The 57,671-nt window shown below is 44.3% G+C and carries 47 protein-coding genes, 1 tRNA gene, 1 pseudogene and 1 riboswitch (1 of these 50 running past the window's edge); of the genes and pseudogenes, 18 read left to right on the top strand and 31 right to left on the bottom strand.

Annotated elements, in window-relative coordinates:
* Positions 1 to 161, top strand: the 3' portion of a protein-coding gene (gene smrB, locus BGK61_RS07715) for an endonuclease SmrB (protein ID WP_076012590.1). It extends 490 nt beyond the left edge of the window; only the last 161 of its 651 coding nucleotides appear in the window; its start codon lies off the left edge, out of view; the stop codon is at positions 159 to 161.
* A 29-nt stretch (positions 162 to 190) separates the two neighbouring features.
* Here smrB and BGK61_RS19805 read toward each other — a convergent pair whose 3' ends face one another.
* The 6 genes from BGK61_RS19805 to BGK61_RS07690 form a co-directional block, all read right to left on the bottom strand.
* Positions 191 to 316, bottom strand: a complete 126-nt coding sequence (locus BGK61_RS19805) for a hypothetical protein (protein WP_012517787.1) — start codon at positions 314 to 316, stop codon at positions 191 to 193.
* A 184-nt stretch (positions 317 to 500) separates the two neighbouring features.
* Positions 501 to 914, bottom strand: a complete 414-nt coding sequence (locus BGK61_RS07710; protein WP_076012589.1) for a hypothetical protein — start codon at positions 912 to 914, stop codon at positions 501 to 503.
* A gap of 101 nt (positions 915 to 1,015) precedes the next feature.
* Positions 1,016 to 1,474, bottom strand: coding sequence for a hypothetical protein (locus BGK61_RS07705; RefSeq protein ID WP_014997741.1), 459 nt, complete (start codon positions 1,472 to 1,474; stop codon positions 1,016 to 1,018).
* Between the two features lie 291 nt (positions 1,475 to 1,765).
* Positions 1,766 to 2,404, bottom strand: coding sequence for a transglycosylase SLT domain-containing protein (locus tag BGK61_RS07700; RefSeq protein WP_014997740.1), 639 nt, complete (start codon positions 2,402 to 2,404; stop codon positions 1,766 to 1,768).
* 67 nt (positions 2,405 to 2,471) lie between these two features.
* Positions 2,472 to 4,070, bottom strand: a complete 1,599-nt coding sequence (gene gshA / locus BGK61_RS07695; RefSeq protein ID WP_014997739.1) for a glutamate--cysteine ligase — start codon at positions 4,068 to 4,070, stop codon at positions 2,472 to 2,474.
* A gap of 73 nt (positions 4,071 to 4,143) precedes the next feature.
* Positions 4,144 to 7,041 carry a M16 family metallopeptidase gene (locus BGK61_RS07690; protein WP_076012588.1) on the bottom strand — a complete coding sequence of 966 codons (2,898 nt, stop codon included), beginning with the start codon at positions 7,039 to 7,041 and terminating at the stop codon, positions 4,144 to 4,146.
* Positions 7,042 to 7,336: 295 nt separating this feature from the next.
* Between BGK61_RS07690 and BGK61_RS07685 the strand changes: the two genes are divergently transcribed.
* Genes BGK61_RS07685 through BGK61_RS07675 form a run of 3 tightly spaced genes read left to right on the top strand, consistent with a single transcriptional unit; the run spans position 7,337 to position 9,674 of the window.
* Positions 7,337 to 7,903 (top strand): Hpt domain-containing protein, encoded by a 567-nt coding sequence (locus BGK61_RS07685; protein ID WP_076012586.1) that lies wholly within the window; start codon positions 7,337 to 7,339, stop codon positions 7,901 to 7,903.
* The gene (locus BGK61_RS07680; RefSeq protein WP_014997736.1) at positions 7,903 to 8,676 is read left to right on the top strand and encodes a pseudouridine synthase; all 774 of its coding nucleotides are present in this window, start codon (positions 7,903 to 7,905) and stop codon (positions 8,674 to 8,676) included. Before BGK61_RS07685 ends, BGK61_RS07680 begins: the two co-directional genes overlap by 1 nt.
* A gap of 56 nt (positions 8,677 to 8,732) precedes the next feature.
* Positions 8,733 to 9,674, top strand: a complete 942-nt coding sequence (locus BGK61_RS07675; RefSeq protein WP_076012585.1) for a ketopantoate reductase family protein — start codon at positions 8,733 to 8,735, stop codon at positions 9,672 to 9,674.
* Between the two features lie 61 nt (positions 9,675 to 9,735).
* Here the strand turns inward: BGK61_RS07675 and lysS are convergent, their stop codons facing one another.
* The gene (gene lysS, locus BGK61_RS07670) at positions 9,736 to 11,304 is read right to left on the bottom strand and encodes a lysine--tRNA ligase (RefSeq protein WP_076012584.1); all 1,569 of its coding nucleotides are present in this window, start codon (positions 11,302 to 11,304) and stop codon (positions 9,736 to 9,738) included.
* A gap of 23 nt (positions 11,305 to 11,327) precedes the next feature.
* Positions 11,328 to 12,426 (bottom strand): peptide chain release factor 2 gene (prfB, locus tag BGK61_RS07665; RefSeq protein ID WP_108721591.1). Its coding sequence is split into 2 segments (ribosomal slippage): positions 11,328 to 12,350 and positions 12,352 to 12,426, totalling 1,098 coding nucleotides; the frame shifts between segments, so codons are not numbered across the junction.
* Between the two features lie 311 nt (positions 12,427 to 12,737).
* Here prfB and BGK61_RS07660 point away from each other — a divergent pair.
* A complete protein-coding gene (locus tag BGK61_RS07660) occupies positions 12,738 to 12,956 on the top strand; it encodes a hypothetical protein (RefSeq protein ID WP_014997733.1) in 219 nt (72 codons plus the stop codon).
* Positions 12,957 to 13,204: 248 nt separating this feature from the next.
* On the opposite strand, the gene BGK61_RS07655 is transcribed toward BGK61_RS07660, so the two are convergent.
* Positions 13,205 to 14,182 (bottom strand): transposase, encoded by a 978-nt coding sequence (locus BGK61_RS07655; RefSeq protein ID WP_014997732.1) that lies wholly within the window; start codon positions 14,180 to 14,182, stop codon positions 13,205 to 13,207.
* A gap of 379 nt (positions 14,183 to 14,561) precedes the next feature.
* Between BGK61_RS07655 and BGK61_RS07650 the strand changes: the two genes are divergently transcribed.
* Together BGK61_RS07650 and BGK61_RS07645 are read left to right on the top strand one after the other, a co-directional pair.
* Positions 14,562 to 15,620, top strand: a complete 1,059-nt coding sequence (locus BGK61_RS07650) for a flavin reductase family protein (RefSeq protein WP_234349463.1) — start codon at positions 14,562 to 14,564, stop codon at positions 15,618 to 15,620.
* Positions 15,621 to 15,682: 62 nt separating this feature from the next.
* Positions 15,683 to 16,771: a fatty acid desaturase family protein gene (locus tag BGK61_RS07645; RefSeq protein ID WP_044556940.1), complete on the top strand. Its 1,089-nt coding sequence runs from the start codon at positions 15,683 to 15,685 to the stop codon at positions 16,769 to 16,771.
* Here BGK61_RS07645 and BGK61_RS07640 read toward each other — a convergent pair.
* Positions 16,749 to 17,186: a DUF2177 family protein gene (locus BGK61_RS07640; RefSeq protein ID WP_014997729.1), complete on the bottom strand. Its 438-nt coding sequence runs from the start codon at positions 17,184 to 17,186 to the stop codon at positions 16,749 to 16,751. The two genes, BGK61_RS07645 and BGK61_RS07640, sit on opposite strands and share 23 nt — an antisense overlap.
* 202 nt (positions 17,187 to 17,388) lie before the next feature.
* Between BGK61_RS07640 and BGK61_RS07635 the strand changes: the two genes are divergently transcribed.
* Positions 17,389 to 17,835 carry a hypothetical protein gene (locus BGK61_RS07635; protein ID WP_234349462.1) on the top strand — a complete coding sequence of 149 codons (447 nt, stop codon included), beginning with the start codon at positions 17,389 to 17,391 and terminating at the stop codon, positions 17,833 to 17,835.
* A gap of 68 nt (positions 17,836 to 17,903) precedes the next feature.
* Here BGK61_RS07635 and BGK61_RS07630 read toward each other — a convergent pair whose 3' ends face one another.
* Complete coding sequence (locus BGK61_RS07630; protein ID WP_076011536.1) at positions 17,904 to 18,362, bottom strand: hypothetical protein; 459 nt, start codon at positions 18,360 to 18,362, stop codon at positions 17,904 to 17,906.
* Positions 18,363 to 18,590: 228 nt separating this feature from the next.
* Between BGK61_RS07630 and BGK61_RS07625 the strand changes: the two genes are divergently transcribed.
* Positions 18,591 to 19,439: a DUF417 family protein gene (locus BGK61_RS07625; protein ID WP_076011535.1), complete on the top strand. Its 849-nt coding sequence runs from the start codon at positions 18,591 to 18,593 to the stop codon at positions 19,437 to 19,439.
* Between the two features lie 92 nt (positions 19,440 to 19,531).
* Here the strand turns inward: BGK61_RS07625 and BGK61_RS07620 are convergent, their stop codons facing one another.
* Positions 19,532 to 22,333: a ligand-binding sensor domain-containing diguanylate cyclase gene (locus BGK61_RS07620; RefSeq protein WP_076011538.1), complete on the bottom strand. Its 2,802-nt coding sequence runs from the start codon at positions 22,331 to 22,333 to the stop codon at positions 19,532 to 19,534.
* 160 nt (positions 22,334 to 22,493) lie between these two features.
* Positions 22,494 to 23,708: an endonuclease/exonuclease/phosphatase family protein gene (locus BGK61_RS07615; protein WP_076011534.1), complete on the bottom strand. Its 1,215-nt coding sequence runs from the start codon at positions 23,706 to 23,708 to the stop codon at positions 22,494 to 22,496.
* A gap of 351 nt (positions 23,709 to 24,059) precedes the next feature.
* Between BGK61_RS07615 and BGK61_RS07610 the strand changes: the two genes are divergently transcribed.
* The gene (locus tag BGK61_RS07610) at positions 24,060 to 25,109 is read left to right on the top strand and encodes a PLP-dependent cysteine synthase family protein (RefSeq protein ID WP_076011533.1); all 1,050 of its coding nucleotides are present in this window, start codon (positions 24,060 to 24,062) and stop codon (positions 25,107 to 25,109) included.
* Between the two features lie 42 nt (positions 25,110 to 25,151).
* Complete coding sequence (locus BGK61_RS07605; RefSeq protein WP_076011532.1) at positions 25,152 to 26,408, top strand: DUF2891 domain-containing protein; 1,257 nt, start codon at positions 25,152 to 25,154, stop codon at positions 26,406 to 26,408.
* A gap of 42 nt (positions 26,409 to 26,450) precedes the next feature.
* Here the strand turns inward: BGK61_RS07605 and BGK61_RS07600 are convergent, their stop codons facing one another.
* The 6 genes from BGK61_RS07600 to prfC all read right to left on the bottom strand — a co-directional run bounded on the left by BGK61_RS07600 (position 26,451) and on the right by prfC (position 36,270).
* Positions 26,451 to 31,052, bottom strand: coding sequence for an EAL domain-containing protein (locus BGK61_RS07600; protein ID WP_076011531.1), 4,602 nt, complete (start codon positions 31,050 to 31,052; stop codon positions 26,451 to 26,453).
* A gap of 459 nt (positions 31,053 to 31,511) precedes the next feature.
* Positions 31,512 to 31,667: a hypothetical protein gene (locus BGK61_RS19510; RefSeq protein WP_157187949.1), complete on the bottom strand. Its 156-nt coding sequence runs from the start codon at positions 31,665 to 31,667 to the stop codon at positions 31,512 to 31,514.
* A 10-nt stretch (positions 31,668 to 31,677) separates the two neighbouring features.
* Positions 31,678 to 31,848 carry a hypothetical protein gene (locus BGK61_RS19505; protein ID WP_157187948.1) on the bottom strand — a complete coding sequence of 57 codons (171 nt, stop codon included), beginning with the start codon at positions 31,846 to 31,848 and terminating at the stop codon, positions 31,678 to 31,680.
* Between the two features lie 299 nt (positions 31,849 to 32,147).
* On the bottom strand, positions 32,148 to 32,714 hold the full coding sequence (locus BGK61_RS07590) for an NADPH-dependent FMN reductase (RefSeq protein ID WP_014997719.1): 567 nt from the start codon (positions 32,712 to 32,714) through the stop codon (positions 32,148 to 32,150).
* Positions 32,715 to 32,916: 202 nt separating this feature from the next.
* Positions 32,917 to 34,647 (bottom strand): arginine--tRNA ligase, encoded by a 1,731-nt coding sequence (gene argS / locus BGK61_RS07585; protein WP_076011529.1) that lies wholly within the window; start codon positions 34,645 to 34,647, stop codon positions 32,917 to 32,919.
* A gap of 33 nt (positions 34,648 to 34,680) precedes the next feature.
* Positions 34,681 to 36,270: a peptide chain release factor 3 gene (gene prfC / locus BGK61_RS07580; protein ID WP_014997717.1), complete on the bottom strand. Its 1,590-nt coding sequence runs from the start codon at positions 36,268 to 36,270 to the stop codon at positions 34,681 to 34,683.
* A 1,157-nt stretch (positions 36,271 to 37,427) separates the two neighbouring features.
* Between prfC and BGK61_RS07575 the strand changes: the two genes are divergently transcribed.
* The 4 genes from BGK61_RS07575 (at position 37,428) to BGK61_RS07560 (ending at position 43,292) form a co-directional block, all read left to right on the top strand.
* On the top strand, positions 37,428 to 40,412 hold the full coding sequence (locus BGK61_RS07575; protein WP_076011528.1) for a TonB-dependent receptor plug domain-containing protein: 2,985 nt from the start codon (positions 37,428 to 37,430) through the stop codon (positions 40,410 to 40,412).
* A 292-nt stretch (positions 40,413 to 40,704) separates the two neighbouring features.
* Positions 40,705 to 41,160 carry a MarR family winged helix-turn-helix transcriptional regulator gene (locus BGK61_RS07570; protein WP_014948722.1) on the top strand — a complete coding sequence of 152 codons (456 nt, stop codon included), beginning with the start codon at positions 40,705 to 40,707 and terminating at the stop codon, positions 41,158 to 41,160.
* On the top strand, positions 41,157 to 42,230 hold the full coding sequence (locus BGK61_RS07565; RefSeq protein WP_014997715.1) for an HlyD family secretion protein: 1,074 nt from the start codon (positions 41,157 to 41,159) through the stop codon (positions 42,228 to 42,230). Before BGK61_RS07570 ends, BGK61_RS07565 begins: the two co-directional genes overlap by 4 nt.
* 30 nt (positions 42,231 to 42,260) lie before the next feature.
* Positions 42,261 to 43,292, top strand: coding sequence for a DUF2955 domain-containing protein (locus BGK61_RS07560; protein WP_076011527.1), 1,032 nt, complete (start codon positions 42,261 to 42,263; stop codon positions 43,290 to 43,292).
* A 49-nt stretch (positions 43,293 to 43,341) separates the two neighbouring features.
* Here the strand turns inward: BGK61_RS07560 and dkgB are convergent, their stop codons facing one another.
* Genes dkgB through BGK61_RS07545 form a run of 3 tightly spaced genes read right to left on the bottom strand, consistent with a single transcriptional unit; the run spans position 43,342 to position 46,318 of the window.
* Positions 43,342 to 44,178 (bottom strand): 2,5-didehydrogluconate reductase DkgB, encoded by an 837-nt coding sequence (dkgB, locus tag BGK61_RS07555; RefSeq protein WP_076011526.1) that lies wholly within the window; start codon positions 44,176 to 44,178, stop codon positions 43,342 to 43,344.
* 21 nt (positions 44,179 to 44,199) lie between these two features.
* Complete coding sequence (locus BGK61_RS07550; RefSeq protein WP_076011525.1) at positions 44,200 to 45,108, bottom strand: TIGR03571 family LLM class oxidoreductase; 909 nt, start codon at positions 45,106 to 45,108, stop codon at positions 44,200 to 44,202.
* Positions 45,109 to 45,118: 10 nt separating this feature from the next.
* Positions 45,119 to 46,318: an MFS transporter gene (locus tag BGK61_RS07545; protein ID WP_014948716.1), complete on the bottom strand. Its 1,200-nt coding sequence runs from the start codon at positions 46,316 to 46,318 to the stop codon at positions 45,119 to 45,121.
* A 192-nt stretch (positions 46,319 to 46,510) separates the two neighbouring features.
* Between BGK61_RS07545 and BGK61_RS07540 the strand changes: the two genes are divergently transcribed.
* Entirely contained in the window at positions 46,511 to 47,407 is an 897-nt protein-coding gene (locus BGK61_RS07540) for a LysR family transcriptional regulator (protein WP_076011524.1), read from the top strand.
* Position 47,408: 1 nt separating this feature from the next.
* Here the strand turns inward: BGK61_RS07540 and BGK61_RS07535 are convergent, their stop codons facing one another.
* The 9 genes from BGK61_RS07535 to BGK61_RS07495 form a co-directional block, all read right to left on the bottom strand.
* Complete coding sequence (locus BGK61_RS07535) at positions 47,409 to 48,344, bottom strand: DMT family transporter (RefSeq protein WP_076011523.1); 936 nt, start codon at positions 48,342 to 48,344, stop codon at positions 47,409 to 47,411.
* A 205-nt stretch (positions 48,345 to 48,549) separates the two neighbouring features.
* The gene (rimI, locus tag BGK61_RS07530; RefSeq protein WP_076011522.1) at positions 48,550 to 49,047 is read right to left on the bottom strand and encodes a ribosomal protein S18-alanine N-acetyltransferase; all 498 of its coding nucleotides are present in this window, start codon (positions 49,045 to 49,047) and stop codon (positions 48,550 to 48,552) included.
* A gap of 8 nt (positions 49,048 to 49,055) precedes the next feature.
* Positions 49,056 to 49,784, bottom strand: coding sequence for an alanine acetyltransferase (locus BGK61_RS07525; protein WP_076011521.1), 729 nt, complete (start codon positions 49,782 to 49,784; stop codon positions 49,056 to 49,058).
* Between the two features lie 307 nt (positions 49,785 to 50,091).
* Positions 50,092 to 50,168, bottom strand: a tRNA-Trp gene (locus BGK61_RS07520).
* 211 nt (positions 50,169 to 50,379) lie between these two features.
* Complete coding sequence (locus BGK61_RS07515) at positions 50,380 to 51,231, bottom strand: phosphotransferase (RefSeq protein ID WP_234349461.1); 852 nt, start codon at positions 51,229 to 51,231, stop codon at positions 50,380 to 50,382.
* Positions 51,188 to 51,832, bottom strand: coding sequence for a nicotinamide riboside transporter PnuC (pnuC, locus tag BGK61_RS07510; protein ID WP_014948709.1), 645 nt, complete (start codon positions 51,830 to 51,832; stop codon positions 51,188 to 51,190). The genes BGK61_RS07515 and pnuC overlap by 44 nt, the downstream gene beginning before the upstream one ends.
* The gene (locus BGK61_RS07505) at positions 51,832 to 52,095 is read right to left on the bottom strand and encodes a hypothetical protein (RefSeq protein WP_014975943.1); all 264 of its coding nucleotides are present in this window, start codon (positions 52,093 to 52,095) and stop codon (positions 51,832 to 51,834) included. The genes pnuC and BGK61_RS07505 overlap by 1 nt, the downstream gene beginning before the upstream one ends.
* Before the next feature lie 17 nt (positions 52,096 to 52,112).
* Positions 52,113 to 54,203 (bottom strand): TonB-dependent receptor, encoded by a 2,091-nt coding sequence (locus tag BGK61_RS07500; protein WP_014997705.1) that lies wholly within the window; start codon positions 54,201 to 54,203, stop codon positions 52,113 to 52,115.
* Between the two features lie 55 nt (positions 54,204 to 54,258).
* Positions 54,259 to 54,362: riboswitch (TPP riboswitch) on the bottom strand.
* 130 nt (positions 54,363 to 54,492) lie between these two features.
* The gene (locus BGK61_RS07495) at positions 54,493 to 54,918 is read right to left on the bottom strand and encodes an acyl-CoA thioesterase (RefSeq protein WP_012517742.1); all 426 of its coding nucleotides are present in this window, start codon (positions 54,916 to 54,918) and stop codon (positions 54,493 to 54,495) included.
* A 59-nt stretch (positions 54,919 to 54,977) separates the two neighbouring features.
* Between BGK61_RS07495 and BGK61_RS07490 the strand changes: the two genes are divergently transcribed.
* Both BGK61_RS07490 and BGK61_RS07485 read left to right on the top strand, forming a co-directional pair.
* On the top strand, positions 54,978 to 57,239 hold the full coding sequence (locus BGK61_RS07490) for a tRNA(Met) cytidine acetyltransferase TmcA domain-containing protein (protein ID WP_076011519.1): 2,262 nt from the start codon (positions 54,978 to 54,980) through the stop codon (positions 57,237 to 57,239).
* 235 nt (positions 57,240 to 57,474) lie between these two features.
* Positions 57,475 to 57,671: pseudogene (locus BGK61_RS07485) on the top strand (IS3 family transposase); the annotation flags it as partial.

Raw genomic sequence — 57,671 nt, 5'->3', positions numbered from 1 at the left:
TAATGCATGGCTTTGGTCAGGGCGTATTAAAAGCCGCCCTGCCCCATTACTTAGTTCAGCACCCACACGTACGTGCGTTTCATCAAGCGCCACTCGAATATGGTGGACAAGCAGCGCTACTGGTACTCATCGACATACCGCTTCAAAACAAAAAGCGTTAATTTGCGCATGAGCAGCCATACACGGTGATTTATTTGTCTTCATCTGCACTGTTGTGCATAAACAAATAAGTGTAATACATCATCATCGCTACAATAATGCCTATTCCTAGCAGTGAGCCCCATACCACGGGATCTTTCATCATAGTCCACAACATAAGTAATCTCCTCTTCAACTAAGTGAATAGTAGAAGAGGCGTTGAGTAGAAGTTGTGATCCAGATCAAACTAGGTTTCCGGCTTATGTCAGACCTCTTAGTGAATTGATCTAGGTCAATTTTGCTATGTATTTGTTCAGGTCCCATTGCTATCGATGCACTCACTATTATTGATAATTATGGCGTCACTTGTAGCGGTTAAAAATATTCAAATTCCCTTCTCGCCCCAACATCAGCTCGGCGCTTCTGCATAGCTCTTCCATAGACTCACTTATCTTAATTTCAAAATTAGGACTGGTTGCTCGCAAGCTGTGATGAAAGATTTTGGCGTTGGTGTGAGTGGCTAGGAGCAGAAAGCCAAGACAGCCATATGATTTTAAGAATGGTAAACGTGAACAAAGTTGCGCCGCTGCAGTGTTGGTAATAGTAAGACTCTTATCAGGTATCGAGAAAATAACCCATTCATCGAGCTTCCTCCCCTCTTTAACAATGTGTACAAACCACTCTTCAACGGTTCTCTCTTCATAAACGTTGCTTGGTATGTCGAAAAGGACATTGTTTACGTTGAAAAAGCGATATTGGTGCTGACTTCCTACCATGGCTACCTCCTGTTATGCCTTCATAGAATTGGTAGCGTAATGTGCTCACCAAGGATCAATATCGATAGAAGAACAAGCTTGCTTATTTATACGCGTTATATCTATCGTTTGGCACTATTGAGCTGATCAACGCTGCGGGCTTGCACACTAGCCAGTACTCTTTCACTGAGCCATTGTGTTGCTAAAGTCGTGTCATCAAAATATTCAAATGCGAGTGTTGAAGACTCATAAACGCGAGACCAAAACTTCTTCTGCATTTCCACACCTTCTGCCTCGTGGAGTACCACTGCTGTGGCAACGAGCCCCAAGGCCACCGCTTTGCTAACAATCTCTTGTCCCGCATTAGTTGCCTGCATTGGCGCAAGCGCCAGACCATGCACATTCACTAAACTGCCCCAACACGGACTGTCGATTGTTTTTCTTTGCGCTCCAACCACACGCTCATATTTTTGCATAAACTCAAGATTGAACGGACCTACTAAGTCTATATGCAGAATTTTTTGCGTGGGTTGATAGTGTGCGTGAACTTCTCCGTGCGCACTGAACCTGTCTTTATCCATATACTCCTCCACTTAAAAAGTATAAGACAAGATGGAATTTTTGCGGTGTTAATTGAACAGCCATATTGAGAAAACAAATTAATTACCAAAAAGGTATTGCAAATAATTCTCATTTACACTATCTTGTAAATGCCTGTTCGACGTTGGGTAAAAAACGGTCTTGGCTTAGCGTCGCTGAGGGATAGACGCCCGTCTATCCCTCATTTTTTTCTCTACTATATTCTTCTTTTCATCCATTTTTATAGACGCATAAAAAAAGCGACTAAAACGTCGCTTTTTCGTCCAGAAGCCTTAGCTAAATAACTTCATAAACCAACCTTTTTGAAGATCCTCTTCGCAGGTTTTGAGTTGGGTTGCGTAGCGCAGTGACCGCGCTTTAACCTTTGACGCCACTTTCTTTAGCCACGGCTTTCTATCATAGCTTCTACGTTTGTACCCGCCCCACCCTTCGTGATAGTTAAGGTATTGCGCGTAAGCATCCCATTTAGAAATACCGTTCACTTTTTGTGACTTATAAATAAACCAGCCCATAAAGTCGATGGCGTCTTCGAAATCATCACGGTCCGCGCCACTGTTGTCTGTCTCTCTCATGTAGTCAGACCATGTAGGTGTTTTCGCTTGTGAATACCCATAAGCTGAACTTACGCGTCCCCAAGGTATAAGCCCGAAGAAGACGTAATCTCGTGGTGGAAGCGCATCGTGACGAAAAGAACTTTCCTGATACATCATGGCCATTGGAACATGGATGGGCACGCCCCACTTATCGCGGGCATCAGCAGCTGCATCATACCAATCGTCCTTTTCGTAGAATATTTCGCACAAATTACTGATGTCTTTAGGAGGCGTAGTTGCACACCCAGCGATAAGTAGTGGAAAAAGAACGATGAGAGTTGATAAAAAAATAACCAATTTTTTGAACTTTTGGTTCATAGCTTGTCTTAACTAATGTTCTAGTAAAATGTGTGTTTCCCTGGAACCCTTCGATGCCTGACCTATGTCAGGCATTTTTTTTTGCTGGGGCTTCAGCGAAATAATCACGAATAAATGTATCAAAGTCTTTAACATCAGCAGCTTCAATTGCTTTTTGAGCAGCAAACGACGCGTCAGCTTGGGCGGCAAAACCGACAGCATCGGTATCCGTATATTCAAAAGACTTCATCTCAGCTTGATAAGCCTGTGCCAGCTCTAAGCCCAACACACCATTATCTTTATTACTTTCTAACAGGGTAGCAAGTAATTTTCCAGAAGGCGTTAACGCAGGGTCATTCACTTTTTCAGCTTCTTCCTTAACCGCCTGCGTATAACGCGACGTATCATTGGCTAAGTCGAGTAATTCAGCCGCTTGTTCGAAGGACTTAAACAGCGAAGCGCACCAGTTGGGTAGTGAAATATCTTGACCGCCATTTTTTAATAGCAAATCAGGGTTTCGCCCCTCTAACACCACTTTGTTCATATTCTCTTTAGCTTCTTTAAGCTGCGCTTCATCAAGTTCTGCACTTGGCATTAGTAAGCACGCAACTAAGAATACATCTAAGAAATCGAATTGAGTCTGTGAAATACCTATTGCCGAAAACGGATTAACATCGAGAGCGCGCACTTCGATGTAGCTTATACCGCGTCGAACCAGCGCATCTGTAGGCTTTTCCATTGATTGAGTTGGCTGTTTAGGGCGTATAGGCGAGTACAGTTCATTCTCAATTTGGATGATATTGCGACTTAACTGCTGGTAATTACCCTCTTCGCCTGCGGCAAACTGACTAAAACGGGAGGACGGCGTATTCATTGCTTCGCGCAACAAGGTGACATAGTTGTCTAACTTGTTATAACAAATTTTAAGCGACGATTGCTCTGCACTTGTATAGCCTAAATCGCTCATACGAAGTGATGTGGCATAGGGCATATACACCGTGCCTTTGCCTACCTTTTTAAAAGGTAATGCATGCTGCTTTCCTTTTAAAAACGACCCACACAACGCGGGGGATGCACCGTACAAATAAGGAATAAGCCAACACAGTCTGCGGTAATTGCGAATTAATCCAAAGTAATCGGCTGAAGTCTGCTCTTGAGAATGTTCTTTCCCGTTCAATTGTGCCCATAGCTTCCAAAACGATTCGGGAAGGGAGAAATTGAAATGCACGCCGGCAATTGCCTGCATCATGCTGCCGTAGCGGTTTTTCAGGCCAATACGATATACGCGCTTCATCTTACCCACATTCGACTCACCAAAATAGGCGATGGGAATGTGCGCTTCATCTTCAATAAAGCATGGCATACTAAGCGGCCATATTTGCTCGTCACCTATATTATCAATAACGAATTTATGGATATCTTTTAACTGCGAAATCGTTTTGGCAGCGCTGTTCTCTGGAGGCGTAATAAACTCAAGCAACGATTCAGAAAAATCGGTGGTGATTGAATCATGGGTTAGCGCAGATCCCAGCGGCTTAGGATGAGGGGTTTGCGCTAATGTACCGTTCGGGTTTATACGAAGGGCTTCGCGCTCGACACCGCGCTTAATATCTTTTAGCGCAGCGAGAAACTCGGGGGACTTAAGCGCAGCAATGCGCGCTTCAAAACGGGATGAGTCTACAGTCAAAATGGTGGTCCGTTATGTCAATATTGCCCCCTGTTATGGGGGGCAATAGTGGAAATTCAACAAAATCAATCTATCAGTTTAACGTTTCTCGGGTATTACTCTCTACTGATAACTCGATAATTGGCATTGATAGCGCGTTTAACTGAGGCAAAATTTTAGCTTTGTCGCCTACTACAATAATTTGCATCTTGTCGAGATTCAAATATTGCTTTGCCAACGCATCCATCGTTTCCTTATCGATATTGTTGATAATATCAATTTGCTCTTTACGATAGCCTTTATCAAGACCATAGCTAAGCAGCTGTCTTAAAAAGCGCGCTTTGCTGGTAGGTGTTTCAAATTCAAGTGCATCGCTTAGCGTAAAGGCATTACGCATGAATGCAATTTCTTCCTCGGTTACGCCTTCAGTGCGGTAGCGATTAATCTCTTTCAAAATTTCAGCAATACCTTCACCTGTATTGGCAACAGTGAGGTCGGTACTTGCTTCAAACCAACCAAGGGTTTTACCACCGACGAAACCACTATTTGCTCCATAGGTGAAGCCTTTATCTTCTCGAAGGTTAAGATTAATGCGGCTATTAAATGCCCCCCCTAATGGGAAGTTCATAAGGCGAGACTTAAAGTGATCGCCTGTCGCATCAAAAGGTAAGCTTCTATCAACAATAAATACTACCGACTGTACCGCTTCTGGGCTATCTACCAAGAAGATTTGGTTTTCATCATACTTGGGGAAGTCGCTGTAATCAGCAAATTCATAAGTATTACCCTTCCACTGACCAATAAAGTCTAGTGTATTCACCATGTCTTTTTTCGGTAAGTTACCAACAACGACAATACTCGCTTTATCTGGCGAATAGTAATTCTTATAGAACGTTTTAACGTCTTCTAACGTGATATTTTGCATTGTCTGCAGCGTGCCTTCATCCGGCAAGCTCACGCGGTTCTCTTCACCAAACAAAATGAGGTCTCGTGCGCGGCGAGCTAGACTAGACGGCGTTTTCGCTTGTTGCTGCAAGCCTTGTACAACGCGCTCTTTCATACGATCAAAATCTTCTTGAGTGAACGCAGGGTTGAACAACTTTTCTTTTAGCAGCGCTAAGGTTTCATCTAAATGCTTGGTTAAGGTAGAAACGTACACTTGTGAGTATCTACCTGCAGTACTAAATCGGATAGCGCTACCCAGTTTTGCAAGTTCACTGGCTAATTCTTCATTGCTGTAATGCTTAGTGCTTTCATTCATAAGTAACGCAGTTAAGTAAGCCGTACCCGCTTTACCTTCAGGGTCTAGCAACATGCCTCCATCCATGCCTAATGTAAGCGTTACCGTTGGCGTTTCAGTGCTGGTTACGCCAAGTATTTCAATGCCGTTAGCAAGTTCAGATTCCCAATAATCAGGAACTTCCACAACCGGTGCTTCACCGGCTTTCGGCATTACATTTCTATCAAAGCTAGGGGCTGTATTGGTGGATAGGGCACTGGAAAAGGCTTCGTCATCAGACACTTCTACCGTATCGATTTCAATATTTCTCACCGGCCGTTCAAAGGTTTGCTCCGCCGCAGCCAGCTGAACCTGCCCTTTTGGCACCACGCTTAACACAACGCTGTTGGCATCTTTAATATATTTGTTGTAAACACGCATAACGTCTTCAGCAGTTACGGCGTTGTAGCGCGCAATATCTTCGGCAATCAAATCTGGCGTTTGGTAAAAGGTTTCGTTAGCGGCAAGGGCTGACACTTTGCCCGACACACTTTGTAAGCCAAATACCGTACGCGCTTCAATTTGTCCTTTTGTACGCGCTAAATCATCTGCCGTTACACCACGTGTCTCAAACTCTTTTAGGGTTTCATTCAGTACGTTCTGGAGAGTAGAAAGTGAGGTAATTTTTGCAGGGTTAGCCAAAGCGAGTAGCTGGAATTCACAGGCAAGTTCGCGGCAAGGATGAGACACCACAGCTTGCACAGCCATGCCCTCTTTCACTAGGTTTTTGTAAAACAGTGAGGTTTTTCCACCGCCTAAAATATCGGCCAACACGTCGAGTGGCGCTTCGTCTTCGTGGCGACCATACACAGTAGGGTAAGTTATTTGCAGAAGTGGAAGATGAACTTTATCTTCTAACGTTACATAACGGGTTTCGTCTAACGTTACTGGCTGAGGCTCGGGCTCTTCTACTTTCGGGCCTGTTGGGATTTCACCAAAGTATTTATTCACCCACGCTTTGGTTTTGGCTACGTCGATATCGCCACCAATAGTAAGGACCGCATTGTTCGGGCCATACCAGCGTTTAAAAAAGGCTTTTAGGTCATTGACGTCAACCCTATCTAAATCTTCTACATAGCCGATAGTCATCCACGAGTATGGATGCCCTTCTGGGTATAGCGCTTCACCATTAAGCTCGAAACGCAATCCATAAGGCTGGTTATCCACCCGTTGGGCGCGCTCGTTTTTAACCGTTTCTCTTTGGTTTTCAAACTTCGTTTGGTCTACGGCTTCTAACAGGTAGCCCATTCTGTCAGACTCTAGCCAAAGGACTTTCTCCAATTGGTTAGCCGGTACGGTTTCAAAATAGTTTGTGCGATCGGTATTGGTTGTGCCGTTTAAGTTACCGCCCGACTCTGTAATCACCTTGAAATGTTGCTCATCGGCAACGTGTTTTGAGCCTTGAAACATCATGTGTTCAAAAAAGTGAGCAAATCCTGATTTACCTACCTCTTCTCGCGCAGAACCAACGTGATAGGTAACATCAACGTGAACCAGTGGATCAGAATGGTCTTCGTGCAGAATGACGGTAAGTCCGTTATCCAAGGTGTATTTTTCGTAGGGAATAGAAACTGAGTTCAGCGTACCTTTTTGAAATTCTGTTTGTACATCAGCTTTGTTTTCGCTTTGTTCCACTGGTGCGTGCTGGCACGCTGATACGACTATCACTCCCAAAGTCATACAGAGAGTACGTAGGGCCAGTTTTCCTGACATGATGATTCCTTTTAAATTACGACACGTTTTTCGCATTGCGCTTCATGTTCAATGGGCTAAAGCAGAGCTTCCCCCCCTAGGTACGCATACGAATTTTCGAAGACTACCAGACTTTTTAACGCTTTACTTGTTTCGACTTTGCTATGATTGTATTAATTTGTGTATTTCTGAAATACACTTACACTTCATAGTCTTTTGTAAAAAAGGTTTTAGCCAGTTTAATTCGGTAAGTAGTACGAATGAGCTGACAAATGGTTTCCATTTGGAATAAAAAAGCGGTTAAAAGGATAGTTGCATGGATCAGTCAACAACAGTGCTCGATATTGATTTCGGAATGTCACAGTTAAGTGGTAATAAAAAACTGTTGTTCACCCTACTAGGTAAGTTTACGGACGAATACCGTTCTCTTGACGCTGACTTACAAGCGCATGTTGCTAAGGGTGACTTTAATGAAGCCTACTCTCTTGTTCACACTCTCAAAGGGGTAACAGGAAATTTAGGTTTATTCGCCTTACACAACGCGAGCAAGCCTATAGAAAGTGGCTTTAGGAACGACAAGCGAGTAGCGGAAGAATACCCGGCTTTTATCGCTGTATTAGACGAAACTATTGCTGCTGTAGACACATTAATTAAAGAGCCTGAAGTCGCTCCTTCTGCCTCGACACCTGCAAATGGTGCAGCGGCAGGGCAAGCCCGCAAGCAATTAATGGCAGCACTGAAAGCCAGCGAATTTATCGCTCAGGACAAACTGGATGAATGGCTAGATGCCTTAGGCTTGCCTCAAGACAAACGGGCAGCCATTATTGATGCAGTTGACGAACTTGATTATGAAGAAGCCATCTCTGAGTTAGAAAATAGCTAGTGCAGCCAATCCCTATTCTTTTTGAAAATGCTGATCTCATTGTTGTAAACAAGCCTGTTGGCATTGCTATGCACGACGCTGTCGATGAGATCGGCGCCAACGTTAATACTGAAATAAGCGGCAAATCTGAAAAAATAGATGGTATTGTCACACGATTAAAGAAGCAGTTAGCCGTTACAGAATTGCATCTTTGCCATCGCTTAGATACAGGCACATCAGGCTGTTTGTGTCTTGCTAAAAATGCAGCAGTGGCCAGTGAAATTGGCGAGCTTTTTTCATCACGACGTGTGAGCAAATACTACTTGGCGCTAAGCGATCACAAGCCTAAAAAGAAACAAGGCATGATAATGGGCGATATGAAAAATCGTCGAGGCGGCCAGCGGATTTTGCTAAAAACCTCAGAAAATCCAGCTATTACTCAGTTTTTCAGTAACGCCGCCAAGCCCGGTACGCGGGGCTTTGTCGTAAAGCCTCACTCGGGGAAAACCCATCAAATTCGTGTTGCGCTTAAAAGCATCGGCGCACCTATTCTAGGTGATACACTTTATGGCGGTGAGGCATCAGACAGGCTGTATCTTCATGCATGGCATTTGCACCTTCCTTTATCTTCTGGTGAATTAGCAGTAACTGCACATTTTGATACAGGTGAAGTAATTAAAGAAGCCGATGTGCAGACTTGGTACAACGGGCTTAATGCACCAGAAACCTATCCATGGCCTTCCCTGCCCGCACGCTTTTTTCCGGCGTGCCAGGGGAAAACGCGAACGGCCTAATAGGTGCTAATAGTCATAATAAAATAGAAGCTACTTTGAGTGTTTAATAGGTGCTAATGGGTAAACTACATATAGTTGGCGGCGGTGCCATAGGAAGCCTAATTGCTGCGAGCGCCCAGAAAAACGGCGTGCCGTATGACTGCTACCCCAGAGACATGAAAACCATGCCGTCTTGCGCACATAGGCAAAACGGCCAAACCACTGCGCTAAAACCTGCCAAACCTTCACCTGTCGTGTTACCTAAAAGTGATGTGCTGATATTCCCCCTTAAAGTATATCAACTTAAAGCCGCCCTATTGCAATGGCTTCCCTACCTTACACAACAACCTACCGTTGTGCTACTTCACAACGGTATGGGCGGGCTTGAGGTCGCAAGAGACCTACTAGGCGGCGATTATCCGCTGCTTCTTGCCACAACGAGTCACGGCGCGTTTAAAGTGAGTACGTCGAGCGGCGATTTTCATGTGAAGTATACTGGCGTTGGCGCAACGCAAATTGGCGCGCCTGATGTAGATAAGCCATCACCTCAAACATTAGACGCCCTTTCACAAATAGCGCCACAGCTAGCTAGCGCAATTACGACGCTAGATAACGCACTTCCTCCCGTGCAATACCAAAGTAATATTTTAAAAGCATTGTGGGCAAAGCTTTCCGTTAATGCCGTGATTAACCCATTGACGGCGCTTCACAATATTCAAAATAAGCACATTGCCAATCCTGAATTTGAACAAAGCCGTATCGCAATTTGCAATGAATTCACCCAGGTTGCGGATGCTTACGGGCTAGATTTTGATGCAAAATCAGTTCATGAAAACGTGTTGTCTGTAGCCAAAGCGACCGGAGAAAACTATTCAAGCATGCATCAGGATGTGGCCCACGGTAGGCAAACAGAAATAGACGCCATCAATGGTTATATTGTAGATATGGCAAAGAAAAAGGGTATTCCCGTTCCCGAGAATACCCTTTTAGTAGAGCGTGTTAAGGCGCTCAGCCATTAAGCAAAGCGCAGACTTACTTATACATAAGCAGGTCGACGCTCTTTTTTATTACTCTTACTTTTTACTCTTGTTCGCCCGCTTCTTGTGCGTCTTTTGGCGCTTGAGGCTTCATGTGTGGGAACAAGATAACGTCTTTAATCGTTGAGCTATCAGTAAATAGCATAGCTAGGCGGTCAATCCCGATACCTTCACCCGCTGTTGGTGGCAAACCATATTCAAGAGCGCGAATGTAATCATCGTCAAAGTGCATGGCTTCATCGTCGCCAGCGTCTTTCTCTTCAACCTGCTTCGCAAAACGTTCCGCCTGATCTTCTGGGTCGTTAAGCTCGCTAAAGCCATTCGCTAATTCACGTCCACCTACGAAGAACTCGAAACGGTCGGTAATGAATGGGTTGTTGTCGTTACGGCGCGCAAGCGGCGATACTTCCCACGGATATTCTGTAATAAACGTAGGTTGGATAAGTTTCTCTTCCGCTGTTGCTTCGAAGATTTCGCAAAGGTACTTACCAGCGCCCCAAATGCCGTCAACTTCAGGCTCTTTGATGTGAAGCTGTTTTGCCATTGCTTTAAGCGCGTCAAGGTTCGCCTCTGGGTCGCGGATAGCTTCCTCGTTAGCTTCTGGCCAATATTTAAGAATAGCTTCGCCCATGCTTAAGCGGTCAAACGGCTTACCAAAATCGTATTCAACTTCAGACGTTACGTTACCTTCAGCGTCTTTAGTTGTGTTTTTAATGATGCTTGTACCAAGAATATCTTCTGCCAGCGTGCGCAGCATATCTTCAGTAAGGTTCATCAGGTCATTGTAGTCTGCATACGCTTGGTAGAATTCAAGCATAGTAAACTCTGGATTGTGACGGGTTGATAAGCCTTCGTTACGGAAGTTACGGTTAATTTCGAACACACGCTCAAAACCACCAACCACTAGGCGCTTAAGGTAAAGCTCTGGCGCAATACGTAAGTACATATCGATATCTAGCGCATTGTGGTGAGTTACAAACGGCTTCGCCGTCGCGCCACCAGGAATAACCTGTAGCATTGGCGTTTCTACTTCTAAATAGTCACGCTTAGTCAGATAGTTACGAATTCCGTTTACGATCTTGCTACGGATCATGAACGTTTTGCGCGTTTGTTCACTTGTGATCAAATCTACGTAGCGCTGGCGATATTTCGTTTCTTGGTCGCTCAAGCCGTGGAATTTTTCTGGCAATGGACGAAGTGCTTTGGTTAGCAATTCGTATTGCTCCATGTTCACGTAAAGGTCGCCTTTACCTGACTTATGCAGGTCACCCGCCACGCCAATAATGTCACCAATATCTAGTGCACCATATTTTGCTTTAAGGGCTTTTTGCGTGTCTTTATCTGCGTATGCCTGGATACGGCCAGTCATATCTTGGAGCAGCATGAAAGGGCCACGCTTTGCCATGATACGGCCAGCGATGCTTACTTTGTTACCCTGCTCTTGTAGCGTTTCTTTGTCGAATTCACCGAACTTAGCTTGAAGCTCATCCGCATAGTTTTCGCGACGGAAGCTGTTTGGGAAACCGTTTGCACGGCACTGCTCGCGAATAGCGCTTAGCTTTGCACGGCGCTCTGCAATCAATTTGTTATCGTCTGTTTGTTGGTCAGTCATAACCTTTCACTTCGTTGTTCGGTTTACAGCCCAGATTTCAGGCTGGCTTCAATAAATTTGTCCAAGTCGCCATCCAGCACGGCTTGAGTGTTGCGTGTTTCCACGCCAGTGCGCAAATCTTTAATGCGAGAGTCGTCCAAAACGTAAGAGCGTATTTGGCTTCCCCAGCCGATATCAGACTTGCTGTCTTCCATCGCTTGTTTTTCGGCGTTTTGTTTTTGCAGTTCAAACTCATAAAGTTTGGCTTTTAACTGCTTCATCGCCTGATCTTTGTTTTTGTGCTGCGAGCGGTCGTTCTGACACTGCACCACAATGCCCGTAGGTTCATGGGTAATACGTACCGCTGAATCTGTTCTGTTTACGTGCTGGCCACCCGCGCCCGATGCGCGATAGGTGTCTATACGTAAATCAGACGGGTTGATTTCAATATCGATGTCGTCATCAATTTCAGGATATACGAACGCAGATGAAAACGACGTATGACGGCGATTACCCGAGTCAAACGGCGATTTACGTACCAAGCGGTGCACCCCTGTTTCTGTGCGTAGCCAGCCAAACGCATATTCGCCCTGAACGCGCAACGTAGCACTTTTAATGCCCGCGACTTCGCCTTCCGACACTTCAATAAGTTCCGTTTTGAAACCGTGCGCTTCGCCCCAACGCAAATACATGCGCAGTAGCATATTGGCCCAATCTTGTGCTTCTGTACCACCAGAGCCCGACTGAATATCAATATAGCAGTCGTTTTCATCGTTAGGGCCAGAAAACATGCGGCGGAACTCAAGCACTTCTAGCTGCTCAATTAAGCCTTTAAGTTCACTTTGGGCCTCAACGAAGGTATCTTCATCTTCGGCTTCAACGGCCAATTCAACGAGACCTTCAACGTCTTCAGTTCCCTGATCGAGCTTGTGGATCGTCTCTACGATTTGCTCCAGGGCCACTTTTTCTTTGCCAAGTGCCTGTGCTCTGTCTGGCTCATTCCAAACGTCAGGACTTTCTAACTCTCGGCTAACTTCTTCTAAACGCTCTGACTTTGCATCAAAGTCAAAGATACCCCCTAAGCGCTTCAGTGCGCTCGCGGATATCTTTTATCGCATTCATAACGGGGTTTATTTCAAACATAGTCCGCTTATTTCGTTAAAAATTTAAGACCGCGGATAGTACCGAATTTGAAGGAATTTTGATAGGGGTTGGCGCAAATATTGCGACACTGAATTCGTGTGGGTTTTGGTACGGATTTTAGGTCACTTCGTTGAAACGAGCATTTTCGCCGTTCAACGGCACGCACATGCTATTGGGTACGCTGTCTTAGCCCATACGAATAGAGTAAATGTTTGAAAAGGCAGCCTTCAGTTGCACTAATTTGGAGCATTATTGCTTATTATCGCGTGCGTTTATTGTGCGAATTTTTTGGAAAATCTTTTAGGAAAAGTATGTCGTTCAATAATTTGTCTTATGCCGTTACCGGCGTACTTCTCGGGCTTTTTGTTTTGGCTATAGGCCAACTCATAGACTGTCAGAATTTAGCAGGGGCAACGATGGCCTTGCAATGCCCCAACGGCACGCCCATTTCTAAATTATGGCTTGCCAGCTCAATGTTGATAGCGGGCAGCGGAATTTTAACTTGGCTGTATCGAAATCGCGATCAGTAAAATGAGACAGACACTCCACTAAAGTGACAGACACTTCACTAAGGTGACAGGCATAAACAATTCTTTAGTGTGCAACTAGAAGATGAAAAGATGTTGGACTCTTAATGTCCATGAAATTACAGTTGATGATAGCTGATGCCTGTCCGAGCAAATTGTAAGCTTACGATATATCAGTAAACAGCAAACTAGATAAACTGTTGGACAGTTTTAGGTACATGAAAATTGGCTATGAGTGGTTTGTAACGAGTTCAGCCTAACAATCTTAAAGCGTTTTGGCGACCATGAACCCTTTTTAAGTTTTGATTAAGAGCATATCGCTCGAGGTTTATAAGCCTTCCAGCAGCGTGCTTAAAGCGTCTTTCAAACTGAGTGGTTAAATTTAACCATTGCTCTAATTCGATATTTAAGCGTGTAAGAATTGGAGGCAAGTCCTGCTCAACACTACCCCGTTTATTTGGCTGAAGAGTTCGACTTGATGCATCTATAAGCTGAAGATAATCTACAAAGGTAAAAGGTAAACTACTCGTTATCTCTTGGTTAGGCTTCGCCATGAAAGGCATCAGTCTTTTTGGTTTTTTCCCCGCTTTAGCCGCCTGAACTCTATATTTAATACTAGTGTAGCCAGATTCTTCAGGAGTTTTTGCCAATTTTGCTCTCACTGGATTTAAATCGACATATGCCATGCATGCAGCAAGAGCAGATTCATCTAATAACGCTTGTGATTTAAATCGGCCCTCCCAGAAATGGCCTGTACAGTCGTCCTCTTTATTAGCAGCTCGAGCGATATACTCATTCAGTGCGCGCATAAACCAACTGATATCAAATAGTCGTTTGCGCCACACTTCTGCAGTCAATCGTACAGATTCGATTTGCATTTCGCTTAAATCTTTCCTCGACATAGGGGACAAATATAGCCGTGTAAGTAAGGTTCCCTTGAATAGGCAGTGCCAGCGCTGGATGATGTCTTCCGTACTGAGTGATTCTGCTTGATTTTTAGATACATGCAGCACTAAGTGAGTGTGATTGCTCATTACTGCGTAAGCACAAACATCAATAGTGAATACGGTACTCAGAAAGTGAATTCTGTCTTCTACCCACTTACGTCGATGTTCAAAGCTTTTGCCATTTTCTTCACCACATAAATAAGCACGGCGAACACAGCGTGAAACACAGTGATAATAAGGCGTATCATTTAAACTAATCTGCGACTTTCTGGCTTTAGGCATAGCGTTTTTCTAACTTGATTGACTCTTCAAGATAGTGAATCGCTATTCATTGGAAAAAAAGTGTACAGAGGTACAGATTTGAGAGTTTCAGAGCAGCAGATCATTGCCTGTCACGTTATTCCTTACATTATTCCTTCCCCTCTCTTTTGTAGCTTTTGTGATGCCTGTCTCATTAATTACCCCTGGGTTTTCGCTCTATTACAGCATTTTTGGTGCCTGTCTCGTTTAGCTTTTTTATGCCTGTCTCGGTTAGTTTGCTTGACGTTGAAAAAATTAAGCTTACACTTGTGCGCTGAACTAGCGTACACATGTACGCTTAAATGTGTTCATCCTATTTGTATTGAAAGTATTCCGACGAAATAAAGGTGTGATTTCTACATTGAAACAATTACTCGATAAATTAGCTGATCGCTTACTCCATCATGGTTCTTGGCGGGGCTACTGGGAAGTGCTGATGCAGCAAATTAAACCCGCGTGGCGTGATGGTTATTTCAGAGCCAAAGTTGTGACATTAAAAAGCTTAAACACGGATATGCTAGAGGTGCTACTTAGACCAGAGAAATCTTGGCCTACGCATATCGCCGGGCAACATGTTGCTTTGACTATAGAGGTTAATGGAAGACTCACTACCCGCATATTTACAATAGCTAGTGGCTCCAACACCCACCAACGAACAAAGCACATCCGTCTGGTGACAAAAGTTAAAGCTCAGGGTGCGCTAACACCTTACCTTCACTCTTGTGGGCCTAATCAATGGGTAAATATCTCAGCCCCTATGGGGGAATTTATCTGGCCGAAGGTTGAAAAGCCCCTACTTATGATAGCGGGCGGCTCGGGTATAACTCCTTTCATTGCCATGCTTGACGATGCCGTCAACAACGCGCAGCTAAACCATACACCGGTGCACTTACTTTATTTTGCTAAGCCAGGCGAGCATGTATTACTCAATGAAATATCAGCGTTAAGTCAGCGCTGTGAGCACTTCACCTATGATATTTTGAGCAAACAAAAAGATGGAGACGTAGAAGCTCATTTGTGTAACTTTGCCAATGCACAGTGGTTAGTGTGTGGTCCACATGCCATGCTCGAGCAGGTTGAAAGTTATGCAAAAACAATCAACGTGCCTGTTTCGAGCGAGCACTTCGCTGCGCTTCCTGTGGTGAGCAACACCAGCCTTACCGAAAACGAAACCTTTTCTTTGGTTCACAATGGCCAATCTTTGGCTATCGACAATCAGCAAACCCTACTTATACAACTTCAGCAAGCAGAACAACCTGTGACTTATGGCTGTGGCATGGGAATTTGTCATCAATGCCAATGTGTTAAGAAACGGGGCGTAGTGAGAGATACCCGCACGGGTGAGCTTTCAGATAGCGCAGAGCAACTTATTCAGCTGTGTGTATCACAAGCCGTTACTGATTTGGAGATCCAACTATGAACACCAGCATTGCAGCAAACAAACAACTGCCTAAAGAAGCCATCGAGCAAGCGCAATTGCCGATGAGTGAAACTAAATCAACTCGATCAACGAGCACCAAAAAGAAACCGAACTACGAGTTACTTGCTACTCAGCTTGATGAAATTAAAGCCGATATTAAACAGAAAGTGGGTGCTGAAGATGCGGCCTATATCCGACGTATTATTTTTATTCAGCGAATTTGCGAGTGGAGCGGACGGATACTTTTAATGTTGGGGTTCATTCAACCACTGCTCTGGGTTGCCGGTGTATTGAGTTTAGCTACAGCAAAAATTCTCGATAATATGGAAATAGGCCACAACGTGATGCACGGCCAGTACGATTGGATGAACGACAAACACATTAATTCGAAAGGCTATGAGTGGGATATCGCCTGCGATGGTTCGAGCTGGAATCGCGTTCACAATTATGAGCATCACACGTATACCAATATTATTGGGAAAGACAGAGATTTTGGCTACGGCTTGCTTCGCCTATCTAACGATTTTAGATGGCGTATAAAAAACCTATGGCAGTTTGCGACTTACATCGTACTTAGTGTTTTATTTCAGTGGGGTGTGTCGTATCACGAAATGGCCGCTGAGCGGGTCTTTTTTGGAAAAAAGAAGGACAACCGTAAGAACCAAGTTACCCATAATGAACTTAAGAAACGCTTTTTTAGTAAAGGCGCACGTCAGTTAGTAAAAGATTATGTACTATTTCCTTTGTTAGCTGGGCCGTTATTTTTATGGGTATTTACCGGCAACCTTATCGCCAATTTGCTACGCAATTTATGGACATCTACCATTATCTTTTGCGGCCATTTCACTGGCGACGTGGAAACGTTTAAACAAGAAGATTGTATTAATGAAACCCGAGGGCAATGGTACTACCGACAAGCGCTGGGCTCGTCGAACATAAAAGGCGGAAACCTGTTTCACGTGCTTACTGGGCATTTAAGCTTTCAAATTGAGCACCACCTGTTTCCAGATATCCCAGCCAGACGCTACCGAGAGATGGCCCCCAAGGTAAAAGCCGTATTCGAAGAACACGGCATGCACTACAACACTGGCAGCTTTTTAAAACAATACGCCAGCGTTTTAAAACGCATTATTCGCTACTCTTTCCCTTAACCAGTTGAAACCCTAACCAGCCGGCCATGGCGCTTGCGCTGGTTAGGCACGTGCCCCACGCCCAGTCAATCAACATAATAAACAAAGTAAAACCTTCAATAATGCTGTACGCGGTTAAATTATATGCGCCATAACTGGCCAACCCTAGAAGCGCGCCATCGATCCCAGCATAAAGTAACGACTTATCTCTGTTCGCCACCACAGTAAGTACAAACACCACACATCCATACATAAGGTAAAAAACCACCCAAGGCCACGTGATAAATTGACTTCTAAGCAGAGGAGCCATTTCACTTTGATACCAGCCATCCGCAATAACGCCAAGCCACAAGAAGTCGAGCACACCAAAACACACAAAGATTGCAATTAACGACACGACGATGTTTCTCGCGAAGCGAATGATGTTGGAAAGCATGGAACCTATCCCTGTAAATAAGCAAATTGCGGATGCAAGTGATTTAAAATATGAATACGCAAGTGTTGCACAATAAGCGCACCGCGAGAATGCTAAACCTTAAAAAACAAATCCACACTTTACTTAAAACTTACACTGGATTCTGCAACTAAAGAGGCGTTTGAATCTCAAAGTGACGTGGTTCAAATAAGCGTTAATTAAAATGAATAAAACACTATTAGTAATAACGGCCTCTTTAATTGTCAGTGCGTGCGCTCATAGGCCACCACCTTTAGACATGGACGAAATATTGTTTGAAACGAAGATCAAGCAAGACGGTACCAAGCTCTTCGCCTTTAGCATTCCTTTAATGCAGCATCGTGACGGTGCCAAAGGTGGCGGTAAAGGCGGCCGTGGTCAGGGAGTCGAACGAAGTGGTCGTGGCGGTCGCCAAGGACAGGAAAGTCGGGAAGGCTCGTCACATAGCAGCGATAGAATGACTGAGCAACTCTACACATCTCTTGATGAAAAACTGGATGAGACCGGTTACTGCCAAACGGGCTTTCTAGAAATAGATACACACCAAACCGAAGATAGGCTTCACCTATTAGGCGAGTGCAATGAAACGGCGAGCGAACTGGACAGAATCGAATTCCCTAACGTTAATTAACCGCGTTGTTTTGAAGCACATTGCCGATGGCGTGCGCTTCATTCAACATTCGTTTGCTAAACAACCTCTTAGTCAACACACAAGGTATGCTCCACAACGCCGTTAGACACATAGGCTCTGCAGCCGAATAAGTCCGTACTTTCTAAACACACGCCGCGCGCCTTTTCTCCCGCTTCCATATTATTGTTCGCCGTAACACAAGCCACTTCGCACTCGCTGCTGTCATTACACGCGTTACCAGCATCGCTTGCTGGTAGAACACAAGCATGCGCCTGCTGCCGGCCTACTTTCTTCCAGTTACCACCGTGTTTGTCGCACACTTTTTCAGACTCAATGGAATAGGCCTGCTGTACCAAAGGCAAAGAGGTATCAACAACTTGCTCTAATTTTTCAACGTCTTCAACACTCGCGATTGGCTCATTAATAGGTTCTGGGGGCTGAGAGCCACAAGCAGACAAGGCTGCACACACGCCTGCTACTAACCAGATTCCAAAACGCTTATGTACTCTACTGCTTGTTTGTTTCATTTTTCTCTCTGCTTATTTTACTTTTTGGCCGCTACGACTCAAAGGCCATGGTATTTAAGACCCTCGCTACTTAAGACCACTATTATTAGATAAGTTCTTATTCTGTCGATAAATTGTTATGCATGCTCTGCCCGATACCTAAAGTTTTTAATATCTTTGAAATTTTAACCATGCCATAGCGGGTCTCTACCTACACTTCTCACAACTTGCAGTATCTACGGACGCTTTATGACACTAACTCAAACCAAAAACGTGGTAACCGCATTGCTCACTTTTAGCTTTGCCGTTCTTGGCTTAACATTTTTACTGGGTGCTAACCCTAATGCGCTCGTCGCTACATTTAATTTCTACTCAATGGGCTCTATAGCAAGTGAGAGCATGCTTGGTGCATTGTCTGGTACTGCATTGATGTTGTTAGCGTTAATGACCATTGCAGCACGCTTTAACCTTGTTTCAGCAAAAGCAATAACGCTATATGCTATTTTCGTTACTGCCATTCCGTTGCTGACATTGTTGTCACCAACGAGATGGATGGCGGATTTAGGAGGCTTTCCGATTATTAGCAGCGGTCAAGGCATTATAAAATACTTCGCGGTTTTACCGCTTTTTCTATTCTTGTTTTATCGCGAAAAATTTTCGCACAAGCAACTGACATACCTCAACTTTGCGCCTGTAGCCATGGTCTTACTATGGATAGGAGGTATGAAGTTTTTCGAGTTTGAAGCCCACGCGATTGTCGGGCTAGTTGAAACATCTCCATTTATGTCGTGGCTATACGCTGTGTTTAGCGTTCAAGGGGCATCGAATGTAATTGGTGGGTTTGATGTCCTCTTTGCACTGCTACTGGGTGCGGGTATCTATTCTAAGAACAAGCCATTGATTATTACGAGCGGAATGGCGTGTTTATCCGTTTTTCTGATGACACAAACGTTTTTGTTCACTGTGCCGGATACCTTTAATAGCACGACTATCGTCAACCGCCTAGGTCAGTTCGTTATCAAAGACCTTTGGTTTGTTGCTAATCTTGCTGTGGTGGCTTACTTTACGTTGTTTGAAGAAGCTTCACTAGAAGGCTGAGAAGACCGGCTGAGCAACTCGTTACGCCAACACTACACGATAAAAGTCGGTTCAAAGAGGTCTTACTAAGTATCAACGATCTAGCTTATCGGTCACTCGAAAATGGTCACTTGGTTGCGGCCATTTTCTTTTGCAGTATAAAGTGCTTGGTCTGCATGGGTTAACATTCTGTCATGATCTTTAGCACCATCCACGCTCGCAAGGCCAATACTGATTGTGACCTTTAGCGTTGACGCTATTAAACTGAAATCATGCGCTGCCACGATTTTTCGAACATTTTCCATGACTGTCTTCGCATTTGCCAAGTCATAATCGGGGAGTAAAACAGTAAACTCTTCGCCGCCCCAGCGCGCACATTTAGCGTAATGAGGGACTTCACGTTTTAATATTCGGGCCACTTCGGTAATGACTTTATCTCCTACTAGATGAGAGTACTGGTCATTCACTTGCTTGAAATGGTCGATATCGATAACGGCTAGGCATAAAGGTGCCTGTCTCATTTTGGCATCGTCGAAATACTGTAAAAGCCAGCGGTCGAATGCTCGCCGGTTCGCAATGCCGGTTAGATCATCATGAGTTGCTTGAAACTCGAACCGCTTAGTTTGTATTTCTAATGACTTGGTTTGCTCATCCACCCTCTGCTTTAGAATCATTTCTGATTTTTTCAAATGATGAAAGCGCACTTTATAAAGCACATAGATAACTGAACAAAAGAAAAGAAATATAAAGAGCTTGAAACCAAATGTCTGATAAACACTGGGCAGAACACGAATGGGAAATGGCGACGTTATCTCTTGCCAATGTCCTCCGGCGTATCGGGCTCGAACTTTGAACTGATAACGGCCAGGCGCTAAATTAGTGTATTCAGTCATTCTAAATTGATGACGATTAACCCAATCTTGATCATATCCTACTAACATAGCCTGATACTCTATACGCGAAGGCATGGCGAAACCCAACCCTGCGTATTGAAACGCAACTCGCGTTGTTAACGGCGAGACTTCTAGCTCCTTTTTACCCTTGTCTAATTGCTGTACATGGCCGTCCAGCAATACGGATTCTATGTTTACCGGAATAGGAAATTCACTCAACATGGCAAGGTTTGCAGGCGTTACTGTAGCCAGCCCCTTTGCAGTGGGAAGCCAAACGTTACCGTCTTTATCTACAAACTGAGATGGTTGGGACCCACCATTTATCTGAATACTGGCTAGGCCATTTTCTTCCTTGAAGTGTTCGTATTCCAGTAACGTACCTGGAAGCGTCAAACACTTCTCTAGACTTTCTAGCGAAGTCAGGATTACCCCTTGGTTTGAACTTAGCCATACTCCGCGATTATGATCTATACCGATTGAAAAAAGCTTGTCTACGGGAAGCCCATGCGATTTCTCTACTACACTAAGTGACTGAGTAGCGTTATCAAAATATGCAAGGCCTCGGTCGGTAGTAATCCACGTACCATATTCCACCACGCTGAAGCTGAACGCGTGCTGCGCATCTGAATATTCAGGAAATGAAACAGTGTGCACAACATCCTGTTGGATATAGGCGAGCCCAATTCCAGTAGCAATCCAAATTCGTCCTTCACGGTCTTCTGCCAATCCCATGGAAAAGTGGGCTGGCAGCCCATTTTTTTCATTAAAATGGATTAGCATTCCATCCGGCGTTTGTTTCACTACCCCTTGCGCCGTGGCATACCAAATACTGTTGTCGCTAGCTAAAAGAATGGCTCTGACTTCATTACTTGGCAGTCCAAGATGTCTATTTAGGTAAGGAATAAGTTGATCATTTTCATATCGCAGCACACCTTTTGTGTAGGTGCCAACTAACGTTACATCTTCATCGACCTCTGCCAAGCTGAGTACAGAAAACGCTTCACCCGTGTTAAGTGATGCAGCGGAAAATGCATCATTGAAAAAAATATCTAATCCAGCACTTCCACCCGATAGAAGTTTGCCGTCAGAGGTTTGCAAAACGGTTCGCAAAAAATCCCCGCTCATTCCCTGATTTTGCGAAAATGTCGTAAACAGCGCACGACGTAATCTAAACAAGCCACCATTAGTGCCAATCCAGATATTTTTCTCCAAATCTTCAAGCAGTGAAAAAACGCGATTGTTGGGAAGGCCTGCTGTCGCATCCAGCTTTTCTAGGCCTAAATTACTTAGCCGGTAAAGGCCGTGGTTTATAGTTCCTACCCAAATGCTATTTTGATGATCAAGTAAAATGCTGCTAATAGATTTATCGGCAAGTGAGGTGTGAAGTAGAACAAAAGTGCCGTTTCTTTGCTGCCAAACACCGTGCTCTGTGCCAACTAAGACACGCTGTTCGCTATCTAGCGCCAGAGTAAACGACGGCCCAGAGAGTACCTTATGGTTTGGAACAGCTGGTTGAAATTTGTCGTTTATGTATTTGAATAAACCTTGATTTGTTGCAATCCAAATTACCCCATTCCCGTCTTCGATTATGCGATAGGCGCTTGAAGTAACAATGTACTCTTTTTGAGTGCCGTCAGGCATTCTCATTGCAACACCCGTGTCTTCTAGCGCAAACCACAACACATCATGGCTGTCTCTATACGCATGATTAACCATTGAAGAAAGCGGCGATTGAGCATGCCATTGCTCTTCGATAAGCGACGCTACGCCCCCTCGGTTTCCAGCCACAAGCAGCTCATCGCGAGGCTTATTATAGTACAAGCTTCGTATGCCGGAGTCTGGTAGCCCTGTTTGCTCGCCGCGGGTAAAAACGGTGAACTGATGACCATTAAACCGAGCAACACCTTCCCATGTACCTGCCCATAGATACCCATTGGACGTTTGTGCTAATGCGTGAATACTATTGTGAGGGAGCCCGTCTTTTGTTCCCCACGACTGAGGGAAATACCGGTTGAGCGGCATGAGCTGAGAAGACTCTGCCGAGAAGCCATCTATGGGAATCGCCCACAGCAAACAAAGGGCAAAAATGAGAGACACAAACTTCAATGGCTTCTCTGTATATTATTGGATAGACGTTAGCGATATTACCTCTATCTTTTAACTAACACAAAAATTGTGGTTTTTAATTGTCTGTCGATATCGACAAGCTAACCCACACCAATCTGTGATCAGAGCTGGCTTCACGGTCTTTAACCAATCTATAGAGCTCACTTGTTTTCGCAGGCCAGAATACCCCAGCATCGCGCACTTCAAAGCCATATCGAGATGGCAAAACATAATCAGCTCTAGCCCCCCAATAGGCGGTAAAGCGGTCGCTAAACTCTACACCTGACGCGCTCGCCCCACCTGCACTTATCGGAATAATGTCGTTGTTGACCAATGGATGTTCGGTTAGCTGTTCAATTACACCTTCGCGATATTTTTCACCTATATCTGCAGCATTAAAATCGCCAACAAGTACGAATCGTGAGTTCTCGGATAAGCTGACTTTCTCACCATTATCAGCGTAAATGTATGCACCTTTATCCGGAGAAAGGTAATCAGCCATAAGCCTAATTTCGTCAAAGTTGCGCTTGCCATTGCGGTCCTCACTCCCATCGAAGTTAGGCGGAGTTGGGTGCATAGCAAGTATGTGTACGGTTTTATCCCGCACTTTTACGGGAACATCCCAGTGAGACTTTGAACTCAACCTAAGTGCGGCCCACTCATCTACATCGTACCAAGGTTTTCCTTGGTCGCTACTTCCGCTTTCATCTGGAATGATAGGAACCTGTGCGTGTGGCATGTGATGCCACTTAAATTTCTGAAAGGTACGAATACCATCAACATCAATAGGGAATTTTGACAACAGCGCCATGCCATATTGCCCGGGATAAAGCCCAAAACCATATGCATCGCCACCAAAACCTTCTGTTTTGCCATTGTTATCTAAGTCGAATGTCGTGGGCTCCCCTGTGTTGACTGTGGCCACATACGTATATGGGTAATCCACAGGCTCAAGGCCTCGCTGAGATACGTTCAGGTAATTTTTAACAAATGCGTCTACTCCCTGACGCTTATCTGCAATGTAGTCAAATTCGTTCAACATTAAGATATCGGGGTTAACGCGTTGAATGATTTCGGCAATATTTTTAACCTGGCTGTGCTCTCCCGTAGAAAGAACGTGCTGAAGGACTTTATCACTGGGCTCCATGCCCAACGCTTTATAGTTAGTGGCTTCCATACTTACATTGAACGTAGCAACTTTAAGTATGTGTTCTTCTTGCGCACTAGCCAGTGTAGATACAAGCAATGCGGGGAAAAGAACCATTGCAAGGAAAAGCGCTCTATTTTTCATATTGTTACCTGTGAGTAAAAGCGATATGCAAAGATAGCAACATTAACGATATATCTGAACTTTTTGTTTAATCGAGATGTTGTTACAACAAGGCACTAGTGCTCACACAGTTACGAAGCTACGAAGTTACGAAGCCACAAAGCTACGCAAAAAAATTTTACTAAGTAACAACAAAAAGAAATTTATAACCACAAAACAACACAATCATTAAAATTATAGAATTAAATTCTCGCGCTTCGCTGATATTCTATTTCTGCTGAATACGAATTCCGGTACGCGCACTTCGCGGAATATTTAATTTTTAGATACCCTTTTCAAGGTGGCACACTTTGAATGAAAGAGAGATGAGTTATGAAAAGCTGGGTTTCAAAAGCGATCAATATTATCAATGCAGATTATCAGCGCTCAGCTGATACGCACTTAATAAAGTTAGAGCAGATCGCATTTAAAGATATTGATATCTATCTTAAAGATGAAAGCACTCATCCAACAGGCAGCCTAAAACACCGCTTAGCTCGTTCCCTTTTTCTTTATGCTCTTTGCAATGGAAAAATTGTAGAAGGAACCACGGTCGTTGAAGCCTCTTCAGGCAGTACTGCCGTATCTGAAGCTTACTTTGCAAGAATGATTGGCGTGCCGTTTGTTGCGGTGATGCCCAAATCTACCGCCCAAAGTAAAATAGCCCTTATTGAACGATACGGTGGACGTTGTCATTTTGTAGACTGCCCTACACAAATGCACAGCGAAGCAACCAAGGTAGCTAACGAATTAAATGGCTATTTTATGGATCAGTTTCTCTTCGCCGAACGTGCCACAGACTGGCGAGGAAACAACAATATTGCTGAAAGTATTTTCGAACAAATGAAAGCAGAGCCCCACCCCATTCCTCACACTATAGTAATGAGTGCAGGGACAGGCGGAACATCAGCTACCATTGGGCGCTATATACGTTATAAAGGCCTCTCCTCTCAGCTAGTGGTAGTAGATCCAGAGTTCAGTGTCTTTTTTGAAAGCTTCAAACGTAAAGACCACACACTTACCGCTGCCCGCGGAAGCCGTATAGAAGGAATTGGTCGCCCTAAAGTGGAAGCGTCTTTTCAACACGATGTGATAGACGACATGATTGCGGTTCCCGATGCAGCCAGTGTTGCAACTATGCACTGGCTAAACAACACCGTGGGAATAAAAGCCGGCCCCTCTACCGGCACCAATCTTTGGGGGGCATTAAGTATTGCCTCACAAATGAAAGAACGTGGTGAAGTGGGATCCATTGTAACGCTTATGTGCGACAGTGGAGAAAGGTATGTTGATACTTACTATAATACTGGCTGGGTGGAAAAGACCATTGGACCACTTAGTGAATACATCACCAAACTAGAAAGCATTGGAGCAGGTGCGTAAGTTATATCGTTGCTTTTTCGCATTTTAAAGTGCTGGCGCGTGATGTATCGCACAGCACTTTATTCAAAGCGTTTATCACTATACATTGGCGGTATACTTCTCATTGATAAAGCTCGCAATCTTATGCTCAAAATAAAGACCCTTATTAACTGCACAGCTGCATTAGCCACCACGCTTGCTACCCATACTGTCTGTGCGAGTGTTACGTCGACTATTGAAACTGCGAACACGAGCAGCGCTAGTATTAACCAAATAGCAGACGCGACCGCCAACGCTGGCGTTCCTAACAACAATTACGAAAGCGTTTTTGCTAATCTCGCGCTTCATTGTATTCATCAAGAGTTTCCCAATGTAGTAAAACACATGATGAATAATGGCGATGACGTTAAGGCGCCAAGTCAACTCTACCCAGCTTTTTATGGTTGTTTAGACTGGCACTCGTCGGTTCATGGCCATTGGCTTTTAGTAAGAATGTTAAACACAACGCAAGGCGCGGTGGACAAAGATGAGATTATCGAAAAGCTCAATGCTAGCTTTACGCCCAAAAACATCCAAGGCGAATTGGTAAGCCTCAAGCGCGAAAATAATGCCTCATTTGAACGCCCCTATGGTCTTGCTTGGTTCTTGCAGCTAACCGCTGAACTGCGTCAGTCTTCTCTTCCTGAAGCAAAGAGATGGCTAAATACGTTGCTTCCTCTCGAGGAAGAAATTGTCGCCAGAATAAGCGCCTGGCTGCCTAAATTAGCTTACCCAATCCGAACAGGTGAACACAGCCAAACCGCCTTTGCTTTTGGATTGATGTTAGATTGGGCGAAAACTGCAGGGAACAAGGAATTTGAAGCACTGTTAACATCTAGAGTGAAAGACTATTATCTGGCAGATAAACAATGTCCTCTTGCTTACGAACCCTCTGGTCAAGATTTCCTATCACCGTGTTTGGCCGAAGCTGACTTAATGCGCCGAGTAATGTCTAAAAAGGACTATAGCCAATGGCTTTCAGCGTTCTTTCCCGGCCTTTCAGCAAAAGCATCAAATTGGCTCGCTCCCGCTACAGTGACTGACAAAACAGATGGTAAACTCGCTCACTTAGACGGGCTTAACATCAGCCGAGCGTGGATGATAGAAGGTATAATGCAGGCTTTACCTGAACATGACAAACGCTTACCTGTACTAGAGAAAGCATTAAGTGCACATCGTGAGGCGGGACTGAACGCTGTCTTCGGTGATATGCACTATATGGGCAGCCACTGGCTTGGCAGCTTTGCCAGCTACTTAGAAACTCAGCGCGGATTGAAATAAAACACCTGAGTATACATGTAGCGCGGCGCTAGCAAGTCGCTATTAGTTTAGCGACTTGCCGTTCGTTTTCATTGCGTTTATTAAGCCTGATAGCTTGTCAGCGGCGACAGGTTTAGAGAAATAAAAGCCCTGCAAATACCTGCAGCCGTTTCGTTGAAAGAATTCGACCTGCTCCAAGGTCTCAATCCCTTCCGCCACACATTCAATATTCAGACTCTCAGCCATACGTAATGTCGCTAGAATAATTGCTTCATTGCCACTATTAAGGCCAATACCCTGAACAAAGCTCTTATCTATTTTTAATACGTCAATCGGGAAATCTTTTAAATATTTTAACGACGAGTACCCAGTACCAAAGTCGTCCAGTGCTATGATAAACCCTTTAGATTTTAGCGCTCCTATGACATGCATGGCACTGTCATAATCTTCCATCAATGCGCTCTCTGTAATTTCAAATCGAATGTTTTCTGGTGGAACACCATTTGATTGCAACAGCGCCACTATATCCCTTAAAGAATACTCATTTATGAGGTGTTTTGCGCTTAAATTAATCGATAAGTAAGCGCGACTATTATCTGCGTACAGTTGCTTATGAACAGGTAAAGCTCGCTCAATAAGTTGCGTCGTCATTTCGGCTATCATGCCGATGTTTTCCGCAACTGGAATGAAAATATCGGGTGAGATCATTTCTTCACCGTCTTTCCATCTCATCAATACTTCAAAGCCTTCAATAGTACCTGTCGCGCAACACACAATAGGCTGATAGTAGTTTGAAAAAGATTTATTGATGCAGGCATGTTTCAATTTATTTTCTAATTGAAGTTTTGAACGCGCCTGCTCATTCATGTGCTCGGTAAAGAACTGAAAATTATTGCTGCCGGCTTCTTTAGCATGGTACATGGCAATATCGGCATTCTTTAGTAATTCTGCTGGAAGTTGCGCATCATCTGGATATAGTGAAATACCAATACTCGCCGATACGCTCACTTCTTGGTTGGAGAGCGTAATAGGTTGCCCCAAGGCTTGTATAATATCATTGGCAATATGACCAAGGTCCTGCACACTACCAACACCTTCGAGAAGAACCACAAATTCATCACCGCCAAGTCTCGCTACCGTGTCAGACTTTCTGATTAACTTTTCGAGACGTTTGCTAACCGTTACTAGGAGTTCATCACCGGCCTCGTGCCCAAGGCTATCGTTAACTTGTTTGAAACGGTCTAAATCGATGAAGAATAACCCTATTCTGTTTTGTTGTGGTGCAGCTTGATAGAAAGCGTGCTGCAGGCGGTCAAGCAGAAGAGTTCGATTAGGTAGACCTGTTAAACTGTCGTAGTTTGCCAACTGAACAAGTGCGTTTTGTGCGTCTTTTTGCTGCGTTATATCCGACAGTATCACCAGGTAGCGATCAATTTCTTGGCCATTTCGCTCACTCGAAACTGCGGTCACCCTTATACTTACCGCGTAGCGCTGGTTTGTGAAACTGTTTATATAGGCCTCGCCACTCCAGTGTTCATTAGGACCGAGCTTACGCATTTCCGTATACGCTTCTTCGAGCTGCTGTTTCTGGCCACGATATAACAGGTCTAGCTCTTCTATTAGGTTTGCGTCTTTGTTAATGCCTAGCGCGTCTTTGAAAGATTGATTGACAACGATAGCCTGAAAATTGTTATCGAAGATAACAACCCAGTCTCGAGTATACTGAAATGCTTCACCGAATAGTCTTGCTTTGAATTCAGCATTCACCGACTCAGTTATATTGGAGTAGGTACCGACTAACCTTTTACTGCTATCTGTTTGATTGTTAAAAACTAAAGAGCCCACATCTCTAAACCACTCATAATGACCGTCTTTCGCTTTCATTCGATAGCTGATATCAATACCTTTAGACTGTCCGCTGACCGCTTTCTCCCATTGTTCTAAGAACGCAGTAATATCGTGTTTATGAACGAGAGATATATGCTCTCTGAACGACAATCTTGTTCCCGTCTCTGAGTAACCTAGGTCATCCACAATACGCTCTTGAGTAATTTTGTCTGAGTCCTCATACCATGCCCAAACTTTGGTATTGCTCGCAGTTAGCGCCATAGACAATCTGTTTTTATGTTTTAGTGCCTCTGAATGTGCAGCGCGAAGTGCTTCGCTGTTTTTCTTGCGTCGTGTGTAGATAATTAAGGTCGACACAAGGAAAACAAGAAAATAAATAGAATACGCCAAAGGCGATGCATAAATTGGATATGCCACCTTGATTTTCAAATTTGCGCGCGGCCCGTAAACGTTACTAACGGGGTCAATTCGACCCACACTAAATTCGTATTCACCAGGCTCTAACTGAGGGAATGTGACTTCGGTAGACTTTGTAGGGGGGTATACAACAGAAACATCTCCCTTTAATTCATACTGATAGTAGGAAGCCGATGTCTTTTTAAAACGCATATCGGAATAGTGAATAGTCAGCCCAACATCGTCATACTCTAATAATAATGAACTGTCATTAATGCTGCCAATACCAAGCTCTAACGGCTGACTGAGCAAGCTTGCATCAGTAATAAATGTCGAGGTTGTCACATTGTCTTGGTCATTAAAGCGCTCTGGTTGCAAAATAGTGAAACCTTTTTGTGAACCGAACGCTATTTTTCCATCGCTCAAACCTACTTTTGCCCCCCAGCTGAACTCACTAGTGGACAAACCTTCTGTAGCGCTATATTGCGATAATTTAATGGCCTTCGGATCGAGCTTGAGGATGCCTTGGTGGCTCCCAATCCAGATATCACCATTTCGATCTTTCTCTAAACTAACAACAAGGTTAGTCGGCAATAAGTTACTCGTGTCAAAAAAGTATTTTTGCTCATTGGTTTTTGCATCGATTCCGTATAACCCATGACCGGGATAAGTAATCCACAAAATACCGTTATCATCCAAAATAGTATCGGTAGGATGGATTGCATATTCCGATTGAGACTTTCTCGCTTGGTGCAGTTTTTCTAGGCTTCCGCTTGACGCGTTATATCGCCATAGTTCCCCAATCATAGACAGTAGTATTGAACCATCCTGCGCCCCATGATCAGGTAAAAACGTATAAAACTGGTCGTATTCCAGGTTTGAAGAAAGTGTTTCGGAAAGGGATACTTGCCCTTTCTTGTCATCAAAATTCCAAAACTTGCCATCTGAGGCAACGATATAATTTTCTTTTGATGTGCGAATTAAGTCGTATGCCTTGTCTGAATTTAATAGTTTGTCTTGCTGGCTACCTAAAGGATAAGGTACAGGGCGTTTATTTTCCGTATCAAACTTTACAATGCTACCGTAAGTAAGCAACCAAACCCGGTCTTTTTCGGCGGGTCTAATCGTAAATATTGAGCCCGAAGAAATAACGGCTTTATCATCGTCGGTCACTAAAAACTGCTCTACTTTCCCAGTATCTGCATGATACAAATTCAGACCATTGTTAGTCCCTAACCATAAATTTTCGTCATCGGTCTCATATAAGCTATAGACAATATTATTACTCAACTTTTCACTACTTTTTCCATCGCCCATGACGTTTTTAAATAGCGTAGACTGAGGTGACCATAGCAATACCCCCGATGTGCCAGTAGAAAGCCACACCTGCTCATCTGATGTTATTTCCACTTTGTACAAGTCATCGTCTGTTATTTGTAACCGCGAGTCTGATGGTCTAAATAAATGTGTTAGCTCGTTAGATGACAAATCAATGGTATACAACCCTTGGTCAGTGGGCATGTAATAAAGGGAGTTTTCTATTAATTCGAGATCCCATATGTTCAAAGATTTTACGACTTGTTTTGCTGTTGGAACATCGCTGTCGTGCTTCACGAAATTTATTAAACCAGCAAAATCAAATTGATAAAGACCTTCAACCGTGCCCAGCCAAAACCTCTGATGCTCATCAACCAGGATAAGCTTGGTATTGATATTATTTACATTGGCACTGTCAGAACTAACGTGGTCAATTTTCTTAATATCGCCCGTTTGTAGGTTTTTAGCATAAAGCCCTACAGAAGTGGCAACGAATAAAACGTCGCGGGTTAAATAGGTGTATCGGATAACATCGTCATTTGAAAGCTCACTATCCGAGGAAAGAAGGTCAAAAACGGTTTCTTTTTTCTCTGTAACTAAATCGAATTTGATAATTAGATGGTCGAGGGCTACATATATGATGTTTCCAGGCGCGGAGATAAAATGGGAAGCATATTGGTACCATGAAGGTTGATCTTTGTAAGGAACGTTAATTAATCTTTTCGACTTGCCCGTTTGTCGATTGATGCGATAAATACCACTACTGTAAGTACTTACCCATAAGTCACCCCTTTGATCTTCGAACAACGAGTAAATGCCATCATCAGCAAACTCATTGTCTTGCCCTACATATTGCTTGTTTTGATTCCCATCGAATCTGTTTAAGCCAGCTTCTGTCGCTATCCACAGCAACCCCTCTTTATCGATAAGCATATCGTTAACTGTGTTTTGACTTAGCCCATTCTCGGTAGAGAGTGCTCTAAAGGAAGGCGTTGTTACGACGGGTTGGGCAAGTGCGGAAGAAATAAATAACGAGAAAAATATTAACGTCACTTGTAATAAGTGAGTCGATAAAAAGGGGGTTACTCGGGTCTGCGCTAACATCAATAAATGAGAACCTAAATAGTGAGTTTCATCGAATACTTTTTGTATGTATGTCAGAATAATAGCTCAAAACTTATGAATAACAATTGTACTTTTAGCTGAATGGGTAAGTGACGAGTATTCACTTCTCTAAACTAACAAAACCAAGCGACAAAAAACATTAAACTCGCTACATAATTATAATATTCAATTAGCTGGAATCGGCATTATTTTGCGTTGTACCTTTGTTCTTCCATAACTTATGTAGAACCGCGAGAAGAAGTAAATTTTGAAACTCCGGCTGTTTCAGAATGGGAAAGCCATTAGTTAGAAGTACGCTTTCTAAAAGGGAGATGACATTTATTATCACAAGAAACCAAAATGCTATTTGGCTATATTTTGCTGCATTCATAATTATGGTCTTTTTAAACATTTTAAATAAGAAGTAGAAAAAGCAGACCAATGTCTGCTCAGACTGAACTAAGGAATTTGGGGCGAGTGAACGCCATCGTAAAACCCATCTCCAAGACCCCTGCCGATATCATGAGCAAGGTCTAATAGTGTCATGTAGGTCAATACATGATTCCAATAGCCACCACTACTCAGGCTTAGCTCTTCTTGGTTTAACTCCTCCATAATTGTCTCCTTATCGCAATACGAGTTCTGCAACGTCATCTAACCACTGGTTTGATGTCATCACGTTACTGTAAAAGTACCCCCCTGCGTATCCGGCACCATAACCAATCCCATACATTATATCGCCGACTAAACCCGCACCTGACACTTCGTTAAGTTCATTCAAACTTAGCTCTTCCATAATTAAGCTCCTTTATAAATAAGTAATGTGCGAATGCACCTAGCTACACTACCCCATCACCAAACCCATAACGACTGGACATGGGGTGGGTTTTAAAATTTTGAAAGAATTAGAGTTGATTGTCTTATTTGACTTGAGGAGCTGTTAGCAAGATGAAGTGCGTTGCTTCTTATGTGCGAGTCGTTCTATTTAAATTGAAGTGACATTGAAGCATGTCGGTCATAAGACTGCATGGAAACGATATTATTGGCTGCTAAGCTAGAGCACCCGAAGGGTTACTCTAGCGACTTTACTCACAACTAAGACAGTTTGTCTGCCAGCTCAGCAGTTTCTTTACCCAAGTTTTTAAGTTGTTTAATGGTCTTTTCATCCGTAATTACGCCGTCTTCCATAAGAGTATTTACTTTTGCGATTGCTTTTTGGTTTGGCAGAACCATAGTGCCTAGGTTTTCAAGTAACATTCTTAGTACCACCAGCACACGCATACCGCCTAGCCCACCAGCTGAAGCAGCCATAATACCTGCCACTTTACCACGATATGCTTGCAATGGCTTTTCTCCTTCCCCCATACGCGATGCCCAGTCAATGGCGTTTTTGAGCAGTGCTGGGTAGCTTGAGTTGTATTCTGGTGAGGCAATAAGAAAACCATCATGGCTTATAAGTAGTTCTTTGAACTCCTGCGCTTTTTCAGGCATACCAAATTCGGCTTCCTCATCTTCGTTAAACAACGGCATTTGATAATCAGCCAGGTCAATCACGGTAACCTCTGCGCCAGCCTCACGTGCGCCCTCAGCGGCAACCTTCATAATAGCTTGGTTGAATGAACCTTTGCGGGTACTACCTGCAAATGCAAGGATCTTAGTCATTTGAGTTTCCTGTCGTTAATTTAAATTGTTTTTTGATCGTCTTAGTTAAAAGGGTCTATCGCTCTATCGCTTCTGACCGAAAGATAAAAATTTTCACTAACACTCACACTCTCTGGCTCAAGACGTTTGTGTTTTCCATAAAAAAAGGCTGACAATCAGTGTCAGCCTTTTTGATAACGCTATATATGTTGTACCGCGAACACTACATTTTTTCTAGTGTTTCGATGCCAAGTAGGGTTAATCCTTGCTCTAGCGTCTTGGCAACCAGAGCTGACAACGCTAGACGGCTATCGCGTACAGCTGGCTCAATACCGTCTTTTAACATCGGGCACGCTTCGTAGAATGACATAAATGCTGAAGCCACATCATATAGGTATGTGCACAGCACATGAGGCGTGGCTTCACGAGATACCGTACCAATTACCTCTTCAAACTGCATTAACAGAACAGCAAGCGCGTGCTCTTGTTTCTCAGCAATATTGATATCTACTGGCATGGTCGCCATATCCACACCCGCTTTTCTGAACAAGCTTTTCACACGGGTATAGGCATACTGAAGGTAAGGCGCGGTGTTACCTTCAAAACTTAGCATGGAATCCCAGTTAAACATGTAATCAGTTGTGCGGTTTTTAGATAGGTCAGCGTATTTCACAGCGCCAATACCCACCTTGTTAGCGACTTCTTTAAGCTCGTCTTCGCTTAAATCGTTGTCGCGCTCAGCGATAAGTTTACCCGCACGCTCAACGGCTTCATCAAGCAATTCAACCAGTTTAACCGTGCCCCCAGTACGCGTTTTAAATGGCTTACCGTCACTGCCTAGCATCATACCAAACGGGCAATGCTCGTAAGTTTGCTCTTCTTTCATGAAGCCTGCTTTACGGCCCACAATTTCAGTTTGCTTGAAGTGCAGCGCTTGACGCGCGTCAGTGAGAATAAGCGTACGGTCAGCGTTTAACTTGCCGCTGCGATACCGCATTGCCGCAAGGTCTGTCGTTGCGTATAAATAGCCGCCGCCAGACTTTTGAACGATGTAAACCGCAGGATTACCTTCTTTATCAGCAAGCTCAGGTATAAACACCACCTGCGCACCTTGGTCTTCTACTGCAAGGCCTTTCGCTTTAAGGTCGCTGATTACGTTGGCCAAGTCGTCATTGTAAGCCGACTCACCCATAATATCTTTTCGGGTAAGGCTTACGTTAAGCTTGTCGTACACTTCTTCAGAGTGAGCAATAGACACGTCAATGAACTTTTCCCACAGCGCCAGACATTGAGCATCGCCACCTTGTAGCTTAACTACGTATTCACGGGCGCGGTCGGCAAAACCTTCTTCTTCGTCAAAGCGTACTTTGGCTTCGCGGTAAAAGTCTTCAAGATCAGAGAGCGCTGTTTCAGCCACTTCTTCTTGTAGCTTGTCTGAAAGGTGCGCAAGCAACATGCCGAACTGTGTGCCCCAGTCGCCCATGTGATTTTGACGAATAACGTTGTGGCCCAAGAACTCAAGCACTTTAACCACTGCATCACCGATGATGGTAGTACGCAGATGACCCACGTGCATTTCTTTGGCCAAATTAGGCGATGAATAGTCAACAACAATGTTTTGCTCTTTTGACTTAGCAATGCCTAGACGTGGGTCGGTTAGTGACAACTCACACTGATTAGACAGCCATTCGTCACTTAAATGAACGTTGATAAAACCAGGGCCCGCCACTTCTAGCTTGCTGGCAATATCGTCGAGCTTTACAGTCTCAACAATTTTCTCTGCAATATCGCGCGGCTTTTGCTTTAACTGCTTGGCTAGCGCCATAGCGCCGTTAAACTGATACTCACCAAATTCAGGTCGAGCGCTGCGCGAAACTGGCACAGGCGCATTTTCTACGCCCATTTCTTGTAGAGCTTCAGTGAAACGGTTAACTAATAGTGCATGTATATTCATAATATATTGTGTCTTTGTTTAATCTTTATTAGCTTAGTTTTCGCGCGTGTTTTTGAACTGGATATCAGGGTAGCGCTCTTGAGCTAGCTGTAAATTCACCATAGTAGGTGCGATGTACGTCAGGTTATCACCGCCATCTAGTGCAAGGTTTTGCTCACCTTTACGACGGAATTCATCAAGCTTCTTTTCGTTGTCAGAGTAAACCCAGCGGGCTGTGCTCACGTTAATGTGCTCATAAAGCGCGTCTACGTTGTATTCGGCTTTCAAGCGAGCGACTACCACGTCAAACTGAAGCACACCTACTGCGCCCACAATCAAATCGTTGTTGGCAAGGGGTCTAAACACCTGTACCGCCCCTTCCTCAGAAAGCTGAATAAGGCCTTTAAGCAGCTGCTTTTGCTTGAGGGGATCTTTCAAGCGGATACGTTTAAATAGCTCAGGCGCAAAGTTTGGAATACCCGTAAAGCGGTAGTTATCGCCTGACGTGAAGGTGTCACCTATGCGAATGGTACCGTGGTTGTGCAAGCCGATGATATCGCCTGCATAGGCTTCTTCTAGCAGTGAACGGTCACCAGCCAAGAAAGTTAATGCATCAGAAATACGCACATCTTTACCTAAACGGCTGTTGCGCATTTTCATGCCTTTCTCGTACTTGCCCGACACAATACGACAGAATGCTATGCGGTCACGGTGTTTCGGGTCCATGTTGGCCTGAATTTTAAATACGAAGCCACTGAACTTACCATCCGTACTTTCGATAGTCCCTTCTTCGGTTTCGCGGCCAAGTGGCGCAGGAGCCCACTCAACCAAACCGTCAAGCATATGATCAACACCGAAGTTACCTAATGCTGTACCGAAAAATACTGGCGTAAGCTGGCCTTCCAAGAAAAGCTCTTGTTCAAATTCGTTAGATGCACCGCGCACAAGCTCAAGCTCGTCACGTAAGGTTTCAGCGAGGTCACTTCCTACTGCGGTATCTAACTCAGGATTATCTAACCCTTTGATGATGCGCACGTCTTGGATAGTGTGCCCCTGGCCGCTTTGATACAAAATAGTTTCGTCGCGATGAAGGTGATATACACCTTTAAAGCTCTTACCACAGCCAATTGGCCACGTGATTGGTGCACACAGAATATCAAGCTCGGTTTCTACTTCATCAAGCAGTTCCATAGGGTCGCGAATATCGCGGTCAAGCTTGTTCATGAAAGTCACAATCGGCGTATCGCGCAGACGGGTAACTTCCATTAGCTTTCGGGTTCTGTCTTCTACACCTTTTGCGGCGTCGATAACCATAAGGCATGAGTCTACCGCCGTCAGTGTACGATAAGTATCTTCAGAGAAGTCTTCGTGCCCTGGGGTATCCAGTAGGTTTACTAAGTGATCGTTATATGGAAACTGCATGACCGAGGTGGTTACCGAGATCCCACGCTCCTTTTCCATTTCCATCCAGTCAGATTTAGCATGCTGACCTGACTTTTTACCTTTAACGGTACCTGCAGTTTGTAGGGCGCGTCCGAATAACAATACTTTTTCAGTAATCGTGGTTTTACCCGCATCCGGGTGCGATATGATCGCGAACGTACGTCGCTTTTTAATCTCTTCTAGAAGCTTCTTATCTGACATCAATACTTATCTTCGTTATCTATTATCCCTGTAAACCAATTACTTACAGGCGCGTTTTGTAACGGATAAGCAATGCTTTTCCGCGCAAATTTAGTATTGCGGTAAAACGCTTGATACGGCTTGGTAATTAATTGCGCGGATTTTAGCATTTTACTGCACGTAACAGTAGAGCGAAATTACACACTCTCTAACACTTATAATCGTAACAACATCGACCCATGGCCTTTTCCCAACTTTTACGCTTCAGCTATGAGATAAAAATAAGGTAATACAGAGTTTAGCGCGGCGAACTGCACGAAACTGGAAAATGTTTGGTGAAAGGAAAAGTGAACGCAAAAGGAAGCTACCTACGTTCTTACGGTCGAACTCTCTAAATGAGAAGATTGTTCCTCAGTCTAACGAGTAACTGGGCGTGGTAATCAAGCGCTAAATGGGTCAGATCGGATATAGCGTCTTATTGACTTTGTAAAGGACTTAACTTTTAGAAAGGGACGCAGCATAGCGACTGGTTAATAATTCAACACTGTAGAGTGAGTTGGAAGACCTCGTATCACCCTTCAAAAATGAACGTAGTGGGTAGTTAAGTATGAGCAAACTATCGGTGCTTTACCAAAACTTGGCTTTTTCAGAAAAACGCAGTGTTATTCGCTGTTATAGATTCCTACTTGAGATAGAAGTAGTGAAGTTTCTCGGTGCTTTTTTCGATACTTTCTCGGTGCTTTTCTCGGTACAGAGGAGAACCCTTGCCCTATCAACTCTCTCACATTATCCCGTACGACTGTAAAACTAACCCTTTAATATTATTAAACAATTTTTTATCTATTGAATTAACATTACTACGCAAAACAGAGAAATAAAATACTACTAAAGTATAAAAATCTAGATTTACACCAACCGTTTTTTGCGAACAAAAAATCGAATCTCCCAAATTTCCCCCGCATATCTCTGAACAAAATTAAAACAAAAAGAGAACAAAAAAAGAACTAAAATTAAAGATTATCTAAAATCACAATAAAAATTCGTTAAAAAAACCCGTTTCTCACTTTTTAAACACATATGCTGTTGATTATATACAAAAGTTGTGCAATACATAATAAGTGTTTAAAAAACACACTAAAAAATAATTAAAGCAAAAAACAAAGTCTAGGGAGACTACAATGTTTACAAACCACAAACTGGCCAAGTCGGTAAGACTGGCTTGCGCGTTTGGCGCTGCCGCATCGTTGGCATTTTCTGGTAGTATCTACGCCCAAGATGAGGTCGAATCAGAGGAAGAACCAGTCGAGAAAATCGAAGTCACTGGTTCGCGTCTACTTTCAAACCCCAATGTTGCAGCAGCTACCCCTGTTCTGAGCGTATCAGGAGCTGAAGCAGCGGCACGTGGTAACCTACGTGTAGAAGATTTCGTTAACGTGCTTCCGCAGGTATTCGCTGGTCAGGCATCAGAGGTTTCAAATGGCTCAACTGGCACTGCAACACTAAACCTTCGTGGTTTAGGAGCAAATAGAACACTTGTACTAATCGACGGCAAACGTCTCCCATACGGCTCGTCGGGAACCAGTGCTGCTAACGTTGACTTAGTTCCAACACAAATGTTGGAGCGAGTGGATATCCTTACAGGTGGTGCATCAGCGGTATACGGTTCTGACGCTGTCGGCGGTGTTGCAAACTTCATCCTTCGCGACGACTTCGAAGGCGTTGAGTTTGGTGGTCAGTTCAGCACTAACTATGCTGATAACGATAATGGTCTGTATGAAGGCGTTCTAAACGCAGCGGAGCAGCCTGTTCCTGGTTCAACAATGGACGGCGACGAAACGCTAATCTATACCATGTTTGGCGCGTCATCTGCTGACGGCAAAGGCAATGTAACCATTTACGCTTCTTATGAAGACCGTCAAGAAATTGTTCAGGCTGATAGAGTTTTCTCAGCATGTACACTTGGCCAAAGTAACGGTGCATCAAGCTTTGAAGGTTTCGGTTGCGTAGGTTCAGCGAACTTCCGTCTATTTGGTGGCCCTGGCGGCTTCGCGTTCCAAGAAGAAAACGGCAATATCATCCCTTACGCTGGCGGTCCTACTCAAACCTATAACTTCGGTGCAACTAACTTCTTCCAGCGCCCTTCTGAACGTTACCATTTCTATGCGAAAGGCGACTATGAACTTGCTGAAGATTTAGAAGCTTACGCAGATTTTTCATACATAAACAACACCAGTGACGCTCAGATTGCTCCAAGTGCTTCATTCGGTATCGGTGCGTATGATATCAACTGTGGAAACCCTTATATTCAAGGCAATAGCGGTATCGCGTTTACTGACATTTTTGGTTGTTCGGCTGACGATATTGCTAACGATGTAATTGTTAGTGGTATTACTGCTTCTCACCGTAACGTTGAAGGTGGTTCGCGTAACTCACGTCTTGAAAACAGTGCATGGCGCTTCGTTGGTGGCTTGAATGGCTTCATTGACGATATTTGGGCGTGGAACGTATTTGGTCAAATTTCAGAAACTCGCGACCAGAGTTCAGCAACGAATGACTTCGTGGTAGCTAACCTACAGCAAGCGCTGTTGGCGACCACAGATGAAAATGGCAACGTAGTATGTCTTGACCAGTCTGGCGGCTGTGTGCCTTACAACATCTTCCAACGCCCTGGCGGTGAAAGCTCTGTTACACAAGAGCAGTTAGATTTCATCCAAGGCATTGGTATTGTAAACGGTGAAACTTCACAGAAAGTATTCGGTGCAGACATTCAGGCTAACCTGGGCGACTACGGCATTAAGATCCCTACTGCTGATGACGGTATCGGCGTGTTGTTCGGTATTGAGTATCGCAAAGATGAGCTAGCATCTTCACCTGACGAAATTAGCCAAGTTCAAGGCGGTGGTTTCACAGGTGTAGGCGGTGCAACGCTTGCTGTTGCAGGTAAAATCGAAGTTCGTGAATTCTTTACGGAAGTTCAAGTTCCACTTGTTTCTGGTGCAGAATTCGCAGAAGAGTTGGTATTTAGCGCACAGTATCGTTTCTCTGACTATGACGCTGACGGTAACGGCACATCAAACAGCTTCGACACGAATGCCTACGGCTATCAGTTAGCTTGGACACCAGTAGACGATGTTAAACTACGTGCGCAGTTCCAACGCGCGGTTCGTGCTCCAAACGTAATCGACCTATTTACTGGTCAAAACACAGGACTACCTAACCTAAGTCCAGCGGGTGTAGATGCAAATGGTGAGCAGCTATACGATCCATGTGCTGGTAGCAACCCTATCGCTTCACTTGAAACTTGTGCGAGAACCGGTGTAACAGCTGCTCAATACGGTAACATTCTTGATGTTATCTCTGGTCAGACTCAGTCACTTACTGGTGGTAACCCACAACTATCTCCTGAAACTGCAGATACAGTAACCTTTGGTGTTGTTATTACACCTGCGAGTATCGAAGGTCTCTCAATTAGCGTGGATTACTTTGATATTGAAGTAGAAGATGCGATTGCTTCTGGTATCCCAGCTCAAACTATCTTCGACAACTGTCTTGAAACAGGTGACCCAACGTTCTGTAACCTGATCACGCGTTCTTCAGCTGGTTCATTGGCTGCAGGTACGTTTGGTGTTGGCTTCCAACAAACTAACCTGAACATTGCTACGCTTAAAACATCAGGTCTAGACGTTCAGATAGGTTACAACTTTGATACTGAGCTTGGTGATGTAAGATTCGACTATGCTGCAACTATGCTAGACGAATTGAGCACTGTACCGTTCCCTGGTGGTGACACTGTTGAGTGTGCTGGCTTCTTCGGTAACGCGTGTGGCGCACCTAACCCTGAGTATCGTCATAGATTTATGGCAACGTGGAATACCAACCTAGATATTGATATTACCGCGACATGGAGACACTTCGGTACAACTGATAATGATGATGATGGTGATACACTTGAAACTGGATTCAAAGCTATCAACTACCTTGATATCTCTGCTACATACTTCATGAATGACAATTTAGAGTTCACATTAGGTGTTCTTAACCTTCTTGGTGAGCAACCTCCAGTTTACTCTGGTGCAGGCCCAGCTCTTGGTAACGGTAACACGTACCCAACAGTTTATGACACTAGCACAAACTGGTTTGCTTCATTCCGAGGTAAATTCTAAATCTTAATCTCCCTTTGGACCTAAGCAAAAAGCCGTTTACTCTTCGTAAACGGCTTTTTTATTTCTTATATATCTGCATTTCTTTTACTTCACCTAGTTACGCGTCTGATGGGTTGTCCAATCCCATAGTCCACAAGGCTTAACTTTTCAGATATTTAGCCTTACCGAGGCACTAAAATTATTCTCCACACGCCCCTCAGCTTATAAGTTCTCTTTCTCATCTCAATGGCATTTACTTAGCATGCTAAACAAATAAAATAGTTAGCATGCTAAGTAAATCAACGGTTTTTACATGTCATTTTCAGAACCTATGCCACTTCAACTTATTGCGCTTTTTGCCCGCACTGCGCAAAAGTGCAGAAGAACTGTCACTGAATCGGTCGCTCATCTCGACCTTACAGAGTCTAGATGGCGCGTAATGATTCATATGTCGTTACTTGGTGAGGGCTGTACGCAACAGATGGTGGCAGAAAGCTTGGAAATAGAAATGCCTAGCTTAACTCGCACAATTAAACAGCTCGAAACTACCGGGTTAATCAAACGCGTTACAGATACTAACGACAAACGAAGTCGCTTACTTTACTTCACAGATATGGGCAAAGGTCGAATGAATGATATCGAAAGTACATTGATGGCGCTGCGAGATGAAGTGTACGCAGGAGTATCTGAAGAAGAGTTACGCATTATGGCTAAATGTGTTCAAAAAATTGAAGTTAATGCAGCAAAATTATTGGAGTCACTTAAGTGAGTCAACGAACCCCAGATCAGGAATTTGCTAGGTACATAAAGCTGGCTTTAGTCGCTTTTGCCATCTGTTTTATCTACTTTATTATTGCAGATATACGCATGCCAATGACACCACAGGCGAGAGTCTATCATCAGGTCACACAAATCTCTCCTCAGATAAATGGGCCGATAAACGAGGTGCTTGTCAAAAATAACCAAACCGTCAAGGAAGGGCAGGTTTTATTTGTTATAGATGAGACACCTTACCTAATTGCGCTAGAAAAGGCGCAAATTGATTTGGCAAATGTGGAGTTAGAGAACGCTCAGATAGATGCAAAAGCGGAAGCGATTAGAGCCAAAATAGAGGCTGCATCGGCGGTTTACGACGAACGCAACAGTGAATTTCAACGACTTAATTCCTTAGTTCAAACTAGAGCGGTATCTCAACAAAACGTGGACAAAGCGTACGCGCAACTTAAAAGCGCTGAAGCTGAAATTAGTGCGCTTGAAGCCGACCTAAACCAGCAAGTTGTTGCAAGAGGTAAGCAAGGTGACAAAAACCTAAAATATCTAGAAGCGGTAAATGCGGTTAAACGGGCAGAGTTGAACTTAGCCTATACCAAAATTAAAGCACCGCATGACGGCATAATGGCAAACATGCAGGTAACTCAAGGCACTTATGCTAAACAAAGTACGCCCCTTGCCTCAGTTGTCGATAACACACTAGATGTGGTTGCAGATTTTCGAGAGAAATCACTCGCCAATGTAAAAGAAGGCATTCGGGCTAACGTCGTTTTTGATGCACTACCGGGCAAAGTATTTGAAGCTAAAGTGGAAGAATTTGAAGCTGGTGTAAGCGACGGCCAACTCGCCGCCAACGGTACCCTTGCAAGCGTTGAAAAGTCGAATCGATGGGTACGAGATGCGCAGCGCCAACGTGTCCACATTAAGCTTGAAGAACAAGACATATCGTTAAACCACCTCACCAGTGGCGCTCGCGCTACCGTGCAGATAGTTCCAGACAATTCTATTGAAAGTATGGCAGCGAACATTCAAATTCACTTTATAAGCCTGCTGCACTTCATTTATTAGACTTTGATTATGGTTTATTAGACTTAAATTATGGATTCACAGCTAAGTAAAAATGATGTCCAGCAGATGCTTAGGATCGCCTCCGGCGCCACGTTGGGCTTCGCTATATCGAAAGCGCTGGATTGGCCTAATCCGATATTTTTTACCTTGTACCCTATTTTGTTGCTTGGACTGGTAGCCGTTTTAAATGGTCACATTATTCGACAATTTCTTGCCGCAACCATCTTTCCGGCGGCGGCTGTTTTAGTGGTATACGGCTTGTTCGGAAGCCACCCATTGCTGATCACGCCGCTAATCGCCATCACTTTCGCTTTTCTGTTTTGGCAAATGAGTAAAGGTACGCTGTATTTATTCGGTGCGTTTTCCCTTGTAGGACTTTCGCTGCAGCTACACTTTGCCAGCTACAGCAGCGATGGAATAGATATCTACGCATTAGTGATATCAAACATCGGTGCAATTCTGTTGGCATTGATAATTGCATTCGCTTTGCATATTGTTTTTCCCGATGAGGAGCCGCGCACGCCTTTACCCAAAGCGGCAAAAGATAAAGCAAGCATTCGCCACGAAGTCATATTATGCACCACTGTCGCCACGCTATCGTTTGCTGTATTTCAAACCTTCGACTTAGTAGATTCGATATCAGCACAAGCAGCAAGTGTATTGATTCTTTTTCCACTGTGTTGGAAAGGAGCCACATTGAGTGGCTGGCAGCGAGCGCTGGGCACGCTAATTGGGTGTAATCTGGCCCTGCTCGCCCAGCTCATTTTGCTCAACTACAGTGACACGTTGTTTTTCGCAAGTTTCAGCTTATGGATATTGGTATTTTTCATCAGCCGCCAGCATGTGCTTAGCGGTGGTGGTGCTGGCACTGGCTTTGGTGTACTTACCACATTTGGCATTTTGTACGGCCAGTCACTCTCTCCACAACAGGATATTATTTATAGTGCGCTGTATCGCTTTTCATCGGTAGTAGTAGCTATTGCACTTAGCCTGTGCGTTATTTTTGTAGTACACAGTCTACTTAACAAATTCCAGCCTACACGACACCACACGTTTACTTGATTGCGGGTAAAAACGAAGCCAGCGCCAGTTGGCGCTTGGCAACATTAAATTAGTCCCACGCAGGTGAAAAATCTGGGTTAGCTTGACGGTCGCCACAATCTAGCGCGTCAATCTTTGCGATATCGTCAGCGCCTAAGGTAAGTTCAAGCGCTTTGAAATTGGTTTCCAGATTCTTGCGCTTAGTCGACGATGGAATAGTGACTAAACCATGGGCCAGCTCCCAGGCTACCACTACCTCAGCAGTGCTCACGCCGTGCTTATCTGCAATTGCAATGATGGTCTCGTCTTTTAGCACTTTGCCAACAGCAAACGGCATATATCCTGTTACTGTGATACCGTGTTTCTCACACGCTGCACGCACTTTTTCATTAGTAAGATAAGGGTGTACCTCTACCTGATTCGTGGAAATAACGCCCTCACCCAAGATACTCACCGCTTCTTCAATTTGTGCCACGGTAAAGTTAGAAATACCAATTTCTTTTGTGAGTCCCAGCTCCTTAACGCGCAGCAATTCACCTAGGTACTCTTCCATGCTTTCGCCGTTTTCCGGTGACGGCCAATGAATAAGTAGCAGGTCAACATACGACAGTTGAAGCTTTTCCAAACTCTCTTTTACGCTATCCACAAAGCTTGCTTTATTCAGCTTGTCATTCCACACCTTGGTGGTGACGTAAAGGTCTTCACGTGCAACAAGGTTGTTTGCAATAGCGTCTTTAATAGCGCGACCTACCGCTTCTTCATTGCCGTAAATTTGCGCCGTATCAATATGACGGAAACCCACTTCAAGTGCCATTGTCACGCTGTTATAGGCTTCATCGTCTTTTAAGCGAAACGTGCCTACACCTAGCGAAGGAATTTTAGATTGTGACTGCTTTACATTCGGCATGATGCCTCCTTGTTGGTTCCGTTATTTATGAAAGTGAGGTAATACGTAGTCAGCAATGCGCTGCATCGCGTCTTCTACTGGTTGCGTATTACGTCTGAAGTGCAGGCCAATATGATCAACCCCCGCTTCTTTCATTGCATTGAGTTCTTTGATAAGCCCATTTACACCAGTTTCAACCCCGAATCGGTGGCGTTTTATGGGCGCTTCATGGTCTTCAACCAAATTGAGATGAATAAAACTAACGTAAGGCTTATTGCCCGCGACACTTCTCCATAGTTCTACGCGCTTTACATGCTCGTTCGGTGTACCTGGATACGCCAGCCAACCGTCCATATTTTCTCCAACCCACTGAGGGCTTTGCTGAGCGAGCCCTGCAACGTACAATGGCGGCGTTGTTGAACGCGGTAACAGCGACATGCCAGGCTTAAGGGAATTCTCACCGTGCTTTACAATTTCAAGTGACTGCCTGAAGTGCTCGCCGCGACTGTCAAAATCGACATCGAACAACGGATACTCAACCGGTCTATCCCCACTGGCTACACCGAGTATAAGGCGGTCGTTACTTAGCTGCTGCACCGTTGCTGCCGCCTTTTTAACAAGCCATGGCTGCCTAAGAGGCAAAACAATAGCGGCTGTGCCTAATAGAATATTGTCTGTGATACCCGCTAAATAGCCCAGGTAAGTGAAGGTTTCGAAAACCTGAGCGGCGTCCCCAAAGCTAGGATCATAAACCGGTACATCTCGTACCCACGCTGCTTTAAACCCTAGTTTGTCGGCTAGTTGAATACGGCTGTGATGCTCGGTCATATCAGGTACGCCGAATGGCGTACCTTTTGTGGCGTCGAAATGCGCCCAGTCGTTATCTAGCGGAAGCTCTACACCTACTGAGAACGTGTGTTGCGCAAGCTTATCAAAGGTATTTGTCGTCATTATGACCTCCCTACGCGCTCGTTGTGTTATTCGCCGTATTCGCAGTACTGAGTGCGCGCTTGTCTAAGTAGCCGCTGTAACGTGTAACAAGTAACGCTGCAACAGAAATAATTGCACCAATCCACGCGGTATCAGATAACTGCATACCATCTACAATTGCACCACCCAGAATTGAGCCCACAGCTATGCCAATGTTGAATGCCGCAATATTTAAACCTGACGCCACATCAACAGCATTAGGGGTAAACTTCTCTGCTAATTGAACAACGTACACCTGAAGTCCTGGAACATTGCCAAAGGCAAAGGCGCCCCACACTAAAACGGTGATCACTGCGGCAACTTTACTGCCCATGGTAAACGTCAGGGCAAACAAGATGACTGCAAGGGCTGAAAAGATGATTGTTAGCGCGCGGATTGGGCCTTTTTTGTCAGCAAGCTTGCCGCCATAGATATTGCCCACCGCGACAGATACACCGTAAACCAGCATAATTAAGCTGATGGCTGAGGGCGCAAACCCCGCCTCTTCCTGCAATATAGGAGCGAGATAGGTGAATGCCGTAAATGTGCCGCCATAGCCCAATATCGTCATTAGATACACTAATACCAGACGAGGCTGAACCAACACCTTCATTTGTTCACTCAAGGTGGCAGGTTTACTTTGTTTAAGATTGTTCGGTACCAGCAACGCACTGCCTATTAGCGCAAGTGTGCCAAGGGCGGAAACCACAAGGAAGGTTGCTCTCCAACCGAAGTTTTGACCAATCCAGGTACCCAAAGGTACGCCAGTAACCAAGGCTACGGTTAAGCCCGTAAACATTATGGCAATAGCACTGGCTTCTTTTTCTTTCGCCACTAGCCCTGTAGCAATAGTTGATCCTATGGAAAAGAACACACCGTGCGCTAAGCCTGTCAAAATGCGAGCTAAAATTAAGCTCTCGTAGCTAGGCGCTTGCCAAGCAAGAATATTACCAGCCACAAATAGCGCCATTAAGCTAAGTAGAACATGCTTTCTATTCCACTTTCCCGTAAGGGCGGTAAGAACCGGTGCGCCAACGGCAACACCAACGGCGTACAAGCTCACAAGTAAGCCTGCGCTCGGTAACGTAACACCAAGATCGGTAGCAATGGTGGGGACAAGCCCCACTATCACGAACTCTGTTGTGCCAATAGCAAACGCACTTAACGTTAACGCAAATAATGCAATAGGCATTTCAATTATCCTCAAAAAGTAATTAACGAGATGGCTTGATTAACAACGCCACCATTGGCTTCTAGAACGAACAACTACACCGCTTTTTGAAAGCCATTAATAAAGTGCGTACAGTTTGACGATAAATTTATTTGCAAAAAACAGCACTAATGACAAAATACTTTTGCGATATTTGAAAATATAAGGTGTGCGATGCCAGTCTCATCAAGAACTGAAGATTTAGAAGCGTTCCTAACCGTTGTGGATACAGGTAGTTTTTCTAGTGCTGCCAATCTACTCAATCAGCAGGTTGCAAAAGTTAGTAGAGCGGTTACCCGTCTTGAAGATGGCTTAGATGTAACCTTATTGAATCGCACTACCAGACGGTTGGAACTAACAGAAGAAGGTGAGCTTTTCCTTCAATATGCCAGAGACGGGCTAAATATATTAGAAAAAGGTGAAGAAGCATTGCGGCTATTAAAGCGCGCCCCTTCTGGAAAACTTCGGGTCGATGCTGCGAGCCCGTTTGTATTTCACCAGCTAGCGCCGTTAGTGGGTGAATTTCGAGAAGCATTTCCTGACATAACACTCGATATCACCAGTCACGACAGCATTATCGACCTGTTGGAACATAAAACCGATATCGCAATACGTATTGGTGATTTAAGCGACTCTAACTTGCACGCCAGACGTTTAGGAAAAAGTAAGCTGCATATTGTGGCAAGCCCACAGTATCTTGAAAAATATCCCATCTCTGAAGACGAAGGTGGAATTAGCACGCTAAACAAACATAAACTGATTGGCTTTAGCGACTCACCAAGTCTAAATAAATGGCCGCTCAAACAAGATATTAACTTGCAGTACAGTCTTCGTGCCTCAAGCGGCGAAACTATTCGCCAGCTGTGCTTGGCAGGTCAAGGTATCGCGTTACTTTCTCACTTTATGGTACACAAAGATATCAGTGCAGGTTCGCTGGTAGAGCTATTTCGCGACGATATCGTCAGTCCAAACCGCAGAGAGTCGGTACAAGCGGTGTATTACAAAAATAGTGCAGTATCGTCTCGTATCTCTGCGTTTTTAGATTTTATACAGCCTCGACTAACTCTTTAACTTACCTTTGTTTCGAGTGGCCTTTACCTAATATCTTTTTAAGTGTGCTTTGGGGAAGGCCATTAACGATAAGCGCTGCTATCATTAATATTGCGCCGGCCATAACCATAGGCAGTAGCGTTTCTTTGAGCAATACCACCGAGCTTACATATCCTACTATCGGTGTGAGTGTACTAATAAGAACAATCTTATCTGGGGGTAATTTAGGCCCCGCCGCTACCATGAGGCCAAAACCGAGACCTGTTGCCACTGGGCCAATATACGTCAGTAACAACCAATCGCTTATATCGTAAGCCCCAAAATTAGGTGTAGGCTCAACCATCAGTGCAATGGCAAGCATGGCGAAACCTGCAATGGTAAACTGCCAGAAGACAGCTTCAATGACGCTTCCCTTCCACTTGTGAAAAGACACTCTTCGAATAGCGACCGCCCACAATGCAGATGCCAGCAACATACCAAAGAGCGGTAGCCATGCGCCCGGTTGTCCCGAAGCAAATAAAATCATTGCACAGCCAATGGTAGATATACCGGTTAGAATTAATCGCTTAGAAGGCGGGCGTTGCCGATACCATAGGGTGTCGATAAGCAGCATCCAAAGCGGTGTGGTGTAGATAAGAATACTCGCCGTGCCAGCGGGAATAAACTGCAGTGAGACAGTAATAAGCCCCATTGATAGGATAAACTGGAAAAAGGCAACGACAAACACCACGGAGCGATCTTTACGATTGAGCACCGGTAAACGTTTTTTGGTGATAAGTACAAACAGCGCGAGTACCGGAAGGCTTAACAAGAAGCGCAAGCACACCATCCATACAGGCCCTACAATCTCAAGCCCTAATTTCATGCCTGGCCAGTTAAGTCCTAAACACAACACCGCAACCAAAAGCATTTTAATGCCTTTTGATTGCTCTTTTTCCGCCACCGATGATGAAGACATGCGTTTTAAAAAATCCAATTACACGAACTGCGCTAAGAGAAGTTTCTACCGCCCGGTAAGCTGAATGTAGGCGGAGAATTTTAAGGGCGCAAATATAAGTGAATTAGCAAGGGATTAAAACCTTCCTGACCGTGCAAACACGCAAATTTATCGACCAAATGGTCAACTTTTTAAAACTCAGTGGAAACTTTGCTATACGGGAATATTAGAAGGCTGGGTTTGTCCACTTCATGATTTTAGCGTTTTCTTTTTGTGCGCTGTTTCCATTACTCTTGTCATTCCCGTCATCATTACTTTTTACGGGGTAATAGTTTTTGCGGGTTTCTATATGCTCAAACCCAGAGCTCTCGTAAAGCGCAATAGCAGTATGGTTAGTTTCACGCACTTCTAGCCACATTTCACGCATTGCATTTTTCACCGATGTCTCAATGACAAAATCAACTAAAGCGCGACCTACACCCTTGCCTCTAGCGCCACTGTCTACCGCAATATCCATCAGCGTGGCTTCATCAACGACTTCAAGCATAATGGCATAGCCAATAATCTTAGCATTATCAAAGGCGAACACCCCGTAATAGGGTTTGGTGAAACAGTCTGCGAAGGTACTTAGTTTCCAAGGCGACACTTGTGCCTCTTGATGGATAGCATGCGCAAGTTCAATGTGCTCGTTAAAGCCTTGTGGCGGTACGATTGTTAACTTCATCGACGCGACTACTGGCCGTTAGCGGAGTGGTTTAATGCGCGTGCTGCGCTGATAAGCTGCGCCCACAGCTCCCGTTTTTGCACAGTTGTGAGTTTAAGCGGTGTGGCTGGCAATATAATGGCCGTTTCGGTTACTGATAGCGTACGGCCAATCATTATGGTGCTAGCCCACTGTGACGGTATACCCAGCTGAACACAGGCTAGCTGTAAGTCCTTCAGCCATTGCTGTGATTTTGCTTTCTGTTCGGCACTTAACGGGATACCTTCAGGCGATACCGGCCCTTTTGCGGCAATAGACTTTGTTAAAGACTCTTGCGAGGTAACCGCATTATCGAAAGACGGCGAAATGTTGTGTGACTGTGAAGCACCTGTTTCGGTTTGCCCTACTTTCCTTTCATTGTGCGACGCGCCAAGCGTGGAAAGTTTTGCTGCCCCGCCGTCTTTAGGCTTAGCCTTATCTTTCGCGCTACTGCCAACATTTGCCCGCAACTGAGCAAGACGTGATTGCTTTTCTTCTTGAGATATTGGCGTTGAAGGCGGCCTATTGGTTTGAGCGTTTTGGCTGTAGGGTAACTGTGTCGATGAACTATTTGTACTGCCGACGTTGCGTTGTCCTGCATTGGCGTTGTTTTGTTTCGCTCGGTCTTCCTGCTTTAGCTCAGTGTAGGCGTCTTTGGTGATCCAAACCGGGATCCCCATTTCCTGTAAAACCGCCTGCTGATATGAAGTAAGAGACATTGCGTAAAAACACCTAACGTGAATAGTTCATTATATTTGTTTAGTTTACTAAAGTTGCAGGCTTGGTTGAATAACTATCGCGTTCTTTTGCTTGGATTGTACTTGCTCTTTAATGCTCAAGCGCTAATTCATAAGGGTTGAGTCTTAAGCATTATTTGCGAATTTACAATGCCTAGCTCTTGGTATAAGAAGAAATGAAACAGCTGCAGCAAATTAAGCACTAGCAACAGAAACCAAGAAAATTGAAGAAGAATTTAACAAAGAAACGATTTAGGATTTGAACGTAAACGTTCACAAGAAGAGAAAGTGGCAGGGGTGGAGGGACTCGAACCCCCAACCATCGGTTTTGGAGACCGCTGTTCTACCAATTCGAACTACACCCCTAGCGCGCTGTGCATTATACGGATGACATTAAAAAGGTAAAGCCTTTTTATCACTACCATGCACTGCATGCTTAATTAACACGCAATGCGCTGTTTTTTCAATCGAATAACACCAAATAGGCTTTATCCATCACCTGTGTTCTGTCTTATTGCCCGCTTTTAAACTGACTTCTATGCTGCGTCACTTTTAAATGCGGAGCAGTTTACGACAATTAAACTCTATTGGCATTAAGCGCAGCAAACCACAGGTCATTAGTGATAGCGACAATCTCGGTGTGCAGATCAAATTTCGCTATCGCGTCGTGCTCATCGATATTCAAAATCGTGGTGTAATGCCTAACCAGCTCTCTACTTTCATTATGTTCAAGTTTATTGATAAGGCAGCAACTTGCTAAATCGAAGTAGCGGTTTCCCATGGCGGCATATTCCCAATCAATAATTTTGAGTGAGTTATCTGCGCTCAGTAATACGTGATTAGTTAGCAAGTCATTATGACATAACACATAGTCGTCATCGTCTTGTTCACTTTTTATTACTTGTTTCCGCATTGATTGGGCTTTTAGATAAAGCTCACTGCTTATATCGAGCTGTGCAACATTAATATAATGCTGCCATCTTGATGCTAAATCTAATGGCCTAGCGGTAATGGGCAAAGAATGAATACGAGCGAGGGTGTTGGCCAGCTCAAGCATTGAAAGCGTCGCACTGTCACTGTGCTCTAGCCACTGCTCAACCCAGATGGTTTCATCATCGCTTAGCCATATGGGTTGCGGCGCTACTCCCAACCTATAAAGCTGTTGCTGCAATGCAAACTGATGAGCACGATTTACACCGCTAAAGTCATCATTACCCATCCATTTAACGGCCAAATCGACAGGGTTGTGATCCGACTTTGGTTGCCCACTACTTTGAAGGTTATTTGCTATCAAGGGTAACTCACTATCTGCGAGCTGTTGAACGCGATAAACGTGATTTACCGCTCCAGCAGGGTGTGACGAAATTTTCGCACTGTCGCTAAGATTAAGCGCCTTTTGCAGCGTGGCGATGATATCCAACCTGTTCACCTTGTTTTTTATATTGTACTAGCCACTGGTAATACCCAAATACCGCAAAACCAACGTAGCCTAAGAACAGGCAAGCAGATAATGCATAACCCACTTGCAGGTATAAATAGGCGGACGCTAAATTGATGAAAAACCAATAAACCCAGTTTTGCAGGATTTTATGCGCCACCATAAATGTTGTGACTACGCTCAATAAATTGATACTCGCATCTAATAGTAGGTACTCACTATTGAACTGTGAGCCTGCCACCTCAGACAGAACCCAAGCGAGCAATAACATACTCGGCACAATGAGCAAATGAGCCCACAGCGGCCAATGAAGCACTGGCTTAACATCGCCGTCTTCCGCCCCTTTCGACCACTGATAATAACCGTATCCCGCCATTATCATATAAAAGAAGTTAAGCGCAGACTGAAATGGCAAAGTCACCTGCCAAAATAGCCAGGTGTAAATTGCGGTACTTACAAAGGCGCACAGCCAACACCAGCTGTTCTGTTTTGCGGCTAACAGCACATAGGCAATAGCGAGGACAACCGCTACCCACTCTAACAGTGAAGTAGCGGCAATTTGAGAAGTGAACTCAGAAAAAAAGTTAGCCATTAAGATGATTTTCTAGATTGCATGGCATCGAAGTTTAAGAACTTGGCTACGAAAATAGCCTGCCCCACCTCTTCATGGGTCCTTTGCATTTCTTCACCAAGTACTTTCATAACCACACCATAGTCACCTGTAACCTGCGTGCTGGTTGAACTTGTTGACACTGTGATATCACTGTAGCTATTTAACCTATCAATGAAATCTTGAATAGGTGGAATGTATTCGTTAACCAATGGGTACAACGACAGTTCAACCATAACTTGCATGTCTGTTTCCTTTTATTTTAAAACGCGTACTTTACCGTAACGCCAAACTGACGACCGTTACCTATTTGGTAATATGGCTCATCGAAGGCATACTCATCGCGAGGGTCGTTGCTGAAACCACCGAACCCACGGGTGTAGTACTCACGATCAAACGCATTTTGTACCCACAGTGATGTCTGCCAATCACCGTGTAACACCACAATCTCCGAATTAACCAGCGTAGTACTTGGCGAGGTTACATCATGGCCGTCAGAAAAACGGTATTCGCTTTTGTAATCTACATCTACACGCCAAAGCACGTTATCTGTAAGTGCGTACTCACTATACAGGTTTGCGGTCCACTTAGGTGATTGAGCCTGTCTTTGCTCAGACACTTCAGTACCGTCTGCAAGCGTATACCCTTCAAAGGTAGCGCTTAGGTAACCAACACTTGCATCAAGCTGCCATGCATCACTAGCAATCCAGCTAAGCTCCAGCTCGGCTCCTTTGTTTGTTCCTAAATCAGCATTATCAATAATATCTACGAACCCTGCCGTACCGTCATCACGAGTGATAACGTCAAAATCGCTCACCTGGGTATCTTTTCTATCCATATAGAAAATTGCAGCGCGAGCAATTAGGTCAGGCGTAAGTAATGGGCCCTTAACGCCTACTTCGTAGTTCCAGTTATACTCTTCGTCGAAGAATCGCTGATTGTCATTCACGCGGCTGTCGGGGTTAAAGCCTGCCCCTTTATATCCGCGTGAAATACTGCCGTAATAGAAGTGATCGCCCTGTGTATACTGAAGCGCGACTTTTCCGCCTACCATGGTGGTGTCGAACGCGCGAGTGAGCTGGTTGTTATCAGCGTAATCAAAATCGTAGTTTTCGACTCTTAACCCTGCTACAAGTACTAAATTTTCGTTCAAACGACTTTCAGTCTGAGCATAGATAGCGGTCGTCGTAGGCGTGTATTCACTGGCAAAGTCACTATCCAAATACGTGTACTGACGTAGCAGCTTTTCTTCCGTGCTTTTATAAAATACGCCTATTGTCCAGTCAGTCATACCATCAAAAAGTGCGGCACTGTCAGACGACACGAAACGCATCTCTCCGGTCTGCGTTTCTACATCGCGATAATAGGCGTCAAAAGACGTATACCCCCACGGGTGAAACCCTGTGAATGTCCAGTCTTCATCGTAGCCATAAGCAATATTGTGAGAAGCATGGGTGGCAATTAGAATAAGGTCGCCCGCTGCTGTATTGGTTGTAGAGCGCGCGCTAACAGCGTGGGTTTGGTGTTCGTCAAATCCTGGTTCATCAGACAGCGTTTTGTTGTCATTGTCTAGCGAGAATGCATCGTAACCGTTATCGATATCGTACCAGCGATAAGTAAGTGCAAGTGTGGTTCGCTCATCTACGCTGCCTTCAACGGCAAAGCGCAGTGCGGTTTCATCGATCTTCGCGGTATCGCTTCTATTTAAGAACGTATTCTCTACAAAGCCATCACTACGATTATGAACCAGCGCAACACGATAACCCCAATCCGTGTTGATATCATCACCAGTGGCGCCTTCAACACGGTAACTCTCTTTGTTCCCAATGCGGGCTTCAACGTAGTCTGGGGCGTCGCTACCCACGTCATTACTGGAAAGTTTAACCGCACCGGCCAATGCACCAGTGCCGTATAAGGTAGCCTGAGGTCCGCGATATACCTCTAGTTGTTTAGTATCAAAAATAAGACCTGCCGCAGCAAGGCCTGAAAAATCAAATTCATCGACGATAAAGCTTACAGAAGGATTGATAGGCTCGGCGAACTGACTGCGCTCTCCAATACCGCGAATTTGCACGAAGCGGCCGCGAGACGCACCAGCTGCAAAGTTTACGTTTGGAATACTGTTTAGCACACTGTCGATATGGCTCGGCTGTCTACTGCGAAGACGCTCTTGATCTAAAATGGTCGCGCTAGCACTTAACTGGTCGAGTGTAGTTTGACGAAAATCACCCGATACAACGACTCGCTCAATATCTGATGGCGTGCTATCTGAAGTGTTACTTACATTGGTTTGTTGCGCATAGGCCGCAACGGAACTAGCAAGCAGTGAAAGTGTGAAAAGTGTTTTATACATGGGATCTCTTATTCTTATTTAAGAAAAAAGATCCGGGTCTAACGGCAGGTGATAAGGCTATATTGTGAACCATCCCTACGCCGGTATTATCCGGATCAGGTTTAAGGGTTCCCACGAATGTGGATCTCAGACCGAAAACGGACACCCCTTGGTATAGTGTTGCGCTGCTAAAACTAGCAAACTCAACTTCTGCGACGGAGTCTACCAGTTCGATACACGCCGTCAAGCAGATAAGACGTTAAGCTAACGTAAGGTTTTATATATGATATAAGGCGTTGAAAGCTTTCGGCTATTCAGCATCAATATTCATATTTAGGCGACGTACTTCATCGTCAGTTTGTGCTTTTAAACCTTCTAACGTTTTGCCGTGTGCCGTTGGTTGACGCGTATCAGGGTCAACTTTTACAAAAACGATATCGTCTGCAAAACAGATGGTTTTCTTGGTTGCTTTGTTGCGTACCAAGCAGCTTACGGTAATAGACGTGCGGCCCACAGCTTTAGTTTCTAAACCAAACTCTACGATATCACCCTGCATAGCCGGTGATTCGAAACTAATTTCACCAATATGCTTAGTTACCAAGCAATTAGTCTCTAACTGACAAATAGCCCAAATTGCAGCTTCTTCGTCTATCCATTCTAACGCGCGGCCACCGAACAAAGAATTGGCGTAATTAAGGTCGTTTGGCATAACTAGACGCCGAGAAAGAAAGCGCATTCGAATTCCTCTTAATAAATCGCTACTATAGCGTTAGATTATACCGAAAAAACTGATTCATGGCGCTAACTCAATTACGCGAATGGCTATTAGCCCCCTACTTTGAAAATAGCGGCGAAAATGGCCGCAAAAGAAGCTCTCACGCTTCACACCTATCATACGTGACTTACCCACTTCACCGGAGAATGCTTGTTGTATCTGGCAATGACGATTTTTGTGAAGCTGCCATACGTAACGTTCAAGCCTTTGTAGATGAAGTTTCATCTATAAGCGTTGCGAATTTCACTGGCGATACACTTAAAGGAAAGAACCGTAAACAAGTACTGGGGAGCGAATGTGACATTGCCACATTAGACTGTCGCGATTCGTTCAAACCTGGCGACGTGATGGCAGTGGCGGGTATCGTTAAACGCAGTGGTTGTTTAATACTTATTTGCCCTGCATTGAGTAAATGGGTTAACAATATTTCGGTCTCGTTCCTGTCGGAGGGGTTTACGCTTACACAGAGTCGATACCTCGAACGTTTTATAAAGCACCTGCGCAACAACGACTACGTGGCATTTCACACTGAAGAAAAAACCACGCTTCCAGATACGGCTATGTACCGTATTAGGCAAGGCTTAACATCAAACGTCTACAGAGGCTCACTATTTAAATCAGAAGAGCAAGAGCAGGCATACGGTCGTTTATTTCAAGCACACTCACTTAATAAACTAAACGCGCTGATTACCGCCCCAAGAGGCAGAGGCAAGTCATCATTATTAGGTATATTCATTGAAAGCCTAATCAGACAGGGTAAAAATGTACTATTAACCAGTGATCGCTTCGATAATGTGAAGAACGTGCTTTCACGTATTCAACAGCACGAAATAGCCGGTGTCAAAACACAACAACCATCCACCGCTAACATTCAAAGCCAACTAAGCCTTGGTGATAAGAATGAGACAACGACATTAGGCATTGTAAAATGGGTGCCCCCTGACAGTGCCTCGTTATATACCACAGAAGATGAAAAGTATGACGTTGTAATTGTTGATGAAGCGGCTTCAATCCCCCTCCCGGATGTATTCAGAATCATAGCCAACCACAAGCAGTGGGTGCTCAGTACTACGCTTTTGGGTTATGAAGGCTCAGGCAGTGGCTTTATTCACAAACTCATCCCTAGTTTACCGCCATCAGCTATTCATCTAAGACTATCAACGCCGTTACGATGGTTCGAACATGATCCCATTGAAGCTTTTTTTAATAACGTGTGCTTATTTGAAGATGATGAATCTTGTTTTACACAAGGAAAAATCGAAGCGATAAGTAACGGTAAAACGACAGAGAAATACCATTTTTTCATCAGCACGTTTGCAAGTCTCGAAGAACTCGAACTTCAGCAGATAATGTCACTACTTGCACTTGCACATTATCAAACCACTCCAGATGATTTCATGCGATTAATGGACAGCCCGGATGTGCTTGTCGCAATACTAAAACTGAGTGGCTATGTTATTGCAGCAGCCATTATAAATATAGAAGGCGGTGAGTATCTGCGGGATACGGCATTTGGGATCGCCTCAGGAAAGCGTCGCCCTAAAGGACATCTGGGGGCACAACGACTCACTCTGCTATCTGCCGAAGCGAAAGTCGCTACCTTTGCTTACTGGAGAATTAACCGAATTGCTGTGAATACCAAGGTACAAGACAAAGGCATTGGTAGTCTTTTACTGAAGAAAGTAAACAAGGAAGCCCAAAAGCAAAGTGTTGATGCAATCTGTACTTCCTATGGAACCACACAACGGCTAGACAACTTTTGGACACGAAATGGTTTTGAAATTGTTGATTATGGGCGTAAGCCGAATAAAGCCAGTGGTGAAACCAGCGCTTTGGCAGTACTACCGCACACCAAAAAAGCAAAACAATTAGTGTCTGCGTTAGTAGCGCTGAACGAGAGCTTCAAGCTCAACACTTCTCTTGAAACGTATCCTGACACCGTTCTCACTACCTACGAAAACAAGCTGTTGCACTTTACGCAAGGAACACGAACCTTAGAGGATGTGTGGCCAATACTGAGTAAAATAGCGGGCCACGAAATAACTAACCAGCCTAGATGCGATAACAGCCACATAGATAAACAGAGCTGTACAGCACAATCAACTTTAAAAACTATGGTTGAAATTATTAATGCACAGTACTTTTTAAAAGAGGTATTAAGTCATGCTGATATGGATATCAAATACATCTGCAATACGCTGACAAATGAAGGTCACAAAGTATCCGGCCTGAAAGAAGCGACTATGTGGATTAGAAACGCCCTACGACCAGCTTTTGACTAACACTGATGTGTATACAGGGAATACAGCGAATAGAAATGCTTAAAAGTCATTAAGTCTCAGCTCAGTACAAAGTACTTAGCAATGTTGCTTTTTATTTTGCGACGCCTTGGCCCCCGTTAAGATTAACGTTTGCAGATATGCAGGCAAAAAAAAGCCTCCCGAAGGAGGCTTTTTAGCTAGAACTGACCCATCCTAAATAGCGTTGACACTTTTCAAACTTAATTTGGAGAGTGTAATGAAATCAAATAGCAAAAGAACTCAACGCGATTATTCCCTCGCTTTTAAATTGGCTGTTGTAGACCAAGTTGAAAAAGGCGAATTCACATATAAACAAGCACAAGACCACTACGGAATTCAGGGGTGTTCAACGGTTTTAGTTTGGCTTCGTAAGCATGGTCGTCTAAATTGGACGGATGGAACACCTAAGTTTCT

It is taken from the genome of Alteromonas abrolhosensis, assembly GCF_001953635.1.
In the GTDB taxonomy this organism is placed as follows: domain Bacteria; phylum Pseudomonadota; class Gammaproteobacteria; order Enterobacterales; family Alteromonadaceae; genus Alteromonas; species Alteromonas abrolhosensis.
Note: the sequence above shows the minus strand (reverse complement) of the source record. Positions and strands in the feature narration are given on the sequence as shown.

Bases quoted from the DNA above. Each gene is read 5' to 3' on its own strand.
- BGK61_RS19805 (WP_012517787.1), bottom strand. From the start codon at position 316: ATGTTGTGGACTATGATGAAAGATCCCGTGGTATGGGGCTCACTGCTA.
- BGK61_RS07505 (WP_014975943.1), bottom strand. From the start codon at position 52,095: ATGCAAGTTATGGTTGAACTGTCGTTGTACCCATTGGTTAACGAATAC.
- BGK61_RS07635 (WP_234349462.1), top strand. From the start codon at position 17,389: ATGAATAAAACACTATTAGTAATAACGGCCTCTTTAATTGTCAGTGCG.
- BGK61_RS07705 (WP_014997741.1), bottom strand. From the start codon at position 1,474: ATGGATAAAGACAGGTTCAGTGCGCACGGAGAAGTTCACGCACACTAT.
- BGK61_RS07655 (WP_014997732.1), bottom strand. From the start codon at position 14,182: ATGCCTAAAGCCAGAAAGTCGCAGATTAGTTTAAATGATACGCCTTAT.
- prfC (WP_014997717.1), bottom strand. From the start codon at position 36,270: ATGTCAGATAAGAAGCTTCTAGAAGAGATTAAAAAGCGACGTACGTTC.
- BGK61_RS07525 (WP_076011521.1), bottom strand. From the start codon at position 49,784: ATGTCTCTTACTTCATATCAGCAGGCGGTTTTACAGGAAATGGGGATC.
- BGK61_RS07575 (WP_076011528.1), top strand. From the start codon at position 37,428: ATGTTTACAAACCACAAACTGGCCAAGTCGGTAAGACTGGCTTGCGCG.
- BGK61_RS07605 (WP_076011532.1), top strand. From the start codon at position 25,152: ATGTATCGCACAGCACTTTATTCAAAGCGTTTATCACTATACATTGGC.
- BGK61_RS07675 (WP_076012585.1), top strand. From the start codon at position 8,733: ATGGGTAAACTACATATAGTTGGCGGCGGTGCCATAGGAAGCCTAATT.
- dkgB (WP_076011526.1), bottom strand. From the start codon at position 44,178: ATGCCGAATGTAAAGCAGTCACAATCTAAAATTCCTTCGCTAGGTGTA.
- BGK61_RS07690 (WP_076012588.1), bottom strand. From the start codon at position 7,041: ATGTCAGGAAAACTGGCCCTACGTACTCTCTGTATGACTTTGGGAGTG.
- BGK61_RS19505 (WP_157187948.1), bottom strand. From the start codon at position 31,848: ATGGAAGAGCTAAGTTTGAATGAACTTAACGAAGTGTCAGGTGCGGGT.
- BGK61_RS07535 (WP_076011523.1), bottom strand. From the start codon at position 48,344: ATGTCTTCATCATCGGTGGCGGAAAAAGAGCAATCAAAAGGCATTAAA.
- argS (WP_076011529.1), bottom strand. From the start codon at position 34,647: ATGAATATACATGCACTATTAGTTAACCGTTTCACTGAAGCTCTACAA.
- BGK61_RS07685 (WP_076012586.1), top strand. From the start codon at position 7,337: ATGGATCAGTCAACAACAGTGCTCGATATTGATTTCGGAATGTCACAG.
- BGK61_RS07545 (WP_014948716.1), bottom strand. From the start codon at position 46,318: ATGCCTATTGCATTATTTGCGTTAACGTTAAGTGCGTTTGCTATTGGC.
- BGK61_RS07710 (WP_076012589.1), bottom strand. From the start codon at position 914: ATGGTAGGAAGTCAGCACCAATATCGCTTTTTCAACGTAAACAATGTC.
- BGK61_RS07645 (WP_044556940.1), top strand. From the start codon at position 15,683: ATGAGTGAAACTAAATCAACTCGATCAACGAGCACCAAAAAGAAACCG.
- BGK61_RS07660 (WP_014997733.1), top strand. From the start codon at position 12,738: ATGTCGTTCAATAATTTGTCTTATGCCGTTACCGGCGTACTTCTCGGG.
- BGK61_RS07495 (WP_012517742.1), bottom strand. From the start codon at position 54,918: ATGCGCTTTCTTTCTCGGCGTCTAGTTATGCCAAACGACCTTAATTAC.
- BGK61_RS07490 (WP_076011519.1), top strand. From the start codon at position 54,978: ATGGCGCTAACTCAATTACGCGAATGGCTATTAGCCCCCTACTTTGAA.
- BGK61_RS07615 (WP_076011534.1), bottom strand. From the start codon at position 23,708: ATGAAAAATAGAGCGCTTTTCCTTGCAATGGTTCTTTTCCCCGCATTG.
- BGK61_RS07590 (WP_014997719.1), bottom strand. From the start codon at position 32,714: ATGACTAAGATCCTTGCATTTGCAGGTAGTACCCGCAAAGGTTCATTC.
- rimI (WP_076011522.1), bottom strand. From the start codon at position 49,047: ATGAAGTTAACAATCGTACCGCCACAAGGCTTTAACGAGCACATTGAA.
- BGK61_RS07500 (WP_014997705.1), bottom strand. From the start codon at position 54,203: ATGTATAAAACACTTTTCACACTTTCACTGCTTGCTAGTTCCGTTGCG.
- BGK61_RS07560 (WP_076011527.1), top strand. From the start codon at position 42,261: ATGGATTCACAGCTAAGTAAAAATGATGTCCAGCAGATGCTTAGGATC.
- BGK61_RS19510 (WP_157187949.1), bottom strand. From the start codon at position 31,667: ATGGAGGAGTTAAACCAAGAAGAGCTAAGCCTGAGTAGTGGTGGCTAT.
- BGK61_RS07630 (WP_076011536.1), bottom strand. From the start codon at position 18,362: ATGAAACAAACAAGCAGTAGAGTACATAAGCGTTTTGGAATCTGGTTA.
- BGK61_RS07640 (WP_014997729.1), bottom strand. From the start codon at position 17,186: ATGCTTTCCAACATCATTCGCTTCGCGAGAAACATCGTCGTGTCGTTA.
- BGK61_RS07540 (WP_076011524.1), top strand. From the start codon at position 46,511: ATGCCAGTCTCATCAAGAACTGAAGATTTAGAAGCGTTCCTAACCGTT.
- BGK61_RS07600 (WP_076011531.1), bottom strand. From the start codon at position 31,052: ATGTTAGCGCAGACCCGAGTAACCCCCTTTTTATCGACTCACTTATTA.
- BGK61_RS07610 (WP_076011533.1), top strand. From the start codon at position 24,060: ATGAAAAGCTGGGTTTCAAAAGCGATCAATATTATCAATGCAGATTAT.
- BGK61_RS07550 (WP_076011525.1), bottom strand. From the start codon at position 45,108: ATGACGACAAATACCTTTGATAAGCTTGCGCAACACACGTTCTCAGTA.
- pnuC (WP_014948709.1), bottom strand. From the start codon at position 51,832: ATGGCTAACTTTTTTTCTGAGTTCACTTCTCAAATTGCCGCTACTTCA.
- BGK61_RS07625 (WP_076011535.1), top strand. From the start codon at position 18,591: ATGACACTAACTCAAACCAAAAACGTGGTAACCGCATTGCTCACTTTT.
- BGK61_RS07570 (WP_014948722.1), top strand. From the start codon at position 40,705: ATGTCATTTTCAGAACCTATGCCACTTCAACTTATTGCGCTTTTTGCC.
- BGK61_RS07620 (WP_076011538.1), bottom strand. From the start codon at position 22,333: ATGCCGCTCAACCGGTATTTCCCTCAGTCGTGGGGAACAAAAGACGGG.
- lysS (WP_076012584.1), bottom strand. From the start codon at position 11,304: ATGACTGACCAACAAACAGACGATAACAAATTGATTGCAGAGCGCCGT.
- BGK61_RS07700 (WP_014997740.1), bottom strand. From the start codon at position 2,404: ATGAACCAAAAGTTCAAAAAATTGGTTATTTTTTTATCAACTCTCATC.